The following is a 46,972-nucleotide window of genomic DNA, read 5'->3' as shown; positions in this document are numbered from 1 at the left end:
CCCCGTTTGCTGCGCGACAGCGCGGCGTCTGGACGACGGGGGATCTCCTACAGATGTAGCGCACAACTAACCCCCCGTCCGGCGCAAAATCGAGGCTGCGAGCCGGGCTTGCTCAGCTGCTGCGCCGCTCTCGACGAAACTGCCCCGGCGGCATGCCGTGGGCTTTGCGGAAGCGACGTGAAAAATAAGCTTCGTCGGCGAAGCCGCAGATCTGGGCAATGTGGCTCAGTGGCTTGTTGCTGTTCATCAAGTGCGTGCGCGCCAGGCGCATGCGCCGCTCCAGGACCATTTCTGAAAAGGTGTTGCCGGTTTCCTTGCGCAGCAGGTGGGTCAGGTAGTTGGGTGACAGAAACGCCGCCGCAGCGGCATCGGTGAGGGTCATTTGCGGGTCGGCAATGTGTTCGCGGATGTAATCGGTGACCCGACTCATCGCATCACGCCGTCCCCGCCGTTCGGCCTTGTTCGCCGCCAGGGCGAGCAATTGCGCTTCATAGCGGTTGCACACCGCGCCGATCAATTGCAGCAGACAGCCGCGCAATACCGCCGGTGAACCCAGTTGCCTTGCACGGTCCACATCGCGCATCTGTCCCAGCAGCGCGGTGACCCGGCCGAATTCGACGTCATCCAGGGTGAAGTCCAGGTGCTCCTGAAACCTGAACGGCGCCAGCTCCGGCGCGTCGGCCACCGGCACGTCTTCCAGATCCATCGGATCACAGTTCAAATGTTGAAAAAGAAATTCCTGAGAAAAGTTGATCAACACAAAGTTGCCATCGTCCGGATGGGGGATGACGTGCAAGCGGTGGGGCAGGATGAACGCTAGAGTGTTGCGCGGAAACGGTCTGATCGCGCCGCCGATGTGCTGCACGGTGTCGCCGCCAAGGTTGATCTGGATCTGGAAATACTCATGACGGTGAGGCGCCGTCAGCGCGGGCCGGCCCGACTGGTCACGGATGTAAAAATCCATGCGGTCGCTGCGCTGCTGCATGCCATAGGTCTGGATGCGGGATGGATGGGCCATTGCTCAACTACCTGAATCGCCGGTTCGGACCGCCACATGTTAGGTCAACGGCAGCGGCCGCACCAAGCGATTGAACAGCTCGTTTGATCAGCCGATCGTGACCCTCAGCTCGGCAACGCCTTCGATCCCGGCGGTGACCACATCGCCGCGCTGCAGCGCCCCGACCCCGGCCGGCGTGCCGGTGTAGATCAGGTCACCGGCCTTGATGCCCACCGATTGCGACAGGTAGGCGATCACGTCCCTCACAGCCCAGATCTGATCCGCAAGATCACCGCGCTGGCGACTTTCCCCATTGACGTCCAGCCAGATCGCACCGGCCTCTGGATGGCCGATCTGGCTGACCGGGTGCAGCGGCGTCGCGGGCGCGGAGGCATCAAAGGCTTTCGCCCATTCCCAGGGCCGGCCCATTTTCTTGGCCTGGGCCTGCAAGTCACGGCGCGTAAGGTCCAGACCGACGCCGTAGCCCCACACGTGAGTCAACGCATCCTGGGGGTTGATGTTGACCCCGCCCTTGCCGATGGCGACTACCAGCTCGATCTCGTGGTGCAGGTCCTCGGTGAGCGGCGGGTAAGCGATCTGGCCCTCTGCCGGCACCACCGCGTCGGCAGGCTTCATGAAAAAGAATGGCGGCTCGCGATCGGGATCGTGACCCATTTCCCGGGCATGATCGGAGTAGTTGCGGCCTACGCAAAACACCCGACGAATCGGAAAACGGCTCGACGTTCCGGCGACCGCCAGGGACGGTGTGGCAACGGGGGCAATGACGAATTCACTCATGGCTTTTCCTTGTTTGGAGGGGCTTGGGCATGGGATGAGTGTCGCAACCTGGCGGCCCATGAACTTGGACAGAACCCATCAGGTTTTGGACGAAACAACGCAAAAACCTGCGAAGAGCCCTTAGCCACGCCCCACGAATGGCATACCGCTGGCCATCACCGTCATGTTCAGCACGTTGGCTGACAGCGGCAGCCCGGCCATGTAACTCACGGCATCGGCCACGTGCTGCACGTTCATGGTCGGTTCCACGGCGAGATCACCGCCGGGCTGCAACACCCCTTTGGTCATGCGGTCGGTCATTTCCGTCAGGGCATTGCCGATATCGACCTGGCCACAGGCAATATTGAATTGCCTGCCGTCCAGCGCCGTGCTTTTGGTGAGCCCCAGTACGGCATGCTTGCTCGACGTGTAGGGCGAGCTGAACAGGCGCGGGGTGTGCGCCGAAATCGAACCGTTGTTGATAATCCGGCCGCCCTGGGGCACCTGACGTCGCATCAGCCCGAATGCACCGCGCACGCACAAAAACATCCCGGTGACGTTGGTATCGACAACGTTTTTCCACTGTTCGACAGACAGCTCGTCCATGGGCACCGCAGGCGCGCCAATGCCGGCGTTGTTGAAAGAAACGTCCAGCCGACCGAAGGTCTTTTCGATGGCAGCGAACAGCGCGTCGACACTCGCCGGGTCGCGCACATCCGTTGGTACCGCCAGCGCCTGCCGGCCAGAGGCGTGTGCCTGCTCCACCAGCGCCTGCAACGGCTCCGGCCGACGTCCGGCGAGCACCACGGCAAAGCCGTCGGCCAGCAGTTGCAGCGCCACCGCGCGGCCGATACCGCTGCCAGCACCGGTGACCAGCGCCACTTTTGTTTCAGAGGATGAAGACATGCGCGTTTCCTTTTTTATTGTTGAGGTTTTGGCGACGGCAGGTGACCCATGAGACGCCCAAGAGGATTACCCGCTAAAGACAGGTGTGAGCACCGGTTGACCTGCATAAAACGCCAGCAGGTTGTCGGCTACCCTTTGCACCGTGTCGCGCGACGCTTCAGGGGACAGCCCGGCCAGGTGCGGCGTCAGGACCACATTATTCAGCGTTTTGAGTGCATCAGGCACATGCGGCTCGTCGTCGAATACATCCAGCGCCGCGCCGGCAATACGGCCCTGCTGGAGCGCGTCGATCAAGGCATCGGTATCCACGACACTGGCCCTCGCGATGTTGACGATGAAGCCTTCAGGCCCTAACGCGTCAATCGCCGCCTTGTCGATCAGGTGCCGCGTCGAGCCACCGCCCGGCGTCGCCACCACCAGAAAGTCCGACGCTTCGGCCAGCGCCAGCGGCGTAGGGCAATAGTTGAAATCCACGTCGGGGCGCGGCGAGCGGCTGTGGTAGTTGATCAACATGTCGAACCCCGTCGCACGTTTGGCGATGGCCATGCCGACGGCACCAAGCCCCAGAATGCCAAGGCGCTTGCCGGCCAGCGAGGGTCGCGTGACCTTGCGCCATTCGCTGCGGCGCACCGACGCGTCGGCCTGAGGAATGTCCCGGATCGCGGCCAGCAGCAACGCCATCGCGTGATCGGCCACCGTCGGGGCGTTGACCCCCGCTCCGTTCGTCACCACGATGCCGCGCGCTTCGGCAGCTTCCAGATCAACACGCTCATAGCCCGCGCCGATTACGCAAATGATGCCCAGCTTCGGCAGCGCGGCCATTTCCTCGGCTGTAAAACCCAGCGGCCCACGCGTCAGTACCGCATCAATCGTGTCGCCGCCGTCGGCCACCGCCTGCGCGCGCATCGCCGGTGTCGGCGCCAGAATCAGGCGAAACCCGCTGCTCTCCAGAATCGGCAGATACATGTTCACGTTCTCAACCAGCACCAGCACCGTTTTCATCATTCTTCCCGTCGGCAAAATACGTGGTGCTGACAGTAGCGCGAGTTAGAGCGGTTGGGCAGGGTTGCCGGCCTAAAAAGAGGGTAGCCCTGAGCGAATGCACCAGCTCTGCCACCTCGGTCAAGTTTTGTGGCTGTTGAGTTCTGGCTCAGAACGCTGATCCACGTTCAACTCTGCTGGCTCCAGAGGGCCCGTTAATCGTGTTGGACGAATAGGCGTCATCGGGATCTTCGCAAAACACGTCATCGACGCGTAGACTTAAAACCTAACGGATGGGTTAAAGATGAGGGTGTGCAGTCATAAAGGATTTGTTATCGCGGTTTTTACCAGGGATGAACACTGTCCACCTCATGTCCACGTGGGTACCAGCAGGTGGGACGCGCGGTTCTTATTCAGTTTCTGGCATAACGGCGTAAAGCTCTGGGACGTCACTCCTTCAAAAAACGAGCCGTGCTTCCGTGTGCTCGAAGAGCTACGTCGAGTGATCAACCGCCGGGACAATCTGCGCAAGGCAAGGGACTGCTGGTGGCGAAGCCGAAGCACGGTCTGCCTGGAAAATATGGGGTGGAGCTTGCGGTCCGATGAAGTCGTCTCTTCTCTCCTTGATCAGCCTCAGACATTGAAGATTGTCAACGGTACGTATGACGCTTACGCCTATAAAACGCAGCTGTACCTCGCCGGGCACATCGAGCCACTGGAGATTGAGTTATGAAGACGATCAAAGCGCGGAAACACGAGGATCAGCCCGTTACCCAGCGGATCCTGGATCAGGCCATTGATCAGGGCCGCAAACGAAATGCGCCGAACATTCAACCGACAACGCTGCGTTTTCTGAGCGAGCTGAACGCCTTGGCCATCGGCTTTTCGGACCAGACGGCCCTCCTTCTCCCTGTCGCTAATTACCCCGAGTTGCGCGAGCTCTCGGTCATAGAGCTCGGTCAAATCGAATTGGGCTTCGGCGGGAAAGCTATCTGCCTTGAACATCGCGATATGCATATGTCGATTTCGGGGATGATTTCGGCCAGCGAGTCGCTGATGGCCATTGCTGGTAGCCTCGTCGCTGCGCGAAACGGGCGGCGTATCAGTGCGGCAAAAGCCACCGCGTCGAAGGCTAACGGGGCGAAAGGCGGCCGACCACGCAAAAAAATTGCCGAAACGTAGTCCCCGCACCTAGCGTCCGCTGGCACCTCAATGTCATCAAAATCCCGGAAACTGGCAGCGCTCCATTGCCATCCAGACCAACAGCAATGCCCTCACAACAACAATCCCGGTTGCCGATCATGGGCATTGCTGTTTAAGGTCTGCGTCAGGCGAGAGCCGGTTTCACTCCGACAAAACAATGTGCCACGCGGCGCGGCGACGTCTGCGCCTTGAACGAACACGCCCATAAGGAACGTCAGAACCATGTTGAAAGGACTATCCAGAACGTTGAGCGGCGCCGCGATCGCCGGTGTGCTGTTGTCATCCTCCATAGCCTTGGCCGCCACTGACATGGATAAGGAACCGGGGCGAGCCCTGGCTGCCAAGATCGGCGTGCCCTGGCCAGCGGTGATTGCCCACCGCGGTGCGTCATTCGATGCGCCGGAGGAGACCGTACCTGCCTACACGCTGGCGCGCGAACTCGGTGCCGACTACCTGGAGATGGACATTCAGCGCACCAAAGATGGCGTGCTGATCGCGCTGCATGACAACACGCTGGAGCGCACCACCAACATCGCCGAGGTCTACCCGCAACGGGCCAAGGACCCGCTGAACACATTCACGCTGGAGGAAATCAAGCGCCTGGACGCCGGCTCATGGTTCAACAAGGCACACCCGGACCGCGCACGCGCCAGTTACGCCGGGCTGAAAATTCTGACCCTCGACGAGGTGATGGATATCGCCGAAGGCGGCAAGAACAAGCCCGGTTTGTACATCGAAACCAAGGTGCCGTCGCAATTTCCCGGCATCGAAGAAGACCTGAAGAACAAGCTGCAGCAGCGCGGCTGGCTGACCCAGCGACCCGCTGCCGAAAAAGGTTACGTGAACGTTGCCCACATGCCTGGCCGCGTCATGCTGCAGACATTCGAGAAGCCGAGTCTGGAGTTGCTTCAGAAAAGCATGCCGGACACACCGAAAGTCCTGCTCCTCTGGCTCGGCGACGGCTCCATCGCAGCAGCCTCGGACAAGACCTTCAAGGACTCGGGCGCAAAGGACAAAGCCAGCTTTTATGCGAGCCAGCAGGTGAAATCCAAAGAAGAGTTTGCCGCCTGGATGGATTGGGCCAAAGCTCATGGCGCGGTGGGTACGGGGCCGTCTTCAGCGTTGAAAAATGGCGGTGACCAGAGCTACATGGACCTGGTGCAGCCATGGATGAACAAGATGGCCCACGACCGCGGCATGATCATTCACCCGTATACCGTCGATGAGGCGGTGGATTTCAAGTCCATCAGCGAGCGTGGAGTGGACGGGTTCTTCACCAATCGGGCGTCGGAGTTGTTGAAGTTCTACGGTCGCCCATCGAAGGAGAGCATGGATTCGATCCTCAAGCGCAACGGTTATTGAGCCCCAGACCGCACCGCGACTCATCAAGGCGTGCAGGCTGCGGGAGTGCCGCTCCGGTCGCTCCCGCAGAACGTGTTCAGCTGGAATGGCGGGTTTTACGCCAGCTCAGCCACTACCGCAGCCAGGGCCTTTGCCGGATCTGCCGCCTGACTGATGGGACGGCCGATCACCAGATAATCCGAACCGGCGTCCAGCGCCTGACGCGGTGTCAGAATGCGCCGCTGGTCGTCCACGGCGCTGCCGGCCGGACGAATACCGGGAGTCACCAGTTGCAGCGACGGATGCGCCGCCTTCAGCGCCTGGGCTTCCAGGGCGGAACACACCAGACCGTCCATACCGGCCTTCTCGGCCAGTGACGCCAGGCGCAGCACCTGCTCCTGTGGCTCGATGTCCAGACCGATTCCCGCCAAGTCCTCACGCTCCATGCTGGTCAGCACCGTCACGCCTATCAGCAGTGGCTTGGGCCCGGTGCGCTGGTCCAGCACCTCACGGCAGGCCGCCATCATGCGCAGACCGCCCGAGCAATGCACGTTGACCATCCACACGCCCATCTCGGCGGCAGCCTTGACCGCCATTGCCGTGGTGTTGGGAATGTCATGGAATTTGAGATCCAGGAATACCTCGAAGCCCTTGCTGTTGAGGGTTTCCACGATGTCCGATGCGCAACTGGTGAACAGTTCTTTCCCCACCTTGACCCGGCACAGTTTGGGGTCCAGTTGATCCGCCAGACTCAACGCGGCTTCGCGGGTGGGGAAATCCAGGGCGACGATGATGGGGGTCTGGCAGGCGGACATGAGCGGGTTCTCTGGCAAGTCGAAATCGGCGCGCATTGTAGCCGAACATCCCGCAGCGCGGGACCCGGCAATTGCTAAATGCCTGCCCGAACCGCGCCGTGCGTCGAGCATCTTCTACAATTGAACCACTGGACGGCGCCGCTGCTCCAACCCCTATCACAACAAGGAGAGCACTATGCCCTGGTATGCCTGGTTAATTCTGATCGTTGCAATCGGCTCGATCGTCGGCGGCCTGCTGATGCTCAAGGATTCAGCGAAGAAACTCCCCCTGACCGATGAACAGCTCAAGCGTGTTCACGAGCGCAACGCCGAAATGGATGCAAAGGAAGCACGAGACCGCTAAACGATGCTGTGGGGGTGCGCTCCAGCGCTCCCGCAGTAAGCCGTCCTTCCCAATCCCCCTTCTTCAAATGATTTGAATCGATCAGTACCTGTCGCCTCAGTCCGTGTCGGCGCCTTCGCCCAGCGCCACCGCGTGATGGGTGGCTTGAGGGGTGACCGCGATGCGGAATGGCTGAAAGATTTTAAACATTTCCCCGTTCTCGCGAAGTTGTCTGAGCAGTTCGCTGAAGCGTTCGCTGCTGATGGGCGCGTCCGGGCGCAGCAATGCGTAGTGCCTATACACCTGATCGACGCGGTCCGAGACCAGAAACTGGTCGGCGTCCTCGGGGTTGCTGGACATGAACGTGCTCAGGTAAGAGCGCGTCACCAGCGCAACGTCGGCGCGGTCGCGCAGCACCATTAGCAAGTTGCTGTCGTGGGAGTACGTAAGTGTAGCGTTGTAATTGTCAGCGAGAAACTTGGGGTCGGCATCAAACCGCGCAAACGCGTAGTGATAGCCGCTGAACAACGCCAGACGCTTGCCATGCAATTCATCAAAATAGGTTTGCGTACGCCCTTGCGCGCGGTGGGCGACGAAGACTTCGGCGTCTTCAAGCCCCATGTCGACGTCCTCGTGGGGAATGCCCTTCCAGCCCCATTCGGGGTTCTCAAAGATAGCCATGTCAAAGCGCGACTCCTGGAAATCGCGGAACCGGCGCGGAATAGACGTCGGCACCATCTCGAAGCGGTAGTCATGCTGCATGGCGTTGAGCGCGCTGACCATCTGCGGGAGCAGACCGGTGTCCTCGCCGCGCTCGGGACGAATCGTATAGGGCGGGAAATGCGCCGCGCCAATGCGCACGACTTGCGCCGCACCGGCCTGCCAGGCCCACAGGGTCGTGGTCGTGAACAACAACGTGTTAAAAGCCATCCGCATCGGCGTGGACATCAAGACAAGGCACCTCAGGCGAAACGGAGTACGTAAGCTATGCGTTCGCGATCAATTAGACAACGGTCAAACAGGGGCTAAACCCTCGTCTTCCCCCTTCCGCCCTCCTTGCGAGCTGCTGCCCCTTTCCCTTGCGGCCTGTTTGCGGCTGAAGCCGATCCCGCCAAAAGCGCTGAAACTGTCCTTGTCCTTTGCGTTATCGACCGCGCTTCGCTTTATATGAGGACGATATGAGCACCGACTGCGGATGCAATTTATGCCGAGGCGCAGTGACCAGGCAAGCGCCGTCCCGGCCATAGGTCAGTCAGTCGGCATAAATGATGCCTGTCCAGGCAAACCTTCCTCGGCAACGTGAGTCCCAATCATGGATTATCTGCGCCGGTCGCTGGACGTGATGGCCGTGATGTCACTACGCTCGATTGCGGAGCTGCGGGCTTAAAACAGGAGTTGAAGATGTCCTACTGGCTGGTGATAGACCTGGAGGCCACCACCGAAGAGGGCGGTTGGCCGGTAGCAGAGATGGAAATAATCGAAATCGGCGCATCGCTGGTCAATCAGGACGGGCGAGAAATCGACCACTTTGAACGGTTCGTGCGGCCCGTGCGCCGACCATTGTTGACCTCCTTCTGCAGGGAATTGACCCACATTCAGCAGCACTTGATCGACAGCGCATCGACACTGCCTGCGGTCTGGCCACAGTTCGAGCGCTGGATCGCTCAGTACCGCGCCAAGCTGGTGGCCTGGACCAGCTGGGGCGATTACGACCGTCAGCAGTTACAACAGGAATGGCAACAGCATCACCTCGCCAGCGAGCTGGCCACCCTCCCCCACATCAACCTGAAACAACGCTTCGCCAAGGCGCGCCATCTGCAAAAACCCTGCGGGCTGAACGCCGCGCTGCAGCTCGCGGGCATGCATTTCAACGGGCAGCAACACCGGGCGCTGTCGGATGCGCGCAATACCGCACGATTGTTACCGTTGGTGATTCCCGGCTGAGGCGTGACGCATTTATCAAAGCGGATGACGGCCTTTTACACGTTCGGCATACTGTCCGGCCTTTTCCCATCCCTTCCCAAGGAGATCAGCCATGTTCAAGGTCAACGAGTATTTCGACGGCACCGTGAAATCCATTGCCTTCAAGCAAGCAGAAGGCGACGCGACCATCGGCGTGATGGCTCCCGGAAAATACAATTTCAGTACCGCCGACCGTGAAATCATGCACGTCATCTCCGGGCAACTGAAAGTTTTGCTGCCGGACAGCGATAACTGGGCAACCTACGATGCAGCCCAGCAGTTCGATATCCCGGCGAACATCAAGTTTGATGTCGAAGCCACCGTCGAAACCGCTTACCTTTGCGAATACCGCAAGGGTTGATTCAGCCCCTCGGGTCGGCGCTCAGCCGACCTCTTCATTCCCCGCATTGAATTGCAACGCCGCCAGCCGCGCGTAAAGCGGATTGCTGGCGATCAATTCCCGATGCGTGCCCACCGCCACCAGCTTGCCTTGATCCATCACCGCGATGCGGTCGGCGTTCTGTACCGTCGCCAGCCGGTGGGCGATGACCAGAGTGGTGCGGCCCTTCATCAATGTCGGCAACGCCTGCTGAATCAGATGCTCGCTCTGCGCGTCTAGGGCGCTGGTGGCTTCGTCCAGCAATAGAATCGGTGCGTCGGCCAACAAGGCCCGTGCGATGGCCAGGCGCTGTCGCTGTCCCCCAGACAAGCCCATGCCGCCATCACCCAGGTGGGTCTGATAACCCTGCGGCAGAAGCTCGATGAACTCGTGGGCGTGCGCGATGCGTGCCGCCGCCTGCACTTGCTCCACGCTTGCGGCCGGGTTGCCGTAGCGAATGTTGTCCTCCACCGTGCCGAAAAAAAGCGCCGGGGTTTGCGACACCCAGGCGAAGCAGCGGCGCAGGTCCAGCGGATCAAGGCGTTCGATAGGCACCCCTTCGATGAGCACCTGCCCCTGCTGCGGGTCGTAGAAACGCAGCAGCAGATCGAACAGGGTCGATTTGCCCGCACCTGAAGGCCCGACCAGCGCCAGCGTCTCACCCGCTTGAATGCTTAGATTCAATCCATCGACGGCGTTGCGCTCTGCGCGCGAGGGGTAGGCAAACGTGAGGTTTTCAAGGACCAGGCGGCCGCTGATGCGCGCGGGGAGTGTCAGCAGGTCGCTGGCGGGCGCGGCGATTTCGCTGCGTGCCTGTAGCAGTTCGGTGATGCGCTCGGCCGCGCCCGCCGCGCGCTGCATCTCGCCGATCACTTCGCTGAGTGTGCCGAATGCGCTGCCGACAATCAGGCTGTAGAACACGAAAGCGGCCAGCTCGCCGCCCGAAATCCGCCCGGCGATGACGTCCATGCCTCCGACCCAGAGCATGACACCCACGGCGCCGAGTACCAGCACGATCACCAGCGTAATCAGCCATGAGCGCTGCAAAATGCGCTTGCGTGCAGTGTCGAACGCATCCTCGGCCGTCCGGGCAAAACGCTGGCGATCCTGCGCCTGATGGTTGTAGGCCTGAACGGTCTTGATCTGCCCCAATGCTTCAGACACGTAACTGCCGACGTCCGCGACCCGGTCCTGGCTTTCCCGCGACAGGCTGCGCACTCGCCGCCCGAAGATCAAGATCGGCGCAATCACCAACGGCAGTGCCACGACCACAATGCTGGTGAGCTTGGGATTGGTGAAAAACAGCAGGATGATCCCGCCAATGACCATCAAGGCGTTGCGCAGGAACATTGACAGCGAAGAGCCGATCACCGACTGCAGCAACGTGGTGTCAGCGGTCAGGCGCGACTGGATCTCCGAGCTCCGATTGTTCTCGTAGAACCCGGGGTGCAAGCTGACCAGGTGATCGAAGACCTGCTTGCGCAAATCGGCCACTACGCGCTCCCCAATCCACGACACCAGATAAAAGCGCGCGAAGGTGCCCACCGCCAGCGCGACCACCAGCCCCATGAACAGGCCGATGGTTTCGTTGAGCAACGCGGGGGAACGGGTCATGAAACCCTGATCGACCATCAACCGGATGCCTTGGCCCATCGACAGCGTGATCGCCGCCGTGACCACCAGCGCCAGCAGCGCCCCGAACGCCTGCTTGCGGTACGGCGCAATCAGGCGCAGCGCCAGTCGTATGGCATGCCGCTGACGGCCGGAAAATACTGAAGCCATGAATCACACCCGATAAACAAACCAGCCGCAGAGCCTACACCTCAACACCGCCCTACGCTCGTCAGCTTTTGCTGAACTCCGGCCGCTTCGCTCAGTCAACGAATGCTGTCACGCCAACGCGCTCGCACACCTGCCGAACACCTCCCGCGACGACTCGCATCCGTTCCGTGGAAGCTCGTTCAGGGTGAGTGTCACAGCGCATTCATGCAGGCGTGGCTACTATCGACGCGCAGTTACCTGATGAGGAGACAGGCCATGAGCTTGCAAAGCAGCAGCCATCAAGAACCCGTGTTCCGCCCTCAACCCGAGTTGCAACTGGGCGGCGCGATCCTTGACAGAAACGGGCAGGAAATTCTGATTACTGAAGAAATGGTCCAGGCCGCCTGCCAGGAATGCGAGAAGTACTGGGTGCGGCCAGAAAAACAAGATTGATGTACGGATTTCACTGGAACCCGGCCAAGTTGCCGGGTTTTTTATGGGCGTCGATCGGCTCAGACGGCGCGACGCAGCGCGCGAGCCAGAGTTCGAGAGGCGGGACCGGTCCTGTAGGAGCCGGCTTGCTGGCGAACCGGGTTACTCATTAACGCAGCGGTGCCTGCCGAAATGCGTTCGCCAGCAAGCCGGCTCCTACAGATGAGGGTTGATGCCAATGCGGGTGAACCGTCTTGGCGTCGGGGGCGGCTCATATCAGGCGGCGCGAAGCGGGTTGGGTCACTGCACCGTTTTGCGAGCCAAGCTTCAAGAGGTTGGCCCAGTCCGATTGGCGCCGGGTTTCAACGGTTGGCCCGGTCCTGCTGGAGCCAAATTTCAACGTTTGGCACGCTCCTGCTGGAACCGGGATTCATGCGTTTGCCACGGTCCTGTAGGAGCCGGCTTGCTGGCGAACCCGGTTACCCATTCAATGCAGCGGTACCTGCCGAAAATGCGTTCGCCAGCAAGCCGGCTCCTACAGGTTTGGGTTGGTGCCAATGCGGGTGAACCGTGCCAGCGTCAAGGCTGGCTCCTGCAGGTTCGGGTTGATGGCAGGGCCTGTGAACCATACTGGTGTCGAGGCTGGACGTCCGGCAGTGTGCGATTCACTTCGCGACAAGCGTCGCGCCCAAGGCCTTGACGGTCTGACACAACGCTTCGGACTCGCCGTTGACGCTGACGTGCAGACTGTCGATTTCCCGGCGCGGCGGGTAATGCTTGCGCAAGGCGTCGAATGCCAGCCGCTGAGTGTGAGTATCGCCTACCAGGCTTCGGCGGAAATCCGCATCGTCGCGCCGCGGGTCGTAAACCCCGCGACACAGTGCATTGAGCGCCCAGACTGGATCAGTGGCGGCATCCAGTGTGACGTGCGCCAGCCAGGGTTTGGGCAGCAAGTCGTCAAGCTTGATGCTCGCGGGCTGGCTCAGGTATGTGCACAGCGCCTGATAAATTTGCGCGGTGCCGCGCTGACGACCGTCGAGGCTGTAGCCGGCAATGTGCGGCGTGGCGATGACGCACAGCTCGGCCAGTTCGACGTCAACGGTCGGCTCCTCTTCCCACACATCCAGCACCGCCTGCAAGTCCTCGCGTTCCAGCAGGACGTGGCGCAGGGCGCGGTTATCGACCACTGGACCGCGTGCGGCGTTGATCAGCCAGGCGCCGTGCCGCAGTTGCTGCAAACGGCCGTGATCAAATAAATGCCAAGTGGGCGCCTCACCGTTTTTATCCAGCGGGGTGTGCAAGCTGATGACATCGCAGCGGGCAATGATCTCGTCGAGGCTGACGTAATCGCCGCCTTCGCTCGCCTGACGCGGCGGGTCGCACACCAGCACGTTCCTGCCAAGGCCGCGCATGACCTTGATCAGACGGCCGCCGACTTGACCGGCGCCGACCACGCCGTAGGTGCGGCTGGCAAGCTCAACCCCCTCGATTTCCGCCAGGGTCAGCAGACTGCCCAGCACATAGTCCACTACACCGCGGGCATTACAGCCCGGCGCGCTGGACCATTGAATGCCGGCCTGGTCGAGGTATTCGAGGTCGAGGTGGTCGGTGCCGATGGTGCACGTGCCGACGAAGCGCACGGGCGTGCCTTCGAGCAATGCGCGGTCCACCCGAGTGACCGAGCGCACCAGCAGAATGTCCGCTTCGGCAACGGCGGCGCGATCAAGCGTGCGCCCCGGGTATCGCTGGATATCACCGAAACCTTCGAAAAAGGCGTCGAGCAGGGGAATGTTTTCGTCGGCAACTATGCGCATGTCAGGGCTCCTGGAGTGGCCGCAGTGTAGGCGCCAGCGCCCTGACGAGCCAGCGTCATGCGCAACGCGTCAGCCGATCAGCAACCGATCAGTCGAGCTTCTTGCGGATCCAGTACAAAAACTCGGCATTGCCGACCTGCTTGTCCACCAGTTCGTGGCCAAGGAACACGCAGAACTTCGGAATATCGCGCTGGGTGGACGGATCGGTGGCAATCACCTTGAGCAAACCGCCAGGCGGCAAGTCGCGCACTTTTTGGTGCAGCATCATGACCGGCTCGGGGCAATTGAGCCCGGTCGCGTCGAGTACGGCGTCGACGGTGAGATGTTCGGTTGAATCAGACATGGGGCGCTCCGGAAACAGGCTGGCATTGTCGCCTAATTGATGAGGCACGCCAAATGCAGCAGCAGGCCAGTGGCGAAGAAAGTATCCGTTCGTATTCATGGACTACGCTGCTGCCTACCGACTTTGTAGGATTCTGCGACATCTTGGCGTTTGGTCATCCCGGACCCGGCACGTATAGTCCTTGACATTTCTCCGCAGATTTGAAGCCTATGTCCCTGATAGTTCTGCTGCTTCTGCCCTTCATCGGCAGCTGTCTGGCGGCCCTCTTGCCGCACAATGCACGCAACAGTGAATCCCTTCTGGCAGGCGCAATCGCCTTGATCGGCGCGGTGCAGGTCGCACTCTGGTATCCACAGATCGCCCACGGCGGGGTCATCAGAGAGGAATTCTTCTGGCTACCGAGCCTTGGCCTGAACTTCGTCTTGCGACTGGACGGTTTTGCCTGGCTGTTTTCGATGCTGGTGCTGGGCATTGGCGCGCTGGTGTCGCTGTACGCGCGTTACTACATGTCGCCGGACGACCCGGTGCCGCGCTTCTTCTCTTTCTTCCTCGCGTTCATGGGCGCCATGCTCGGGCTGGTCATGTCCGGCAATCTCATTCAAATAGTCTTCTTTTGGGAGCTGACCAGCATTTTCTCGTTCCTGCTGATCGGCTATTGGCACCATCGGGCGGACGCCAGGCGCGGTGCCTATATGGCACTGATGGTCACCGGCGCAGGCGGCCTGGCGCTGCTGGTCGGGATGATGCTGCTCGGCCACGTCGTCGGCAGTTACGACCTGGACCGCGTGCTGGCCTCGGGCGACGCGATCCGTGCCCACGCCTTGTACCCCGTGCTGCTGACCCTGATTCTTGTCGGCGCACTGAGCAAAAGCGCGCAGTTCCCTTTCCACTTCTGGCTACCTCACGCCATGGCGGCACCGACCCCGGTGTCGGCGTATCTGCACTCGGCAACCATGGTCAAGGCCGGGGTATTCCTGCTGGCGCGCTTGTGGCCTTCATTGTCGGGCAGCGAGCAGTGGTTCTGGATCGTCAGCGGTGCCGGGGCGTGTACGCTGGTGATTGGCGCTTATTCGGCGATGTTTCAGAACGACCTCAAGGGCCTGCTGGCCTACTCCACCATCAGCCACTTGGGCCTGATCACCTTGCTGCTGGGGCTGAACAGTCCGCTGGCCGCAGTGGCGGCGGTGTTTCATATCCTGAACCACGCCACGTTCAAGGCTTCGCTGTTCATGGCGGCGGGCATTATTGACCATGAAAGCGGTACCCGCGACATCCGCAAATTGAGCGGGCTGATCAAGCTGATGCCCTACACCGCCACGCTGGCCATGGTCGCCAGCGCATCGATGGCCGGGGTGCCGTTGCTCAATGGTTTCCTGTCCAAGGAAATGTTCTTTGCCGAGACCGTGTTCATCACCTCGACCGACTGGGTCGAGATCGCCCTGCCGGTGATCGCGACGGTCGCCGGGATCTTCAGCGTGGCCTATTCCCTGCGGTTCACGGTCGATGTGTTCTTCGGCCCGAAAGCGACCCGGTTGCCGCACACGCCCCACGAGCCGCCGCGCTGGATGCGCCTGCCGGTTGAACTGCTGGTGCTGGCCTGCCTGATTGTCGGGATCTTTCCGGCACAGTCGGTCGGCCCGTTGCTCGCGGCGGCCGCACAGCCTGTAGTGGGCGGAGAATTGCCCGAGTACAGCCTGGCAATCTGGCACGGGCTGAACGCGCCGATGGTCATGAGCCTGATCGCCATGGCGGCCGGGATTGTGCTGTACCTGCTGCTGCGCGCGCCGATCAAGCGCCGGCAGGTCAAAGGACCACCGCTGATCTGGCGGCTCAATGGCAAGCGCATGTTCGAGCGCGTGCTGGTGCTGAAAATGCGCGGAGCACGCCGGCTTGAGGGCCTGTTGACCACGCGCCGCTTGCAGGCGCAGCTGTTTCTGATGGTGCTGGCCGCGCTGGTCGCCGGCTTCGTGCCGATGTACGAAAGCGGCCTCAGCTGGGGCGACCGGCCTAAAATACCGGGCTCGGGCGTGTTCGTAATGCTTTGGCTGATCGCCATCGCCTGCGCCATCGGTGCCGCCTGGCAAGCCAAGTACCACCGGCTGGCGGCACTGACGATGGTCAGCGTCTGCGGGCTGATGACGTGCGTGACGTTCGTCTGGTTTTCCGCGCCCGATCTGGCACTGACTCAGCTCGCGGTGGAGGTCGTCACCACGGTACTGATTTTGCTCGGCCTGCGCTGGCTGCCGCGACGCAACGAAAATGTGCCACCTGCCGCTCAAGCCCGGCGCCGGGCGAAAGTGCGTCGAATCCGCGATTTTGTCCTCGCGGTGGCGGTTGGCGGCGGCATGGCCGTGTTGTCCTACGCGATGCTGACCCGGCCAACGCCCAACGCGATCTCCGAGTTTTACCTGAGCCGCGCCCTGGCCCAGGGCGGCGGCACTAACGCAGTCAACGTGATGCTTGTGGACTTCCGCGGCTTCGACACGTTTGGCGAGATCACTGTGCTGGCCGTGGTGGCGCTGACGGTGTTTGCGCTGCTGCGACGTTTCCGGCCGCCCAGGGAAAGTATTGCGCTGCCGGCGCAACAACGTTTGCTGGCGCGCGACGTGGTCACCGATCTGATCAACCCGCGCCATGCCGCTGACACCGCACTGGGCTTCATGATGGTGCCGGCCGTGCTGGTGCGCCTGCTGCTGCCGGTGGCTTTCGTGGTTTCCATGTACCTGTTCATGCGCGGGCATAACCAGCCAGGCGGCGGTTTCGTGGCCGGGCTGGTGATGTCGGTGGCCTTCATTCTTCAGTACATGGTCGCCGGAACTCAGTGGGTCGAAGCCAACATGAGCCTGCGGCCACTGCGCTGGATGGGCACCGGGCTGTTCTTCGCACTGGCCACGGGGATGGGTTCGATCGCCCTCGGTTACCCGTTCATGACCACGCACACTGCTCACGTGCATCTGCCGGTGCTGGGCGATCTGCACATTGCCAGCGCGTTGTTTTTCGACATCGGCGTGTACGCGGTGGTGGTCGGTTCGACCCTGCTGATCCTTACGGCGCTGGCCCACCAATCGGTGCGCAGCCATCGGCCGACGTCGCTGCCGCCGCCGATTGAACCGGCTGCGGCCGACACTGCGACTTCACAAGGAGCCATCTGATGGAAGAAGTCATTGCCATTGCCATCGGCGTGCTTGCCGCCTCGGGCGTCTGGCTGATCCTGCGTCCGCGAACCTATCAGGTCGTGATGGGCCTGTGCCTGCTGTCTTACGGCGTCAACCTGTTCATTTTCAGCATGGGCAGCCTGTTTATCGGCAAAGAGCCGATCATCAAGGACGGCGTACCCCACGACCTGCTCAACTACACCGATCCTCTGCCCCAGGCATTGGTGCTGACAGCCATCGTGATCAGTTTTGCCATGACCGCACTGTTTCTGGTGGTGCTGCTGGCGTCACGCGGCTTGACCGGCAACGACCATGTCGACGGCCGGGAGCTGGGTGAATGAACCTGATGAATCAACTGATCGTTGCGCCCATCCTGCTGCCGGTGCTGACAGCCGCACTGGTACTGTGGCTCGGCGAAAAGCACCGACCGCTCAAAGCTCGCATCAATCTCGTGTCGACCGGGCTGGGTCTGGCGATCGCCATCACGCTAATGATGTGGGTGCAGAAGACCGGCACCACCGGCTCCATCGGCGTGTACCTGCCGGGCAACTGGGAAGCGCCGTTCGGCATCGTCCTGGTAATCGATCACCTGTCGGCGCTGATGCTGGTGCTGACCGGCATCATTGCCTTCTGCGCCCTGCTCTTTGCCCTGGCGCGCTGGGACCGCGCCGGTGCCAGTTTTCACGCCCTGTTTCAGATTCAGTTGATGGGCCTGTACGGCGCCTTCCTCACGGCCGATCTGTTCAACCTGTTCGTATTTTTCGAAGTGCTGCTGGCAGCGTCCTACGGGCTGATGCTCCACGGTTCGGGACGGGCGCGAGTGTCGGCGGGCTTGCATTACATCACCATCAATTTGCTGGCGTCCTCGTTGTTCCTGATCGGCGCGGCATTGATCTACGGCGTGACCGGGACGCTGAACCTGGCGGATCTGGCGGTCAAGATCCCGCAAGTGCCGGAGGGCGACCTGGGCCTGCTGCACGCCGGCGCTGCCATTCTGGCGGTCGCGTTTCTCGCTAAGGCCGGCATGTGGCCGCTGAATTTCTGGCTGGTGCCGGCCTATTCCGCCGCCAGTGCGCCGGTGGCGGCGCTGTTCGCGATCATGACCAAAGTCGGCGCTTACACCCTGTTGCGCCTGTGGACGTTGCTGTTTTCGGGTCAGGCCGGCGCGTCAGCGTTCTTCGGCGGCGACTGGCTGATCTGGGGTGGCATGGCGACCGTGACGGTGGCAGCCATTTCCGTGGTCGCGGCCCAGCGCCTTGAGCGCATGGCCAGCCTGAGCATTCTGGTGTCGGCGGGCATTTTGCTGTCGGCTGTCGGTTTCGCTCAGCCAAGCCTGACCGCTGGCGCGCTGTTCTATCTGGTGAGCTCGACCCTCGCGCTCTCTGCGCTATTCCTGCTGGCGGAGCTGATCGAGCGCTCGCGCTCGGCCAACGACATCTCCCTGGACGAGGACGCCGACCAGTTGCCCAAGGCGCTGGAGTCACTGCACCCGGTGCCGGGCACCAATCTGGATGATGAGCAGAAAGCCGTCGTCGGCCACGTCATTCCCTGGACCATGGCGTTCCTGGGCTTGAGCTTCATGGCCTGCGCCCTGCTGATCATCGGCCTGCCGCCGCTGTCGGGCTTCCTCGGCAAACTGACGCTGATCAGCGCACTGCTCAATCCGCTGGGGCTTGATGTGGCGAAGGACGAAGCCATTCGCGGTGACAGCTGGATGCTGGTGGCGCTGCTGATTATTTCCGGGCTGGCGTCGCTGTTTGCCTTTGTTCGGGTCGGCATCAAGCGCTTCTGGACACCCCAGGAGCATGCCGTGCCCCTGCTGCGGCTCAACGAATGCCTGCCGATTGCCTTGCTGGTCGGTTGCGCCATTGTGCTGACGTTCAAGGCGCAGGCGCTGCTGCATTACACCCAGGACACGGCCCAGGCCCTGCACGATCCGCAGCAATACGTGCTGTCGGTGAAAGCCGCCAGGCCGATACCCGGGCCTGCCTCGGCGGCGGCGGAGGTGCAACCATGAAGCGTCTGTTTCCTGCGCCGCTGCTGTCACTGTCCCTCTGGGCGCTGTGGCTGTTGCTCAACCTGTCGTTGAGCCCCGGCAATCTGTTGCTCGGCGCACTACTGGCTGTCTTCGCACCCTACATCTTCGCGCCGTTGCGCCCCTCGCCTGCTCACCTGCGCAAGCCGGGCGTCGCGCTGCGGCTGTTTCTGTTGGTCGGTCGCGATGTGATTGCTTCCAATGTGTCGACGGCGTGGGGGGTTCTGCGCGCCGGACGCCGGCCACCGCGCTCGGCGTTCGTCAAAGTGCCGCTGGACCTGCACGACGCCCACGGCCTGGCGGCACTGGCGATGATTTGCACGGTCGTGCCGGGCACTGTGTGGTCCGAGCTGGCGCTGGATCGCAGTGTCCTGCTGATGCATGTGTTCGACCTGGACGATGAGACGCACTTCATCGAGCATTTCAAAAGCACCTACGAACGGCCACTGATGGAGATTTTTCAATGAGCGTGCTGCTCACCAACGCAATCCTGCTGACGCTCGCGGTGTTCACACTGGCCATGGTGTTGACGCTGATCCGCCTGTTCAAGGGCCCGTCGGCGCAGGACCGAGTGCTGGCGCTGGACTATCTGTACATCCTGGCGATGTTGATGATGCTGGTCCTGGGCATTCGCTACGCCAGCGACACCTATTTTGAAGCGGCGCTGTTGATTGCGCTGTTCGGCTTCGTCGGTTCATTCGCGCTGGCCAAGTTCCTGTTGCGCGGCGAGGTGATCGAATGAATTCGTTGCAGGTGCTGCCCTTCTGGGTCGAAGTGCTGACGGCGGTTCTGCTGCTGCTCAGTAGCCTGTTCAGCCTGATCGGAGCGCTGGGTCTTCTGCGCATGAAAGATTTTTTCCAGCGCATGCACCCGCCTGCCCTGGCGTCGACCCTCGGCGCGTGGTGCGTGGCACTGGCCTCGATCATCTACTTCTCGGCGCTGAAGGAAGGCCCGGTTCTGCACGCGTGGCTCATCCCGGTCCTGCTGGCGATCACCGTCCCGGTCACGACTTTGCTGCTCGCCCGCACCGGGCTGTTTCGCAAGCGCATGGCGGGTGACGACGTGCCCCCCGAGGTCAGCGACGGCAGGCAGCAGGGCCATTGACTGCGCGCTTGCGTGTTGCCTGCCGGCCATAGCTTCGGATAACAGCCAGACGCTGCTGGCGAGAGGGCCTCGTTCACCCACGGCGGTCGGCTGACTTACTCGCTGGCCTTGAACGTCAGTTCGCCCTTGCGCCATTTGGCCGCCTTGGCGGTTGCGGCTTTCAACACTTTGCTCAGACCCGACTGAATCTGTTCATGCGCGGCAAACACCATGAAGATGCAGTGCGACTCTTTGAACACGATGCCGTTGCCTTCAGGGACTTCGACAAATGCGTATTCGCCCAGGCCATAGATGGTCATTTTGATATCGCGAAAGCGAATTTCCAACTTGCCACCTTCGCGGCTGGGCAATACCGAGGCGCGGAAGTGGTCACCCACTTTCAGATCCAGCCCGGGTTTATCGTCGACAACCAATGCGTCTTCGGTGTCGATCTCGGACATGTAAATGCCTTCAGGGGATTGTTCGATGACATAAACGAATCGCGCCTGGAACAACTTCACCAACTTCGCGCGCACGTCTCCGAGCACGAATAACGCGTGGGTATCCAGATTACCTACTGCCAATGTACAAACTCCCAACCTGATAGGAACCCGCCCGGACAAAGACCGCGCAGGAAAGAAACAAGAAATGATGCGCCCGGAGCCGGACGCTGGCGTGAGCGTGGATTCTACCGGCAGAGAGTCTAACCGGGATATATCCCTTTCGTCCGCTGGCATTGATCGTGCGGTGCGCCAGGCGCATGTGCCCCGCCAAATATCCTTCGCATGCAATATTTAAGACGGTCCGGTTTAGCCGGGAAGAGGGTTGTTCAGACCCCATGAATTATCCTCCACGCACGCGATGCTAAGTAGGACCGGCTTTAGCCGGGAAGAGGGTTGTTAAGACTGCATGAATTTGCGGTGTCACACCTGACGCCTTCCCGGCTGAAGCCGGTCCCACAACATCGCGCGCGTCCTTGAGGCCGGTCTCACAAAAGGTCCACTGGAAAATGCTTAGAACTCTTGCCCCTCGCGCGCACTCCCATGAATCAGAAGGTTACTCACTGACCACGCCAATCCGGGTTTCTGACCCGTCCGGGAGACAAAATGGAAATCATGACACCGTCGCTTGAGCTTTTATTTGAACAGCTGGGGCTGGAGTCTGACCAGGCCAGCATCGACGCGTTTGTCGGCGCGCACCACCTGCCTGAAGACGTGAAAGTTTCCGAGGCTGAATTCTGGACACCGCAACAGGGCGCGCTGCTGAAGGAAAAGATCATGGAGGATGACGACTGGGCGCCTATCGTCGACGAACTCAACGTGCTCCTGCATACGCCGGCCTGATCGATTCTGCGAAACCAAATGGCGGCCCGTCGAGGTCCGCCATTTTTTAGTTGTATCATCGCCCCGCTCACCGCCCTGCACTTACTGCGGATAGCCAGGCTGACCAAGGTTTGAAAAGGTCCGTCGACCGTTCGCTGCAGGCGCATGCAGGAACAGCCCGTCCATCAGCGCATCGGGTCGTGCGTTGTTCCAGTGCGCCGAACGATGGATATAGCGCCTGTACAACAGCGATCGCTCGTCATCGCTCAACCCATCGCCTTCTCCCCTCGCATGGCTGATCAGCCTGGCGGCAATCGTTTGCAGTTCCGGTGGCAGAGTTATCTGCGCGCAATCGATGATCGGCATGAACGGCACACCTTCGTCGCTGGCCAGCGCGTGCATGACTCGCAGGTAAACGTGGCTTAAATGATTGTAGACGCGGCGCTCAAGTGTCACGGTCGCCACCACTGTCTTGACCCCTCTTGAAGCCGTGCCGAACCGCTCGAAACACTCAACCCCCAGTGAAGCTCCCTCGTCGGTGGGGTCCAGCAAATCTCCCGCCTGGACGGTCGACAGTTCTGCATGGGCCTGTAACCAGGCGTCCGTGGCGTCATAAGGCGTGTTGGCGCCGACGAGGCTTCGGTGAGGGCGAAACAGCGCCACCTTCTCTATCTCCTGCGGCTGGTAACCCCCACCAATGTCGGAATGGCTGCCGGGCAACACGATCTCACGGGGCCAGTCGGGCTTGACGCTGTTGAGCACGAAGTTGCGGCGGTGTACGTCGCCGGCCACCAGATGCAGGACCTGCTGCGCACACCCGGGAGGCAGAAACAGATTGACCCGCTTGTTGACCGCATCGCGAACGCTGCCCAGGTCGGAGAACCCGCCCACCGCAGCCACCGTGTCGAAAAGCCCGATGACTTTCAGACGGACACTGCCGCTGGCCCAGGAGAAGTGATCAGACAGTGGCAAGGCGCGCGGATCAAGGATAGGGTCGAGCGCACCCCGGGATTTTTTCAGCACCTCGTTCGCCAGGTGCCGGGCCGACGCGGCGCCACGACTGAAACCGAACACGTCCAGCTCCAGCGCGCCGATCACACAGCCGGGGTTATCGCCTTCAAAAGCACTGAGCTCATCGGCGATTTTTTTGACGCAGCGGCAGACCTTTGCCACCACCCCGGTAGTGCCCCGGCCAAAGCCCTGCCCGGACAACCGAGTGTCGCGCCCTCCGGAAGTGGTACCGACGCCGCTGACATAAACCGCGCCGTACACGCATAAACCATTGGCCCCGGGCGAGGCTTTGCGTTGGCGTCTGTACAAGCCGGCAAGCCTGGCGATGTTGGTGAGACTGTTGCTGTAACTGCTGGAGGGGTCACTGTGGCGACCCCCACATTCTTTCGTGTGCTGGCCACCGTTGATTTCCGTCATGGCGTGGCAGTCAGCGCCAATCTGGCTGTTGACGCGGTTATTGCCGGTGCCGTCGAAGAACACGCCCAGACGAACGGTCACCTGCGGGGCGTCGGCGCGAGACTCGCCCGCGCCCTGATTAAAATATTTTGTCATTTGCTTCATCCCTGAGTACTGACATGGATCCGGACACTTTTAAATATGCGGACATATACCCACAGGATGAGCGCAGTTAACGTCTCGTCAACCGAGTGAACGGCACTTCAGACGCTTCCTACTTGATTATCGGAAGACGGGCGCAAGTGGAAGGGTTGAAGTCGATTAGCGGCCAGCGAAGCTCTACCCCTCGGAGCCGCGTTTGCGATTCATTGTCTGCAGCTATGACGTGCAGCTCAACGCTTAGGCGTCGCGGCGTGTTCCTCTGGCTTGTACCCCAGGCGCAGCCCGCCCCAGTGTCGGCCCTTGACGATGATGGGCACCGACAGGTCGTGCATCAGTTCACCGGTATCGCGCGTGTACGTCTGCAGCAGAACGGCTTGTTGATGACTGCCACAACGGATGCCGGTGCGATCATCAAATTTGCGTTTGGTGCGGTTATTCACTGCATCGACGGCTGCATCGCCGGTCAACGGCTGGCTGAACACCTGATTGTGCGTCGGCACATAGCCTTGCTGCGTGCAGGCAATGGCAAATACCAGCCCTTCATGGCGCTTGAGCAGCGGCTCCTGAATGGCCGGTAAGGTTTGGTCGGTGTAGCGATCAAAACGGGTTTGGTATTTGGCTGGGGAGGTATTGGCAATGGGCTGGTAGGTGCGGTCGAACAGGTCGCTCAGGCTGACCCGTCCTTTATCAATGTCCTGTTCAAACCTGGCGGCAATCTGTCCGGCAGCTTCCTGGGCCAGGTCATAGATGCGCTGGTGGTAATCATCCAGACCTACCTGAGCCAGGCGCTCACTGATGGTTTCGGCCTGCGCTTCCATGTGCAGCGCCGACTGCGCCAGGTGGCGAGTCTGATCGTCGCTGACGGCGAGGTCGCTGCGCATTTGCTCCACGGCAGAGAAGAGGCTGCTTAATTGCTCCTGGTTGGTCTGTGCGCCCTGCGCGATTTCACCCACTTGCACCTCCACATCCACGGCCAGCCGGGCGATGCTCGCCAACTGCCGACCCGTGGATTCAACCTGCGCCACGCCGCCGCTGAGATCGCCCGACAATTGACGAATCTGCTCAACGACCTGGCGCGTGCGCTGCTGGATATCAACCACCATCTCCCCCACTTCACTGGTGGCCGTGGCGGTGCGCCCTGCCAAACCGCGCACTTCATCCGCCACCACAGCGAAGCCACGGCCGTGCTCACCGGCGCGCGCAGCCTCGATGGCGGCGTTGAGCGCGAGCAGGTTGGTCTGACTGGCGATGGACTGGATCACAGCGGTCACCCGCTGAATGTCTTCACTGCGCTGACTCAACGCTTCGATCAGCTCACGGCTGTTGTCGGCCCTCTCACTGAGCTGATGCATCAGGCCAATGGACGCATTCAACACGTTGAGCCCGGCGCCGCTGCTCTCCCGTGCCTGGCTGGCGGCGCCCAGCGCTTGCTGGCTGAGGGCCGAGGTCGCGCGCTCGGTGGCAATCATCACCTCGGCGCTGCTCACGATCTGCTCGGCAGCACTGACCTGGGACTTCAACTTGCCCGCCAGTTGCCGCACCGCAAACGCCACCGCAGCGGCTGACAAGGCGTTGCGGCTGGTGCTGCGGGACAGGTCGCGGGTGAGTATCGCCATCGGCTCGTCCCCGGTCACTGCAGGTGAAACGGCAGGCCGGCGCTGCAGCCACCGCGGCAACCAAAGCACCATCAGCGCAACGGGCAAACCCAGGTAGACGGAAACCTGTGCCTCTGCCATCGCAGCGAACAGCAGACACAGACCCAAGCTTTGCAGCACAGGTGTGAGCCATCGAGAACCGGTGGACGACGGGTAGTCAGGAGAGGTTGACGTCGATTGGGAGGGTGCTGCCGAGTGCCGTAGTTTCGCTTCCATGTCCGCGACCTGCCCTGCTTTCATTATTGTGAAAGCATTAAACGCCCAATAGCGGCTATGCGCCATGAGTCTTCAGTGGCAATCGGTCGGAAGAGTGGGCGGGGTCGGGGAACACGGCGACGCGGGTATGAGAAATGCGGCTCGGCCACCCCTTGCGGGCGGCCGAGTCCGAGGGATCACGCCTGACGCTGATGGCGGTCGATTTGCTCGTGGCGTTCCTGAGCTTCGATGCAGTACTTGGTGGTCGGGCTGATCAGCAGGCGCTTGAGGCCGATAGGCTCGCCGCTGTCTTCGCACCAGCCAAAGGTGTCTTCGGCGATGCGGCTCAGGGCCATTTCCAGCTGTGGCAGCATGCGCTGGTCACGGTCAATCACGTTCACCAGCCAGTGGCGCTCTTCTTCCACGGAAGCGGCGTCAGCGGGGTCGGCCGGGGTGTCCAGGCTTTCGATGGCGATGCGGCTCTGCTCGATGCGCTCGTGGATTTCAACTTTCATGGCTTGCAGCAGGTCGACGAAGAACGCGTGCTGTTCGGCGTTCATGTAGTCATCGGCCGGCATCGCCAGCAACTTTTCCTTGGTCATTGATTTCTCTATAAAAAAACGTGCATTAAGGCGATCTCAAAGGTGCGCCTCAACCTGGCATTGAAAGCGCCGTCGTCTCGAAGCGCCGCTTGGCACTCAATTTACGAGGGGCGGCAGTCTAAGGCCGGGTTCGGTACTCGGCAACATAATTGATCAGGATTCGTCCAACAAGGCCCTTGAGCCCCGGCGGCATTGACTGACGCCCGACTTTACAAGGTTCTGCAGTGATGTATTGGATCGCAGAGGGTGTCTGACCGGCCATGAGGCGATCGGTTCAAACCGATGAAAAAGCAAAAGGGCCTGAGATCAGGCCCTTTGCAGCATTGCCGGAAAGAAGGATCAGCGCTTGAGTTTGCGCTTGTTGCGGTACTGGTCGATGACCACGGCAACGACGATGATCAGGCCCTTGATGATGTCCTGGACGTAGGCGTCGACCCCGACGAAGGTAAAGCCGCTGGCCATGACGCCAAGGATCAGCGCACCGATGACTGTCCCGGTGATGCGGCCGACACCGCCCGCCAGGCTGGTGCCACCGATCACGGCGGCGGCAATGGCGTCCAGCTCGTAGGAAACCCCCATCCCTGCCTGCCCTGTCGCCGCGCGTGCCGAGGCCACCACGCCCGCCAGCCCTGCCAGCAGCCCGGCGATGCTGTAGACAATGACCAGATGCCGCTTGACGTTGATCCCCGAGGTGCGCGCCGCCTGCATGTTGCCGCCGATGGCGTACGTGTATTTACCGTATTTGGTGTACCGCAGCGCGATGTGAAAGATCACCGCAACCACCAGAAAGATGATCACCGGCATGGCGCCCTGGCCAATCGCGGTGTAGGAATCGTTAAGCATGCTCACCGGCTGACCACCGGTGTAATAGCGCGCCAGCCCGCGCGCCGAGACCATCATGCCCAATGTGGCGATGAAGGGCGGGATCCCGGTTATGGCAATGATGCTGCCGTTGATCGCACCTGCGAGCAGACCAACCCCGAGCCCGGCGATGACCGGAGCCCATACCGGCAGGTCGGTGAGTGACGGAAACACCGCCCTCGTGTAATCGGAAGACTGTGCCAGGCTGGCGGCGATCATTGCCGACAGCGCCAGCACCGAGCCCGATGACAGGTCGATGCCGGTGGTGATGATGACCTGGGTCACGCCGATGGCCAGCAGGCCAATGATCGACACCTGCAGAATCATCAGCACCAGCCGCTGGGAATTCATCAGAAAACTCTGATCGCGCACGATCCAGCCGAACAGCTCGAAGATCAGGCCGATGCCGATCAGCACCAGGAAGATGCTCAATTCGGTGGGCAGTCGGCGCTTGTGCTTGCGAGGCGCCAGCGCGGGTTTGTTATCCAGCATCGCGTTCATCGTCATGTGTGCCTCTCGTTCTTGTTCTGGTCAGCCCCGAGAAGGGCCTTGGGCGCTGCCCGAGGCCATGGACTCATGGGCAGACGCCCGGTGAAGGACTCAGTGCACGGGATTGCCGGACGCGAGGTGCATGACACGCTCCTGCGTCGCGTCGGCCCGGTCGAGGGTGCCCATCATTTCGCCCTCGTGCATGACCATGACCCGGTCGCTCATGCCCAGTACTTCCGGCAGCTCCGAGGAAATCATGATCACCGCCATGCCCTCACTGGCGAGCTGGGAAATCAGCCGATAGATCTCGGCCTTGGCGCCCACGTCGATGCCCCGGGTAGGCTCATCCAGAATCAGCACCCGTGGATTAGTCATCAGCCATCGCGCCAGCAGGGCTTTTTGCTGATTGCCCCCGGACAGGGTGTCGATGCACTGCTCAAGCGAGGGTGTCTTGACCCGCAACTTCTTGCACATGTCTTCACACAGGGCACGCAGGGCCTTCTGATGCACGAAACCGTTGCCGACGTAATGCGGCAGCACGGCCATCTCCATGTTTTCCAGCACTGAAAGGCACGGAAACAGCCCACTGAGCTTGCGGTCTTCGGTGAGTAATGCGAAGCCTTTCTCGATGGCAAAGTGCGGGTCGCTGATGCGGACCGCCAGGCCGTCGAGCAGGATCTCGCCGCGCGTGCTCGGGGTGATGCCGAAAATCGTTTCTGCGACATTGGTGCGCCCAGACCCCATCAGGCCGGCGATGCCCAGCACCTCGCCGGCGTGCAGGTCGAACGACACGCCCTCGAAGACGCCGTCGAGCGCCAGATCACGGACCGACATCAGCAATTTGCCCACCGGTTTATCGCGCTCGGGAAACAGCTGGGTCAGTTCGCGCCCGACCATCATTGAGATGAGGCTGTCGCCGTCCATGCTGTCGGCACGCTGCAGGCCGATGTAGGCGCCGTCGCGAAACACCGCCACTTCGTCAGCGATGGCGAACACCTCGTTCATCTTGTGGGTGATGTAAATGATGCCTTTGCCCTGGGCGCGCAGGTCGGCAATGATCGAGAACAGATGGGCCACTTCTTTCTCGGTAATGGCCGAGGTCGGTTCGTCCATGATCAGCACGTCGGAGTCGTAGGAGACGGCCTTGGCGATCTCGACCATTTGGCGTTCGGCGATGCTCAGGTTGCCGACCTGCTCTTCAGGGTCGAGGTTGATGCGCAGGCGTTCCAGCAGTTCTTCGGTGCAGCGGTGCATCGCGCGGTGATCGACCATGTGCAGGCCATTGAGCTGCTCGCGACCGATCCAGATGTTTTCGGCGATGCTCATGTGCGGCATCAGGTTGAACTCCTGATGAATCATCGCAATGCCCGATTGCAGCGCCGCCAGTGGCGACTGGAACACCACCGGCTTGCCGCGCAGGAGGATTTCGCCGGTGTCGGGCTGGTAGATGCCGGCAATGATTTTCATCAACGTCGACTTGCCCGCACCGTTCTCGCCCATCAGCGCCAGCACGCTGCCGGGGCGCACACGCAATTGCACATTGTCCAGCGCAACCACCCCGGGAAACCCTTTGCTGATGTTGGTGATTTCCAGCAGATACGGGTATTGGGCATCGGTGCCGGCTGCAACAGGCTGGGGCGCGGCAGCATTCGGTGAGGCCGAAGCATTTGCGGAAGCGAACATGGTCACAGGCTCCTCGTGATGCAGGGACGGCGTCAGGGCAGAAGCGCGGCAGCGTCGCGCTCTGCTCGGTGGCCGCCGTTGTGCGGCGAGTGATTATTTGGGCGATTGATTATTTAAAGGTGCCGACGTTGTCCGGCGTAATCAGCTTGAACGGGATGACGATGGCCTGTTCAGGCAGCGTTTCCTTTTTCGCCAGCTTCACCGCGGCATCGATTGCACCCTCGCCCTGCCCTTTGGCGTCCTGAAACACCGAGACCGAGAGGTCGCCTTTTTTGACGGCGCTCAGCCCGTCGGGCGTGCCATCGACGCCGGCAACGAACACCTCACCCTTCTTGCCCGCTTGCTTGAGGGCCATGGCCGCGCCGATGGCCATCTCATCGTTATTGGAGATAACCGCCTTGAAGTCGCCACCCTGGGTCAGCCAGTCATTGGTGACGTCCATGCCGCGCTGACGCTGCCAGGCACCGGTCTGCTCCTGCGTGACTTTGATGTTGGGGTAGCTTTTCAGGACTTCCTTGACCCCGGCCGTGCGGTCGCGGGTCGAGTTGTTGGCCAGCTCACCCAGCAAAATAACGACGTTGCCTTTGCCGTCCATTTTCTTCGCCAGGTATTCCATCTGCATGCGGCCGGCTTCTTTATCGTCCGAGGTCACCGACGCGACGCCTGCGGGCAACTTGGGATCGTCCGGGCGACGGTTGACGTAAACCAGCGGAATCCCGGCAGCGGTGGCGATCTGGGTGATCCGGTTGGTGGCTTCGGTGTCGACGGGGTTGACGATCAGTGCGTCGACCTTCTTGCCGATCAGCTCCTGCACTTGGTCGAGCTGTTTGTTCACGTCGTTGCGCCCGTCGACGAACTGCAGATCAACGCCGCCCATGGCCTTGGCCTTTTTGTTCATGTCTTCACGCATGTAGGTCAGGTAGGTGTCATCGAACTGCGACATGGATACGCCGATCTTGAGGTCGGCGGCCAGGGCGGCACCGCTGGAGAGCATTAAGGCGAGGGCGAGCGAGGTGAAGCGGAGCTGGGTGTTCATGGACGGTTTTTCTCCGGATTCTTGTTGTTGTGATAACGGATGACCAGCAGAAGTGGTCGATGCCTAACGCCGGGCGCTGGAGGCGTGCTCGGCGAGGTGCGCGACGGAGCCGCCCGACGCGCCGCATACCATGACACCGCGACTTTCAACGCAGAGCACATGAGCGATGGTTTCAAGGGCGGATTCGAAAGCGGGCACGGATTGTTTTGCTGTTCTGGAGATAGCGCGGGCGGTGGCGCCCAGCGGGGTGGCAAGCAAGCGGAAGAAGGGACGGCAAGCCTTGATGGCTGATCTGAGGGTGTTCATTGGCGGTACCTGTCTGCGATTGGCTTTCTTGTTTTTGTGTCGCTCGTAGCGCCTGATCCCGGAGTGACCGACATCAGGCGCCGACGGCGGTAGTCGGCAACCTGGAAATGACTCTATTGGAAAATAATTTCTACTTCAACAGATTTTAGAACTTATTTCTATTTTGCATTTTTTGCGATGTGGCTTCTCAACTCCGCAGGGCATAAACGCCCTACCGTAGGCGCCGGCTTGCTGGCGAACGCAGTGTGTCATCCACCTCTGCGATACCAGGCCGTCACCGATTCGCCAGCAAGCCGGCTCCTACAGATCGGTGTGTGTCATTCCGATTGCCATTGCAGACAGATCGGTGTGTGTCATTCCGATTGCCGTTGCAGACAGATCGGGGGCTGTCATTCCGATTGCCGTTGCAGGCAGATCCGGGTGTGTCATACCGATCCCGGTGCAGACATCGGTTCGCCAGCAAGCCGGCTCCTACAGACGAGGAATGAAAACGCCTCACATCACCACAACCCTGCCCTCAATTGCGCTGACGCGCGCGGCGTCCAGCACCTTGGCCGACGCTACTGCGTCTTTTGCATCCACGGGGTTACGCCCCTGGTTCACGACCGCCTCCTGCAGTTCCCGGTAAAACTCGCTCCAGCATCCACGCTCCGAGGGCACGCGCTCGCGGTGTTCGCCCTGCTCGAACCAGCCCCAGCGTCGATGCTCTTCCACGCCCCAGCGTTCACCTTCGGATTTGGGCGACAACCCGGCCAGCGCTGCGGCCTCCTGACCGTCGAGGCCTTCCACGGTATAGCACCCTTGCGCGCCATTGACTCGAAAACGCGGCCCCTGGGCGTTTTGCAGGCAATTCCCCCATAAATGCGATACCACACCGTTGGCATGCGTCAGCGACATAAAGAAGCCGTGATCGACCGCTTGCTCGGGCGTCGCGAACTCAAGTTCGGCGTAGACCCGCTTAACCGGCCCGAACAGCAACAACGCCTGATCGACCAGATGGCTGCCAAGATCACGCAAGATTCCGCCGCCGCTTTGCTTGCCCACCGAGGCGGGCGAATAGCGCTCGACCCGGGATTCGAAACGGCTGATCTGGCCCAGAACGCCTTCATCTATAAGCTTGCGCACAGTCAGAAAATCCGAGTCCCAGCGCCGGTTCTGGTACACGCCCAAGAGCACCCCGCGGCGCTCGGCGGCGTCTACCAGTTCCTGAGCTGCCGCAGCATCCGGCGCGAACGGCTTGTCGCTGACCACAGGGACGCCGAGGTCGATGGCTTCCAGAATCAATGCACGGCGGGAGGCCAGCGGCGTCGAGATCACCACCGCATCGACCCCCGCCGCGACGAGCTCAGCCAGGGTATCGAACGCCGGCACTTTGGGGTGATCGTTGCGCAGGTCCTGGCGACGCTCCGGCGAGCGGGTGACCACGCCGGCGAACGTGACGCCCGGCAGGCTGGCAATCAGCGGCGCATGAAAATAGCGCCCGCCTTTGCCATAACCGATGAGTCCGATTTTCATAGTTCTCTCCATTTTTCACGGACGTATACAGCTCCTACGGAACGGTGGTCCTCAATACTGGCGGGCTTTGGCCAACGCCGCTTTTTGCCGCTCATACGCTTCGGCCGTCGTGCCTGTGGTCGAAACCTGCGCCACGCCCACCCGCCACCACGACAGATACCCGTGGATCATGGTTTTAGGCAGCACTTTGATGTCGATCAGCGTCGATACGGTTTGGGTACGCACATCGGCCAACGCCGCCCGCAGTTGCTCGGCATTACTGACCCTGTAGGTCTTGCAGCCGTACGCTGCAGCGCTCATGGCGAAATCCACCGGCACGAAGTCACCGTCCAGCAGACCGCTCTCGGGGTTACGAAAACGGAACTCGGTGCCGAAACTGCCCATGCCGTTGCCCATCTGCAGATTGTTGATGCAACCAAACGCCATGTTATCCAGCAGCACCACGTTGATCTTGCGCCGCTCCTGAATGGAAGTGGCCAGTTCCGAATGCAGCATCATGTAAGAGCCATCGCCGACCAGCGCATACACCTCGCGCTCAGGCGCCGCCATTTTTACCCCCAGCGCGGCGTTGATTTCATAACCCATGCACGAATAGCCGTATTCGACGTGGTAGCTGTCGACGCTGGTGCTGCGCCACGCCCGCTGCAAATCCCCGGGCAGGCTGCCCGCGGCGGCGACGATCACCGCGTCCGCCGGCAAATGTTGGTTCAGCTCGCCCAGCACCCGACTCTGGGTCAGGCACGAGCCGGTCATCTCGATGAAATCACGCAGCACCTGCGGGTCAAGATGGCCGCTGACTTCCGGCTCGAAACCTTCGGCCTGGTATTCCAGCGCATACAGCCGATCCACTTCGGCTTCCAGCGCGGCTCGCGCCTCCTGCGGCTGAGCGCCCCATTGCGCACGGTAGTCGTCCAATCGCTCCGCGAGTAGCTCAAGGGCCAGACGCGCATCGGCCAGCACCTGAACGCCGTCGAGCTTTTGCACATCAAAGGCGCCGACGTTGAGGTTGAGAAATTGCACCTCGGGGTTCTGAAACAGCGACTTGGAGCCAGTGGTGAAATCGCTGTAACGGGTGCCTACGCCGATGATCAAATCCGCCTCCCGCGCCAGGGTGTTGGCCGCCAGCGTGCCGGTCTCCCCGATGCCGCCCATGTTCAATGGATGGTCGGAGACGATGGCGCTTTTGCCGGCCTGGGTTTCACTGAACGGTATACCGAAACGTTCGGCGAACGCCTGCAATGCAGCGGCCGCGCCGGAGTAACGCACGCCGCCGCCACAGATCAGCAGCGGCTTGCGCTTGCCTGTCAGCAGGGCTACGGCATCGCCAAGCATCGCCTCGGTGGGAGGGCGCCGGTCGATACGGTGTACGCGCTTTTGCAAAAACGAGTCGGGGTAGTCGTAGGCCTCGGCCTGCACGTCCTGGGGCAACGCCAGGGTCACCGCGCCGGTTTCGGCAGGGTCAGTGAGGACACGCATGGCGTTGAGGGCGGCGCTCATCAACTGCTCGGGCCGATTGATGCGGTCCCAGTATTTGCTGACGGCCTTGAAGGCGTCGTTGGTGCTGATGCTGAGGTCGTGGAATTGTTCGATCTGCTGCAGCACCGGATCGGGCTGGCGACTGGCGTAGACATCGCCCGGCAGCAACAGCAGCGGGATTCGATTGGCCGACGCGGTGGCAGCGGCGGTGATCATGTTGGCGGCACCGGGGCCGACGGACGAGCTGCACGCATAGACTTTGCGCCGCAAGTGCTGCTTGGCAAAACCCATCGCGGCATGGCACATGCCTTGTTCATTGCGGCCTTGATGCACGACCAGGTCGCCGCTGTCCTGCTCAAGCGCCTGGCCCAGGCCCAGCACGTTGCCATGCCCGAAAATCGTAAACACCCCGGCAACGAACTTGCTTTGCACGCCGTCGACTTCGACGTACTGATTATCCAGAAACTTCACCAGGGCCTGGGCCATGGTCAAACGTGTGGTGGTCATGCGTGCACCTTGTTGTTATTGGAGGTGATGAATCTCTACGCGCGATGGTCTGGCGGCTGATGCCGACCGTGTTGACTGCGCTGTCGCCGCCAACACGTGTATGAGGATCAGGTGGTGCGGTCTGCAGGAGCCGGCTTGCTGGCGAATGCGCTGGGTCAGTCAACCCATTTGGCGCTGGTCAACCCTGTTCGCCAGCAAGCCGGCTCCTACAAATCATCACTCACCCGCGTGTCCGTACAGGCCCTGTCAAATATCGGCATTTACTTCGCCGTCGGCATGCTGAACTCGGCGCCTTTGGCGATGCTGTCCGGCCAGCGCTGCATGACGCTTTTATAACGGCTGTAGAAGCGCAAGCCTTCCTCGCCGTAGGCGTGATGATCGCCGAACAGCGAGCGTTTCCAGCCGCCGAACGAATGCCAGGCCATCGGCACCGGAATCGGCACGTTGATGCCCACCATGCCCACCTTGATGTTGCGCGCAAACGCCCGGGCGATGCCGCCATCGCTGGTGAAGCACGACACGCCGTTACCGAATTCGTGGGCATTGATCAACTCCACGGCCGAGGCAAAATCAGGCACGTGGACGATGCCCAGCACCGGCCCGAAGATTTCCTCCTTATAGATAGTCATCTGCGGCGTTACGTCATCAAACAACGTGGCGCCGACAAAGAACCCACCGTCCGCACCGGGCACCTTGAAGTTGCGGCCGTCGACGATCAGCTTCGCGCCCTCCTCCACGCCCTGGGCGATGTAGCCCTCGACCTTGGCCTTGTGCACCGCCGTGACCAGCGGGCCCATGTCCGAGTCGGCGTTCATCCCGTTGCCCACTTTGAGCGCGTCAATACGCGGCAGCAGCTTGTCGATGAGCTTCTGGCCCACGTCGCCCACCACCACGGCGATGGAAATGGCCATGCAGCGCTCGCCCGCCGAACCGTAGGCTGCGCCGATCAACGCGTCGGCGGCCTGGTCCAGATCGGCGTCGGGCATGACGATCATGTGGTTCTTTGCACCGCCCAATGCCTGCACACGCTTGCCGTGGGCGGTGCCCTGCTGGTGGATGTATTCGGCGATGGGTGTGGAGCCGACGAAGGAAATCGCCTCGATGCCCTTGTGCTGCAACAGCGCATCCACCGCCACCTTGTCGCCCTGCACCACGCTGAATACGCCGTCCGGCAGCCCGGCCTGCTTGAGCAGGCGCGCCATCAGCAGGCTCGCCGACGGGTCGCGTTCGGACGGTTTAAGGATGAAGCAGTTGCCTGTGACCAGCGCCATCGGAATCATCCACAGCGGCACCATCACCGGGAAGTTGAACGGCGTGACGCCAGCGCACACGCCCAGCGGCTGACGCAGGTTCCAGTTATCGATGCCGCCACCGATGTTGTCGCTGTAGTCGCTTTTCAGCAGGCTCGGCGCGCCACAGGCGAACTCGACGATCTCGATGCCGCGCACCACTTCGCCCTTGGCGTCGGAAAACACCTTGCCGTGCTCCCGACAAATAATGGCCGCCAACTCGTCATGGTGCTGGTCGAGCAGCTCCTTGAATTTGAACATGACCCGCGCGCGGCGCAGCGAGGATTGATCGGCCCATGCGGGAAACGCGGCCTGTGCGGCGGCAACGGCCTCGTCGACGGTCCTTTGCTCTGCCAGCGCCACGCGGGCCTGTACCACGCCGGTCGCGGGATTAAACACATCGCTGTAGCGCTCGGCGCTGTCGTGAACCTGGCCGTTGATGTAATGGCCGATGATCGGGGCGTTGCTCATGACGGGCTCCTCTAATGGATTGGGGTCTTTACGAAATGTCGGCGAGCGCGTGTCAGGCGAGCCTGATTCTTGCCCGCATGGCGCTCGCGCAGCCACTGGTTGTAAAGAGCCTACAGATCCAGCAGCCAACTGTGCTGCGGATCGTTGTGAAATTGCCAGGCGCGCTTCGGGCCGGCCATGACGTTCAGATAGTACGATTCGTAACCATAGGGCACGGTGACCGGGTGATAGCCCTTGGGCACCGTTACCAGATCGTTGTTCTCCACGGTCATGGCCTGATCAATGCTGCGATCGTCGGTGTACACGCGCTGGAACACATAGCCTTGCGGCGGGTTGACCTGGTGGTAATAGGTTTCTTCGAGAAAGCTCTGGTGAGGCAAATCATCCTCGTCATGCTTGTGCGGCGGATAGCTTGAAGAATGGCCCGAAGGGGTCCGCACTTCCACCACCAGCAGCGAGTGCGCGGGTTCCGAGTCCGGCAGGATGTCGCAGACGTAGCGGGTGTTGGCCGCCTTGCCGCGCACGCTGCGCTTCATCGAATCGGGAGCGATCACGCGTGCGGGCAAATCCGCAGACGGGTCGCCCGGCGCGACGCATACGGCAATCTGCACCGCACTCAAGGCCGTCACCTCGGCCTGACTGCCCGGCGGCAGGTACACGGCAAACGGTGATTTGTCTTCGAACACCGATTGCCGATCGCCCAGGTTCTGCCAGTCGAAACGGCCTTGCCCCGGCGCCTCGCCCGTGACGCTGATGCGCCCGCTGAGCAGCACCAGGCATATTTCCTTGTCTTGCGAGCTCACCGGCAGGCGTTCGCCGACGCTCAATCGGTGCGCGGAAAAACCCACGTACGTGAGGACGCCCTCGGCCAGCGCCACGACGTCGCGGCCTTCGGCCTTGCTCTTGACCAACAGATTCATGTTCACACGCTCCCAGGTTGAGGCGGTTGCTGACGGGCATGGTGAAGGTCATGCCCGGTGGCGTACTGCAACTGCGCAGCCGACAGCAACGTGCGCAGCGTTTCGAAGCCTTTTTTGGCGAAGGCATAGCTCGGCGCCACGGCCGGGTCCTGTTCGGCCTCGACCACCAGCCAGCCCTGATAACGCGCCTGCATCAGCACGTCGAGCAGCGCGGCGAAGTCAATGTCTCCGTCGCCGGGCACGGTGAAGGTGCCGTTGACGATGCAGTCCGGGAAGCTCCAGAGATTGTTGCGCGCCAACTGCACCACAGGCTTGCGCACGTCCTTGAAATGCACATGACAAACGCGGTCAATGTGCGCGCTCAGCACCTGCAACGGATCGCCGCCGCCCATGTAGCAGTGCCCTGAATCGAACAGCAGGCCGACTTCATGGCTGGTCAGGGCCATCAGGGTGTGGATGTCCTGCGGCGACTCGACGTAGGCGCCCATATGATGGTGATAGGCCAGACGCACACCGCGGGACAAGGTGAAACGCGCCAGTTCGGTCAGCTTGTCGGCGTACCCCTGCCAGGCGCTGTCGTTGTGAAATTGCGGTCGCTCGACCAGACGAATGCGCTGGCCCTGGATCGAATCGGCGACCTCGCCGTACACCAGCACCGTCGCGCCATTGTGCTTGAGCAACTCGACATGGCCGGCGATGGCGTCGATTTCTTCGGCCGCAGACCGACTGGCGAGCCTGCCGGAATACCAGCCCGACACCAGCGCCAGATCATACGGACGCAGCACATCGGCGACGCCAGCTGCGTCCCTGGGAAACTTGCCGTTAAGCTCAAAGCCTTCGTAGCCGATTGCCTTGCCCTCGCTGAGGGCAGTGCTGAGCGGCGTTTCACCGCCCAGTGCGGGCAGGTCGTCGTTGCTCCAGGAAATAGGGTTGATGCCAATTCGGATTGCAGAAGCGGGCATGGCTGCACCTTTATTGTTGTTCTCACGTTCAGAGCATCAGGCCCGGCGCCACAAGGCGCGGCGCCTGTTGATCACGCCTGGTTGTCAGGCCTGGCTTGTCAGGAGCGGTTGTCAGGATCGGTTGTCAGGCCCGGGCGTCGCGCCAGGATTCGATCAGGAATCCGAAGTTGCTTTGCACTCGAGCGATCAGCCCTGCGTCATCGATTTCGCCTTCCAGCCACGCGCGGCTTGGCTCGTGGAATATCGTACGCCCCACCGCAAACCCCTTGCAGGTCGTGCTTTTCGCCGCATCGCGAAAGCCGGCGGCCAAGGTTTCGGCAGGCGCATTCAGCCCCAGCAGGACCACCCCACGGCAATACGGGTCGCGTTCCTGAATGAGCGCGTCGAGTTGTTCCCAGACCTCTGCCGACTGTGATTCGATTTTCCACCAGGCCGGGTAAATGCCCAGGTTATAAAAGCGTTTGAGGGAACGGTAGATCACGTCAGGGTGGGTGGAGGGATGATCCTTGGGCGCAATGACTTCCAGCAGCAGTTCATGGCCACTGGCAAGTGCCGCCTGATACAGCCCCAGCAATTGCGCCTCCTGCTCCAGACGCAGCATGGGTTCGTCGTCCGGGTGGTATTGCACCAGGCACTTGATGATCTGTTCCTGCGGCCAGGCCTGCAGCGTGCTGCCAATCGAGCGACCGTGCTCGAACGCCAGTGGACGCGACCCTTGCACCTCTACCGGTCGGGCCACCCACCAGCCGCGACCGGTGGCGGCGTTCAGCGCGTCCTGCCCGAAGCGCTGATCGGCCAGCAGACCGACATCGGCAGCGATACCGCGTTTTTCCAGGTCCGCCTCGACCCGCGCGACAGCCTGAACGAACAATTGCTTGAGCTGGCTGATGCAGGCCGGATCGCGCCCGGCTTTTTGGGCCAGTTCGACCAGTTGCCCGCGATGATCAAACGCGAAGATGAACAACGGCTGCCACTCGCGGCGCGGCACGCTGACCCGATGCAGGCGCTGCAATATCGGGTCTTGATCCGGCCGGGTGATCGGCATCGGGCTGTTGAACAGGTATTCCAGCTCGACCATCGTTGGCATGGCCGGCGCGCACGCATGGCGCGACACCACCAGACCGCCGCAGGCGTTGGCCAATTGGCAGCAACGCTCGTCGCTGGCGTCGTCGAGCCAGCCCTTCAGGAAGCCGGACATGAACGCGTCGCCCGCGCCCAGCACGTTCAACACTTCCACACGCACGCCGGGGTAGATGGCGCCGTCTTCCAGCCGTGCCGGGATGGCGCCGTGAATCACCGTGCAGCCTTGGGGGCCGAGCTTGACCACCAGGGTTGCCGCGCTCAGCTCGCGAACCCGGCGCAAGGCGCTGAGCAAATCGGTCGAACCGCCGGCGATCAGGAATTCTTCTTCGGTGCCGACGATCAGATCGAACCGCGGCAGGATGCGTTGCACGTGCTGGCTGACCGTCTCGTCCGCGACGAAACGGGTTTCTCCATCGGCCTTGCCGGCAAGGCCCCAGAGCACCGGCCGGTAGTCGATGTCGAGCACGCACTTGACGCCGTGTTTTTCGGCATAGTCCAGCGCCTGCGTGCTGGCGCGCATCACCTGATCGGTGGAGAAATGCGTGCCGGTGATCAGCAGCGCCTTGCTTGAGGCGATCTGCGCTTCCTGGATGTCCTCGGGTTGCAGCGCCATGTCGGCACAGTTCTCGCGGTAGAACACCAGCGGAAAAGTCTCACGGTCCTTGATGCCGAGCAGCACCATGGCGGTCAAACGCTGATCATCGACCTTGATGCCGCTGACGTCACACCCCTCGCGCGCCAGGGACTCAACCAGAAAGCGACCCATGTGGTCATTGCCAACGCGGGTCAACATGGCTGACTTGACGCCCAGCCGCGCGGTGCCGAATGCAATATTGGCGGAGGACCCGCCGAGGTATTTGGCGAAACTGCTGACATCCTCCAGGCGCGCACCGATCTGCTGGGCATAGAGATCAACGCCCAGCCGCCCAAGGCAAATCACGTCCAGCTGACGTCCACTGGCAAAACGAGTCTGGCCCATGCCGGCCCCTCTTATCTTATTGTTATTGGCTTGGCCGCAAGCACGGTGCTTGCTGCGAGTTGGTGGGTGCAGACTAGAACGACGCAACGCCAGGGGCAATGGATTTTTCTAAATTATTTTCATGTGGAATTTATTTTCCACTTTGCATTGCGCGTCGCGGCCTGCAAAACTGGCGGCCTGCCATCCAAAACAAATACGCCAAAGGATCCACACGTATGTCCAGCCTCGATCAGCCAGGCTCGCCCGACTCGGGAGACGAGGCTGCACCGCCCGTCACCACCGCCCCGGAGTCGGCTGACGCGCTGCTCAAACTGATCACGGCCGAATACGAAAGCCTGCCGCGCCAGCTCAAGCGCATCGCCAGTTACATGAGCCAGCAGAGCGACCGGATCATGGTCGATCGCATCAGCGACATTGCTCGCGAGTGCGAAGTGCACCCGTCGGCCATCGTGCGGTTTTCCCAGCGTTTCGGTTTTAGCGGGTTCAGTGAGATGCAGGCGCTGTTCCGCGAGGCGTACACGCATAAAACCACGCCGGTGCAGAATTACCAGCAGCGCATTCGCAGCATGATTGCCAACAAATCGCAGAAGGCCAGCGCGGGCGACCTGGCGCGTGAATGCGTGAACGCCACGCTGTCAGGGCTTGAGCGACTGGCCCTTGAACTGGACGATGAGGCCTTCGAGAAAGCTGTGGATCTGGTCGTCAATGCTGACAACATCTACGTGGTCGGCGTACGGCGTTCGTTCGCGGTCGCCGATTATCTGGTCTACAACCTGCAACACACCAACAAGCGTATCCATTTGATTTCCGGTCTTGGCGGCAGCTACCGCGAGCAGATGCGCAGTGTGCGCGCCAATGACCTGGTGATTGCCATCAGCTTCACGCCCTACGGCAAGGAAACCCAGCACTGCTTGCGTATCGCCCAGCATCATCAGGCCAAGACGTTGATCATTACCGACAGCAACCTGTCGCCACTGGCCAAGCGGGCGAATGCCGTGTTGCTGGTCAACGAAGGCAGCTCGTTCGCGTTCCGTTCGCTCAGCGCCACCCTGTGTTTGTGTCAGGCGCTGTTCATCGCGGTGGCCTACCGGCTGGAGCTGAAAGTGGATGAAATGTCCGAACAGGCCGGGTTCGAGGATTGACATAAAACTGTCTTGTACAAACCCGACGAACTGTACAAGTTTGGGTATAGCTTTTTAACATCACCTGCGTGATTATCAGCTGCACTGCAAAAGGAACACGCATCTGAGCCGCTTCGCGCGCTTGCAAGGTCATGGATCGGGACCCCCTTTTCCACTTGCCCTGAGCCGCCATCATGTTTTTCGACTCGCCTAAAAACAAAATCATCCAGGATCTGCAACTCACCGTCGCCCACCAGACCAGTCTGCTGGAGGCCATCAATCGCTCGATGGCCAGTATCGAGTTCGATCTCAACGGCGTGGTGCTCAAGGCAAACGACAACTTTTTCAAAACCATGCGCTACCGGCCCGAGCAGGTCATCGGTAAGGAGCACCGCATGTTCTGCACCGCCGAGCACGCGCGCAGCCCTGAGTACGCGCAGCTGTGGTCACGGTTGCGCAATGGCGAGTTCGTGACGTCGACCTTTCAGCGGGTGGCCGGCGACGGCACGACGGTGTGGCTTGAGGCCAGTTACAACCCGGTGCGGGATGCCGACGGCAAGGTCATCCGGGTGGTCAAGTACGCTATGGACGTCACCGCCAAGCTTCAGGAAGAAAGTGAAACGCGCAACAAGCTCCAGGCCATCGACCGCGCCATGGCGGTGATCGAGTTCAACCTGGATGGCACGATCATCGCGGCCAACGACAATCTGTTGCGTCTGTTGGGCTATAGCCGACAAGAGCTGTTGGGCAAGAATCACCGGTCGCTCTGCCCGCCTGAACTGGCAAACAGTGCCGAGTACCAGGATTTCTGGCGTCATTTGAACAAAGGCGAGTTTTTCAGCGATCAGTTCAAGCGCATCGGCAAGCACGGTCAGACGCTGTGGCTGGAGGCTTCCTATAACCCGGTGTACGACGCCAGCGGCAAGCTGTGGAAGGTGGTCAAGTTTGCGTCGGACGTGACCGCGCGTATCGAGAAGCACGAGCAGGATTCCCACAGCGCGGCGCAGGCCTATCACATCTCGGTGCAGACGCAGAAATACGCCGAGCAAGGCACTCAGGTCATCCAGCAGGCTGCCAGCGAGATGCGGCAGATTTCGCAAAACATTGACGATTCGTCGCGAATCATCGGTCAGTTGGGCGAGCGATCAGAGCAGATCACGGCCATCGTCAATACGATCCGCAGTATTGCCGACCAGACCAATCTGTTGGCGCTGAATGCGGCCATCGAGGCGGCCCGGGCCGGGGATCAGGGCCGTGGATTTGCGGTGGTGGCCGATGAGGTTCGGCAGTTGGCCGGGCGCACGAGCCGCTCGACGCAGGAGATTTCCGAGATGATTCAGGTGATCCAGAGTGAGACGCGGCAGGCAATCGTGAGCATGGATAACACGCGCACGACGGCAGTAAAAGGTGTTGATCTGGCGGATCAGGCGGGCAATGCGATTGTGCAGATCAGTTCGGGGACCAACGATGCGGTGGATGCGGTGAGGATGTTTGCCGGGCGGGATTGATTGTTTGCTTCCGGATCAGGAGCAGGATCAAGATCAGAAGCGTCTGCCTGGGGGCAGACCGTTTCGCCTTCGGCGAGTTACTTGATAGAGCCCCAAGTAACCAAGGGCTTGTGCTCCTGGTTGGGCCCTCCTTCGTCGGGTTCCCTCACTTCGGTCTTGCTCCGTGGGCCCGCGCCGAACGGACATCCATGTCCTGGCGGCGCTCTCGCCGCATCCATGCGGCTCGGCCCACTCCGCAAAACCTGCGTTCAGCCTGCACCCAAGTCGCGATTGGCGGTGTTTGGGCCTTTTGTGTATGAAGAGCAAAAGCAGAGCGGAAGCGGAAGCGGGAGCGGATCAACAGCTTCCCGGCTGAAGCCGGTCCTACTGGATGCACGCGGTGCTTGTGTGGGATTGGCTTTAGCCGGGAAGAGGTCAATTCAGACGCTGGCAATTTTGGGATTGTTGATGCGGATGTTTTCCAGCGGCTTACCTGAAGTGGATCAGGCGCGGCTCTGGCGTCTGACCCACCGGTTTCGCCAGCAAGCCGGCTCCTACAGACCGGGGGTGCTCCGCGATGGATCTGCATTGACGCCTCTGCCGCAGGGGTAGGAGCGCTTACCCGCGAAGGCGATTTTGCTCATACATCGACGTCGCCTGACAAAACGCAATTCCCCTGTAGGAGCCGGCTTGCTGGCGAACGCGTTGGGTCAGGCGCGCCATTTGCCTGGCCTAACGTATTCGCTAGCAAGCTGACTCTCACAAATAGAGACATAGCCAGTGCGGCGCTACAGTTGCCCTTCGTTCCTCTTGCGCATCGCTTTGGCGCGTTTTTCCAGCACCACGTACACCACCAGCGCGAGCATCAACGGGATGAGGAAGTAGATCACCCGGTAGCCGATCAACGCGGCCAGCAGTTGGCCTTTGCTGAACTGGTGTTGCATCAGGGTGATGAACACCGTCTCCAGTACGCCAAGCCCGGCGGGGATGTGGGCGATGACGCCGGCGATGCTGCTGATCAACAAAATGCCCAACACGGCGGGGTAGAACGCTTTTTCCGGCAGCAGCACGTAGATCAGCAGCGCCATCAGTCCCCAGTTCAGCGCGCCGAGCAGAGCCTGGCGCAAAGCCTGGTTCAGCGAGGGCAGAACCAATTGCTGCTTGCGGACGGTCCAGGTGCGTTTTTTGGAGAAACGACAGGCCGCGAAGTAGGCGAAACACACCGCCAGCAGGACGAAGCCGATCAGTTGCAGGGTGGTGTCGCCGATCTTCCAGCCTTCCGGCAGGTCAACGAAATCACCGGCGAACACAAACCCGGCCAGCAACATGTAACCCAGCCAGTTGGTGATCAGGCTCAGGCTGAGGATGCGGGTGATAGTCGGGACGTCCAGCCCCAGACGCGAGTACAGCCGGTAGCGCAACGCGATGCCGCCGACCCATGAGCTGAGGTTCAGGTTGAAGGCGTAGCAGACGAAAGTCACCGGAACGATCTGCTTCACCGACAATTTGTGTTCGGTGTAGCGCCGCGCCAGGACGTCAAAACCGCAGTAGGTCAGGTAACTGCCCGCCGCAATGACAAAGCCCAGCGCCAGAGTGGTGGCCTTGTAGGACTCCAGCGCATGCATCACCTCGTTCCAGTCGAGGTTTTTCATCAAGGTGAACAACAGCACCGGCACGGCGATAAAAAAGAACAGCGTGAACGCACGCTTGCCCCATTTCAGCCAGGGCTTTTGCTTGCCGGTTTCGGCCGGCTTTTGCTCGTGAGTGGACGTGTGCGAAACGCCATTCATAGGGACTTCTCCTGATCGGACGACAGCTCATTCTTGATCACCGACGCCTCCGGCAGCGTTTCGGGTGAGCGCAGCGGTTTCAGCCGTGGCCCGTGTACCGGGAACAAACCGGCGATGGCCGGAAAGTGGCGCAGAAAGTGGAAGCTCAGGAAGATCATCGGTGCACGCCACCACTGCCCTTTCGCCAGCCCTTTGAGGTTGACCTGTTTGCTGTGGGCGACGGCAAGATCGCGCAGGTGTTCGTGCAGGCGCTGGTTCAGAGCGTGGTCGCGGATGAACAGGTTGGCTTCCAGGTTCAGCGCCAGGCTCAGCGGATCGAGATTGCTGGAGCCCACGGTTGACCACTCGTGATCGATCAACGCGACCTTGCCGTGCAGCGCGCGCTGCTTGTATTCGTGAATGATCACGCCTTCGCGCAATAGCCAGGTGTAGGTCAGGCGCGAACACACGCGCACGAACGGCATGTCCGGCTTGCCCTGCAGGATCAGCGTGACTTTCACCCCACGGCGCGCCGCATTGCGCAGTTCACGCAGAAAACGGTAGCTGGGGAAAAAGTAAGCGTTGGCAATGGTGATGCGCTGCGTCGCGTTGCGCATCGCCATCAGGTACTGCTCTTCGATGTCAGTGGTGTGATGGCTGTTGTCACGCTCGGCAAGCAACATGCGCGCACTGCCGGCCTGCCGCGTCACCGGCTTGAGCGGCGTGAAGGTCTTGCGCACCGCCGGGCCCAGCATGCCAAGTGTCGAGCGGTAGATGTCGGCAACGATGGGGCCACGCACCAGCACGGCGTAGTCCTGTTTGGCGGTCACCCCGGTGTCGGCCATGTGGTCGACGCTGTAATTGATGCCGCCCATGAACGACAGCTCGCCGTCGATCACCACCACTTTGCGGTGCAGGCGCCGGAACAGGTTGGTGCGCATGCCCATCAGTTTGGGCCGCGGGTCAAACAGCTGAATCTGCACGCCCGCTTCGATCATCTTGCTCACGAAGTCGGTACTCAGGTCGCTGGTGCCGTAGTCGTCCACGGTGATGATCACGCGCACGCCACGGCTCGCGGCCTCGATCACTGCCTGTTGCAGCCCCTCGCCCACCCGGTCCTCGAAAATGATGAACGTCTCGATCAGCACTTCCTCGCGTGCCGCACGAATGGCGTCGAACACCCGGGCGAAAAAATCCTCGCCGTTAATCAGCAACTCCACCGAGTTGCCGTCTCGCCAGATGCCACACATGGCGCCTACAGCCTTCATAGCGTTACCTCCACCGCCAAAGGCGCATGATCGGAAAGGTGCGACCAGGGACGATTGGACATCACCCTGGGCGACCGGATGTGCAGGTTGCGCACGTAAATACGGTCCAGGCGCAGCAATGGAAAGCGCGCCGGGAAGCTTTTTGCCGGTTTGCCGGATGTTTCAACGAACACCTCGCGCAGCCCGGCAGGGGTCAACACCTCATCGGCCTTCTGACGCCAGTCGTTGAAGTCCCCTGCAACGATCACCGGTGCGCCCACAGGCAGACGCCCCACCAGATCGGCCAGCAATTTCAGTTGCTGCTGGCGATGGACCTCCTTGAGGCCCAGATGCACACAGATCGCATGCAGTTCGCCGACCTGCGGCACGTCCAGTACGCAGTGCAGCAGCCCACGCTCTTCGGTGCCAAGGATGGAGATGTCGAGATTGTCGTGGCGAATGATCGGGTACTTGGACAGCAACGCATTGCCATGGTGGCCGTGGGGGTAAACCGCATTGCGGCCGTAGGCGAAATCTTTCCACATGCTGTCGGCAAGGAATTCGTACTGTGAAGTCGTCGGCCAGTTCTTCACGTTTTGGGCGTGGTCCTGATGTTCGCCGTGCACCTCCTGCAGGAACACGATATCGGCGGACACCGATCGCACCGCGTCGCGCAATTCCGGGAGGATGAAACGTTTGTTGAGGAATCCGAAGCCCATGTGCATGTTCATGGTCAGCACGTTGAGCGTGACTGAGGCCGACGCGCTTTGTCGTCGGCCGTTAAGGTCTTCGGGAATCAGGGCACTGGTCACAACGTGGCTCCATGCAAATCGCCTGGCGCAACTTCCAGGTTTTCAGTGAGATTGAAACGCTCAAGCAGGCGTCGCGCGTCATAGGGCGCACGGACCTTGATGTCGTTATCGAAATAGCAATAAACGTCGCGAGACTTGCGCGCGCGGGGCGTTTTTTTGACGATCAGCTGCGCATCCTTTGGCTGACCGCCCTGCTGCCAGGCATCGATGCGGTCGCCCCAGTGCTTCAACGCCTCGGTCGAATAACCGCTGGCGTAAAGCTCTTTGTCGCCATGCAGCCGTATGTAAATAAAGTCTGTGGCCAGGTCTTCGACATGCGGCCATTTGCCGGCGGTGTCGGCGACCACCAGTGCGACCTTGTATTTGCGCAACAACGCGACGAATTCCGGCACCAAAAAGCTTTCATGACGGATCTCGACAGCGTGGCGCAGCTTCAGGCGCGCAGGAATATCCAGATAACCGGGCTGCTGCAGCCGCTCGGCGCAGCGGCTTGCGCAAGCTTTTGCCGCTTTACCGTCATGGGGCAGCACTTTCAAAAAGTGTTCGAAGCGCTCGGCATCGAATTTGAAGTTAGGCGGGAACTGCCAGAGGAACGGGCCCAGCTTTTCTTTGAGCTGGAAAACCCCGGACGCGAAAAAGTTGGCGAGAGGCTCGTCAATCTCTTTAAGCCGGCGGGTATGGGTGATGTAGCGCGGGCCCTTGACGCTGAAGACGAACCCTTTCGGTGCCTCTGCATACCAGCGTGCGTAAAGGTCAGGCGACTGCAGTGAATAGAACGAGCCATTGATCTCGATGCTGTTCACGGCCCTGGAGGCGAATTTCAACTCGTTTTTCTGCGTCAGGCCATCGGGATAAAAGTCCCCGCGCCATGGCGTGTAACGCCAGCCTGAAATGCCGATACGGATGTCGCCCATGCCTACGCTCTCTGATGTTCTGTCGCGGCACCTGCCGCGTCACTTCTGAACTAGAGATAAGAAGCTTGAGAACCGGGCAGGTTCCCTTGGCATTCGGCGCATGGGTTACGGCTTTGCGCCACGTCACAACATCTCCAGGAGCCGGCTTGCTGGCGAATGCGATGGATCAAAACCGACGGCTTGCTGACGGAACGGGTTCGCCAGCAAGCCGGCTCCTACAGATTCAGGGCGTGATCACAAGCTGCGTCCCGCCCACCGCTGCGCTCGTTCGGCAGGCAGAGGGTCAACCCGGGCACCGCAATGGCGGCACGCGGGCAGGCACCGATGGGTGATTTGAGCAATACGTTACAGCTTTAGGTGCAGCAAGTGCCCTGTTTTTGCTGGCCAATCTGAGAT

General features: G+C 61.1%; 41 protein-coding genes and 2 pseudogenes. 16 read left to right on the top strand and 27 right to left on the bottom strand.

Annotated features, from left to right (window positions below):
- Nucleotides 1–112: 112 nt before the first annotated feature.
- From QRN48_RS02145 to QRN48_RS02130, 4 genes are all read right to left on the bottom strand, one after another.
- Complete coding sequence (locus QRN48_RS02145) at nt 113–1,018, bottom strand: helix-turn-helix transcriptional regulator (protein ID WP_285348638.1); 906 nt, start codon at nt 1,016–1,018, stop codon at nt 113–115.
- An 87-nt stretch (nt 1,019–1,105) separates the two neighbouring features.
- Nucleotides 1,106–1,795, bottom strand: a complete 690-nt coding sequence (locus QRN48_RS02140) for a fumarylacetoacetate hydrolase family protein (protein WP_037013426.1) — start codon at nt 1,793–1,795, stop codon at nt 1,106–1,108.
- Nucleotides 1,796–1,915: 120 nt separating this feature from the next.
- On the bottom strand, nt 1,916–2,680 hold the full coding sequence (locus QRN48_RS02135) for an SDR family oxidoreductase (protein WP_191945694.1): 765 nt from the start codon (nt 2,678–2,680) through the stop codon (nt 1,916–1,918).
- Nucleotides 2,681–2,746: 66 nt separating this feature from the next.
- A complete protein-coding gene (locus tag QRN48_RS02130; RefSeq protein ID WP_191945695.1) occupies nt 2,747–3,682 on the bottom strand; it encodes a 2-hydroxyacid dehydrogenase in 936 nt (311 codons plus the stop codon).
- 708 nt (nt 3,683–4,390) lie between these two features.
- On the opposite strand from QRN48_RS02130, the gene QRN48_RS02125 reads away from it, so the two are divergent.
- A complete protein-coding gene (locus QRN48_RS02125) occupies nt 4,391–4,843 on the top strand; it encodes a DUF2442 domain-containing protein (RefSeq protein WP_037013435.1) in 453 nt (150 codons plus the stop codon).
- A 243-nt stretch (nt 4,844–5,086) separates the two neighbouring features.
- Nucleotides 5,087–6,226: a glycerophosphodiester phosphodiesterase gene (locus QRN48_RS02120; RefSeq protein WP_191945696.1), complete on the top strand. Its 1,140-nt coding sequence runs from the start codon at nt 5,087–5,089 to the stop codon at nt 6,224–6,226.
- Between the two features lie 95 nt (nt 6,227–6,321).
- On the opposite strand, the gene pyrF is transcribed toward QRN48_RS02120, so the two are convergent.
- Nucleotides 6,322–7,020, bottom strand: a complete 699-nt coding sequence (gene pyrF, locus QRN48_RS02115; RefSeq protein ID WP_191945785.1) for an orotidine-5'-phosphate decarboxylase — start codon at nt 7,018–7,020, stop codon at nt 6,322–6,324.
- Between the two features lie 175 nt (nt 7,021–7,195).
- Between pyrF and QRN48_RS02110 the strand changes: the two genes are divergently transcribed.
- Nucleotides 7,196–7,363: a DUF2897 family protein gene (locus QRN48_RS02110; RefSeq protein ID WP_285348636.1), complete on the top strand. Its 168-nt coding sequence runs from the start codon at nt 7,196–7,198 to the stop codon at nt 7,361–7,363.
- Nucleotides 7,364–7,459: 96 nt separating this feature from the next.
- Here the strand turns inward: QRN48_RS02110 and QRN48_RS02105 are convergent, their stop codons facing one another.
- Nucleotides 7,460–8,290 (bottom strand): substrate-binding periplasmic protein, encoded by an 831-nt coding sequence (locus tag QRN48_RS02105; RefSeq protein ID WP_285348635.1) that lies wholly within the window; start codon nt 8,288–8,290, stop codon nt 7,460–7,462.
- Nucleotides 8,291–8,743: 453 nt separating this feature from the next.
- On the opposite strand from QRN48_RS02105, the gene QRN48_RS02100 reads away from it, so the two are divergent.
- The gene (locus tag QRN48_RS02100; RefSeq protein ID WP_191945698.1) at nt 8,744–9,286 is read left to right on the top strand and encodes a 3'-5' exonuclease; all 543 of its coding nucleotides are present in this window, start codon (nt 8,744–8,746) and stop codon (nt 9,284–9,286) included.
- Nucleotides 9,287–9,377: 91 nt separating this feature from the next.
- Complete coding sequence (ppnP, locus tag QRN48_RS02095) at nt 9,378–9,665, top strand: pyrimidine/purine nucleoside phosphorylase (RefSeq protein WP_037013445.1); 288 nt, start codon at nt 9,378–9,380, stop codon at nt 9,663–9,665.
- Nucleotides 9,666–9,686: 21 nt separating this feature from the next.
- Here ppnP and QRN48_RS02090 read toward each other — a convergent pair whose 3' ends face one another.
- Nucleotides 9,687–11,465 (bottom strand): ABC transporter transmembrane domain-containing protein, encoded by a 1,779-nt coding sequence (locus tag QRN48_RS02090; RefSeq protein WP_285348634.1) that lies wholly within the window; start codon nt 11,463–11,465, stop codon nt 9,687–9,689.
- Between the two features lie 255 nt (nt 11,466–11,720).
- Between QRN48_RS02090 and QRN48_RS02085 the strand changes: the two genes are divergently transcribed.
- A complete protein-coding gene (locus QRN48_RS02085) occupies nt 11,721–11,897 on the top strand; it encodes a PA1571 family protein (protein ID WP_191945701.1) in 177 nt (58 codons plus the stop codon).
- 644 nt (nt 11,898–12,541) lie between these two features.
- On the opposite strand, the gene pdxB is transcribed toward QRN48_RS02085, so the two are convergent.
- Both pdxB and tusA read right to left on the bottom strand, forming a co-directional pair.
- Complete coding sequence (gene pdxB / locus QRN48_RS02080) at nt 12,542–13,690, bottom strand: 4-phosphoerythronate dehydrogenase PdxB (RefSeq protein WP_285348632.1); 1,149 nt, start codon at nt 13,688–13,690, stop codon at nt 12,542–12,544.
- A gap of 88 nt (nt 13,691–13,778) precedes the next feature.
- Nucleotides 13,779–14,033 carry a sulfurtransferase TusA gene (tusA, locus tag QRN48_RS02075; protein ID WP_037013457.1) on the bottom strand — a complete coding sequence of 85 codons (255 nt, stop codon included), beginning with the start codon at nt 14,031–14,033 and terminating at the stop codon, nt 13,779–13,781.
- Between the two features lie 209 nt (nt 14,034–14,242).
- On the opposite strand from tusA, the gene QRN48_RS02070 reads away from it, so the two are divergent.
- The 6 genes from QRN48_RS02070 to QRN48_RS02045 are packed head-to-tail and all read left to right on the top strand — an operon-like array spanning nt 14,243 to nt 20,327.
- Nucleotides 14,243–17,185, top strand: coding sequence for a monovalent cation/H+ antiporter subunit A (locus QRN48_RS02070; RefSeq protein WP_191945704.1), 2,943 nt, complete (start codon nt 14,243–14,245; stop codon nt 17,183–17,185).
- On the top strand, nt 17,185–17,529 hold the full coding sequence (locus tag QRN48_RS02065) for a Na+/H+ antiporter subunit C (RefSeq protein ID WP_037013461.1): 345 nt from the start codon (nt 17,185–17,187) through the stop codon (nt 17,527–17,529). The genes QRN48_RS02070 and QRN48_RS02065 overlap by 1 nt, the downstream gene beginning before the upstream one ends.
- The gene (locus QRN48_RS02060; RefSeq protein ID WP_037013463.1) at nt 17,526–19,205 is read left to right on the top strand and encodes a monovalent cation/H+ antiporter subunit D; all 1,680 of its coding nucleotides are present in this window, start codon (nt 17,526–17,528) and stop codon (nt 19,203–19,205) included. The genes QRN48_RS02065 and QRN48_RS02060 overlap by 4 nt, the downstream gene beginning before the upstream one ends.
- Nucleotides 19,202–19,690 carry a Na+/H+ antiporter subunit E gene (locus QRN48_RS02055; RefSeq protein ID WP_191945706.1) on the top strand — a complete coding sequence of 163 codons (489 nt, stop codon included), beginning with the start codon at nt 19,202–19,204 and terminating at the stop codon, nt 19,688–19,690. The genes QRN48_RS02060 and QRN48_RS02055 overlap by 4 nt, the downstream gene beginning before the upstream one ends.
- The gene (locus tag QRN48_RS02050) at nt 19,687–19,965 is read left to right on the top strand and encodes a K+/H+ antiporter subunit F (RefSeq protein ID WP_037013468.1); all 279 of its coding nucleotides are present in this window, start codon (nt 19,687–19,689) and stop codon (nt 19,963–19,965) included. The genes QRN48_RS02055 and QRN48_RS02050 overlap by 4 nt, the downstream gene beginning before the upstream one ends.
- A complete protein-coding gene (locus tag QRN48_RS02045) occupies nt 19,962–20,327 on the top strand; it encodes a Na+/H+ antiporter subunit G (protein ID WP_037013470.1) in 366 nt (121 codons plus the stop codon). The genes QRN48_RS02050 and QRN48_RS02045 overlap by 4 nt, the downstream gene beginning before the upstream one ends.
- Nucleotides 20,328–20,422: 95 nt before the next feature.
- Here the strand turns inward: QRN48_RS02045 and QRN48_RS02040 are convergent, their stop codons facing one another.
- Entirely contained in the window at nt 20,423–20,890 is a 468-nt protein-coding gene (locus QRN48_RS02040; protein WP_285348629.1) for a hypothetical protein, read from the bottom strand.
- Between the two features lie 522 nt (nt 20,891–21,412).
- Here QRN48_RS02040 and QRN48_RS02035 point away from each other — a divergent pair.
- A complete protein-coding gene (locus QRN48_RS02035; protein ID WP_037013475.1) occupies nt 21,413–21,649 on the top strand; it encodes a DUF2789 family protein in 237 nt (78 codons plus the stop codon).
- An 81-nt stretch (nt 21,650–21,730) separates the two neighbouring features.
- Here the strand turns inward: QRN48_RS02035 and QRN48_RS02030 are convergent, their stop codons facing one another.
- The 13 genes and pseudogenes from QRN48_RS02030 to QRN48_RS01970 form a co-directional block, all read right to left on the bottom strand.
- Nucleotides 21,731–23,191, bottom strand: a complete 1,461-nt coding sequence (locus QRN48_RS02030; protein ID WP_285348627.1) for a T6SS phospholipase effector Tle1-like catalytic domain-containing protein — start codon at nt 23,189–23,191, stop codon at nt 21,731–21,733.
- Between the two features lie 236 nt (nt 23,192–23,427).
- Nucleotides 23,428–24,468 (bottom strand): annotated as a pseudogene (locus QRN48_RS25230) (methyl-accepting chemotaxis protein); the annotation flags it as partial.
- 776 nt (nt 24,469–25,244) lie between these two features.
- Nucleotides 25,245–25,649: a TraR/DksA family transcriptional regulator gene (locus tag QRN48_RS02020; RefSeq protein ID WP_037013479.1), complete on the bottom strand. Its 405-nt coding sequence runs from the start codon at nt 25,647–25,649 to the stop codon at nt 25,245–25,247.
- 339 nt (nt 25,650–25,988) lie between these two features.
- Complete coding sequence (locus QRN48_RS02015; protein WP_037017187.1) at nt 25,989–27,011, bottom strand: ABC transporter permease; 1,023 nt, start codon at nt 27,009–27,011, stop codon at nt 25,989–25,991.
- 99 nt (nt 27,012–27,110) lie between these two features.
- Nucleotides 27,111–28,682 carry a sugar ABC transporter ATP-binding protein gene (locus QRN48_RS02010; protein ID WP_285348622.1) on the bottom strand — a complete coding sequence of 524 codons (1,572 nt, stop codon included), beginning with the start codon at nt 28,680–28,682 and terminating at the stop codon, nt 27,111–27,113.
- A gap of 109 nt (nt 28,683–28,791) precedes the next feature.
- The gene (locus QRN48_RS02005) at nt 28,792–29,718 is read right to left on the bottom strand and encodes a sugar ABC transporter substrate-binding protein (RefSeq protein WP_191945711.1); all 927 of its coding nucleotides are present in this window, start codon (nt 29,716–29,718) and stop codon (nt 28,792–28,794) included.
- Nucleotides 29,719–29,781: 63 nt separating this feature from the next.
- A complete protein-coding gene (locus tag QRN48_RS02000) occupies nt 29,782–30,024 on the bottom strand; it encodes a hypothetical protein (protein WP_285348619.1) in 243 nt (80 codons plus the stop codon).
- Nucleotides 30,025–30,519: 495 nt separating this feature from the next.
- Entirely contained in the window at nt 30,520–31,539 is a 1,020-nt protein-coding gene (locus QRN48_RS01995; RefSeq protein ID WP_285348618.1) for a Gfo/Idh/MocA family protein, read from the bottom strand.
- Nucleotides 31,540–31,590: 51 nt separating this feature from the next.
- Nucleotides 31,591–33,522 (bottom strand): 3D-(3,5/4)-trihydroxycyclohexane-1,2-dione acylhydrolase (decyclizing), encoded by a 1,932-nt coding sequence (gene iolD, locus QRN48_RS01990; RefSeq protein ID WP_191945713.1) that lies wholly within the window; start codon nt 33,520–33,522, stop codon nt 31,591–31,593.
- Between the two features lie 260 nt (nt 33,523–33,782).
- Complete coding sequence (locus QRN48_RS01985; RefSeq protein ID WP_191945714.1) at nt 33,783–35,282, bottom strand: CoA-acylating methylmalonate-semialdehyde dehydrogenase; 1,500 nt, start codon at nt 35,280–35,282, stop codon at nt 33,783–33,785.
- Nucleotides 35,283–35,392: 110 nt separating this feature from the next.
- Nucleotides 35,393–36,202, bottom strand: a complete 810-nt coding sequence (gene iolB / locus QRN48_RS01980) for a 5-deoxy-glucuronate isomerase (RefSeq protein WP_037013491.1) — start codon at nt 36,200–36,202, stop codon at nt 35,393–35,395.
- Between the two features lie 2 nt (nt 36,203–36,204).
- The gene (iolE, locus tag QRN48_RS01975; RefSeq protein WP_285348613.1) at nt 36,205–37,164 is read right to left on the bottom strand and encodes a myo-inosose-2 dehydratase; all 960 of its coding nucleotides are present in this window, start codon (nt 37,162–37,164) and stop codon (nt 36,205–36,207) included.
- 124 nt (nt 37,165–37,288) lie between these two features.
- Nucleotides 37,289–39,226, bottom strand: a complete 1,938-nt coding sequence (locus QRN48_RS01970; protein WP_285348612.1) for a bifunctional 5-dehydro-2-deoxygluconokinase/5-dehydro-2-deoxyphosphogluconate aldolase — start codon at nt 39,224–39,226, stop codon at nt 37,289–37,291.
- Nucleotides 39,227–39,441: 215 nt separating this feature from the next.
- Here QRN48_RS01970 and QRN48_RS01965 point away from each other — a divergent pair, with 215 nt between their 5' ends.
- From QRN48_RS01965 to QRN48_RS25220, 3 genes and pseudogenes are all read left to right on the top strand, one after another.
- The gene (locus QRN48_RS01965; RefSeq protein WP_191945718.1) at nt 39,442–40,368 is read left to right on the top strand and encodes a MurR/RpiR family transcriptional regulator; all 927 of its coding nucleotides are present in this window, start codon (nt 39,442–39,444) and stop codon (nt 40,366–40,368) included.
- A 173-nt stretch (nt 40,369–40,541) separates the two neighbouring features.
- Nucleotides 40,542–41,318, top strand: a pseudogene (locus QRN48_RS25225) (PAS domain-containing protein); the annotation flags it as partial.
- Nucleotides 41,304–41,855 (top strand): methyl-accepting chemotaxis protein, encoded by a 552-nt coding sequence (locus tag QRN48_RS25220; RefSeq protein ID WP_476240809.1) that lies wholly within the window; start codon nt 41,304–41,306, stop codon nt 41,853–41,855. The pseudogene QRN48_RS25225 and the gene QRN48_RS25220, both read left to right, overlap by 15 nt.
- A 767-nt stretch (nt 41,856–42,622) precedes the next feature.
- Here the strand turns inward: QRN48_RS25220 and QRN48_RS01955 are convergent.
- The 4 genes from QRN48_RS01955 to QRN48_RS01940 are packed head-to-tail and all read right to left on the bottom strand — an operon-like array spanning nt 42,623 to nt 46,576.
- Nucleotides 42,623–43,624: a lysylphosphatidylglycerol synthase domain-containing protein gene (locus QRN48_RS01955; protein ID WP_191945719.1), complete on the bottom strand. Its 1,002-nt coding sequence runs from the start codon at nt 43,622–43,624 to the stop codon at nt 42,623–42,625.
- Complete coding sequence (clsB, locus tag QRN48_RS01950) at nt 43,621–44,871, bottom strand: cardiolipin synthase ClsB (protein WP_285348607.1); 1,251 nt, start codon at nt 44,869–44,871, stop codon at nt 43,621–43,623. Before clsB ends, QRN48_RS01955 begins: the two co-directional genes overlap by 4 nt.
- A complete protein-coding gene (locus QRN48_RS01945; RefSeq protein WP_420850631.1) occupies nt 44,868–45,662 on the bottom strand; it encodes an endonuclease/exonuclease/phosphatase family protein in 795 nt (264 codons plus the stop codon). The genes clsB and QRN48_RS01945 overlap by 4 nt, the downstream gene beginning before the upstream one ends.
- The gene (locus QRN48_RS01940) at nt 45,659–46,576 is read right to left on the bottom strand and encodes a DUF72 domain-containing protein (protein WP_285348605.1); all 918 of its coding nucleotides are present in this window, start codon (nt 46,574–46,576) and stop codon (nt 45,659–45,661) included. Before QRN48_RS01940 ends, QRN48_RS01945 begins: the two co-directional genes overlap by 4 nt.
- Nucleotides 46,577–46,972 lie beyond the last annotated feature (396 nt).

It is taken from the genome of Pseudomonas sp. ME-P-057 (assembly GCF_030208975.1).
Classification (GTDB): domain Bacteria; phylum Pseudomonadota; class Gammaproteobacteria; order Pseudomonadales; family Pseudomonadaceae; genus Aquipseudomonas; species Aquipseudomonas lutea.
This window is presented reverse-complemented; position numbering and strand designations above follow the sequence as displayed.

Bases quoted from the DNA above. Each gene is read 5' to 3' on its own strand.
- QRN48_RS02145 (WP_285348638.1), bottom strand. From the start codon at position 1,018: ATGGCCCATCCATCCCGCATCCAGACCTATGGCATGCAGCAGCGCAGC.
- QRN48_RS02140 (WP_037013426.1), bottom strand. From the start codon at position 1,795: ATGAGTGAATTCGTCATTGCCCCCGTTGCCACACCGTCCCTGGCGGTC.
- QRN48_RS02135 (WP_191945694.1), bottom strand. From the start codon at position 2,680: ATGTCTTCATCCTCTGAAACAAAAGTGGCGCTGGTCACCGGTGCTGGC.
- QRN48_RS02130 (WP_191945695.1), bottom strand. From the start codon at position 3,682: ATGAAAACGGTGCTGGTGCTGGTTGAGAACGTGAACATGTATCTGCCG.
- QRN48_RS02125 (WP_037013435.1), top strand. From the start codon at position 4,391: ATGAAGACGATCAAAGCGCGGAAACACGAGGATCAGCCCGTTACCCAG.
- QRN48_RS02120 (WP_191945696.1), top strand. From the start codon at position 5,087: ATGTTGAAAGGACTATCCAGAACGTTGAGCGGCGCCGCGATCGCCGGT.
- pyrF (WP_191945785.1), bottom strand. From the start codon at position 7,020: ATGTCCGCCTGCCAGACCCCCATCATCGTCGCCCTGGATTTCCCCACC.
- QRN48_RS02110 (WP_285348636.1), top strand. From the start codon at position 7,196: ATGCCCTGGTATGCCTGGTTAATTCTGATCGTTGCAATCGGCTCGATC.
- QRN48_RS02105 (WP_285348635.1), bottom strand. From the start codon at position 8,290: ATGTCCACGCCGATGCGGATGGCTTTTAACACGTTGTTGTTCACGACC.
- QRN48_RS02100 (WP_191945698.1), top strand. From the start codon at position 8,744: ATGTCCTACTGGCTGGTGATAGACCTGGAGGCCACCACCGAAGAGGGC.
- ppnP (WP_037013445.1), top strand. From the start codon at position 9,378: ATGTTCAAGGTCAACGAGTATTTCGACGGCACCGTGAAATCCATTGCC.
- QRN48_RS02090 (WP_285348634.1), bottom strand. From the start codon at position 11,465: ATGGCTTCAGTATTTTCCGGCCGTCAGCGGCATGCCATACGACTGGCG.
- QRN48_RS02085 (WP_191945701.1), top strand. From the start codon at position 11,721: ATGAGCTTGCAAAGCAGCAGCCATCAAGAACCCGTGTTCCGCCCTCAA.
- pdxB (WP_285348632.1), bottom strand. From the start codon at position 13,690: ATGCGCATAGTTGCCGACGAAAACATTCCCCTGCTCGACGCCTTTTTC.
- tusA (WP_037013457.1), bottom strand. From the start codon at position 14,033: ATGTCTGATTCAACCGAACATCTCACCGTCGACGCCGTACTCGACGCG.
- QRN48_RS02070 (WP_191945704.1), top strand. From the start codon at position 14,243: ATGTCCCTGATAGTTCTGCTGCTTCTGCCCTTCATCGGCAGCTGTCTG.
- QRN48_RS02065 (WP_037013461.1), top strand. From the start codon at position 17,185: ATGGAAGAAGTCATTGCCATTGCCATCGGCGTGCTTGCCGCCTCGGGC.
- QRN48_RS02060 (WP_037013463.1), top strand. From the start codon at position 17,526: ATGAACCTGATGAATCAACTGATCGTTGCGCCCATCCTGCTGCCGGTG.
- QRN48_RS02055 (WP_191945706.1), top strand. From the start codon at position 19,202: ATGAAGCGTCTGTTTCCTGCGCCGCTGCTGTCACTGTCCCTCTGGGCG.
- QRN48_RS02050 (WP_037013468.1), top strand. From the start codon at position 19,687: ATGAGCGTGCTGCTCACCAACGCAATCCTGCTGACGCTCGCGGTGTTC.
- QRN48_RS02045 (WP_037013470.1), top strand. From the start codon at position 19,962: ATGAATTCGTTGCAGGTGCTGCCCTTCTGGGTCGAAGTGCTGACGGCG.
- QRN48_RS02035 (WP_037013475.1), top strand. From the start codon at position 21,413: ATGGAAATCATGACACCGTCGCTTGAGCTTTTATTTGAACAGCTGGGG.
- QRN48_RS02030 (WP_285348627.1), bottom strand. From the start codon at position 23,191: ATGACAAAATATTTTAATCAGGGCGCGGGCGAGTCTCGCGCCGACGCC.
- QRN48_RS02020 (WP_037013479.1), bottom strand. From the start codon at position 25,649: ATGACCAAGGAAAAGTTGCTGGCGATGCCGGCCGATGACTACATGAAC.
- QRN48_RS02015 (WP_037017187.1), bottom strand. From the start codon at position 27,011: ATGAACGCGATGCTGGATAACAAACCCGCGCTGGCGCCTCGCAAGCAC.
- QRN48_RS02010 (WP_285348622.1), bottom strand. From the start codon at position 28,682: ATGTTCGCTTCCGCAAATGCTTCGGCCTCACCGAATGCTGCCGCGCCC.
- QRN48_RS02005 (WP_191945711.1), bottom strand. From the start codon at position 29,718: ATGAACACCCAGCTCCGCTTCACCTCGCTCGCCCTCGCCTTAATGCTC.
- QRN48_RS02000 (WP_285348619.1), bottom strand. From the start codon at position 30,024: ATGAACACCCTCAGATCAGCCATCAAGGCTTGCCGTCCCTTCTTCCGC.
- QRN48_RS01995 (WP_285348618.1), bottom strand. From the start codon at position 31,539: ATGAAAATCGGACTCATCGGTTATGGCAAAGGCGGGCGCTATTTTCAT.
- iolD (WP_191945713.1), bottom strand. From the start codon at position 33,522: ATGACCACCACACGTTTGACCATGGCCCAGGCCCTGGTGAAGTTTCTG.
- QRN48_RS01985 (WP_191945714.1), bottom strand. From the start codon at position 35,282: ATGAGCAACGCCCCGATCATCGGCCATTACATCAACGGCCAGGTTCAC.
- iolB (WP_037013491.1), bottom strand. From the start codon at position 36,202: ATGAATCTGTTGGTCAAGAGCAAGGCCGAAGGCCGCGACGTCGTGGCG.
- iolE (WP_285348613.1), bottom strand. From the start codon at position 37,164: ATGCCCGCTTCTGCAATCCGAATTGGCATCAACCCTATTTCCTGGAGC.
- QRN48_RS01970 (WP_285348612.1), bottom strand. From the start codon at position 39,226: ATGGGCCAGACTCGTTTTGCCAGTGGACGTCAGCTGGACGTGATTTGC.
- QRN48_RS01965 (WP_191945718.1), top strand. From the start codon at position 39,442: ATGTCCAGCCTCGATCAGCCAGGCTCGCCCGACTCGGGAGACGAGGCT.
- QRN48_RS01955 (WP_191945719.1), bottom strand. From the start codon at position 43,624: ATGAATGGCGTTTCGCACACGTCCACTCACGAGCAAAAGCCGGCCGAA.
- clsB (WP_285348607.1), bottom strand. From the start codon at position 44,871: ATGAAGGCTGTAGGCGCCATGTGTGGCATCTGGCGAGACGGCAACTCG.
- QRN48_RS01940 (WP_285348605.1), bottom strand. From the start codon at position 46,576: ATGGGCGACATCCGTATCGGCATTTCAGGCTGGCGTTACACGCCATGG.